57 protein-coding genes, 2 tRNA genes and 7 pseudogenes (2 of these 66 cut by a window edge) are annotated in these 57,671 nt (G+C 34.9%); 38 read left to right on the top strand and 28 right to left on the bottom strand.

Annotated elements, in window-relative coordinates; all coding sequences use genetic code 11:
* The 3 genes from OPR21_RS07750 to OPR21_RS07760 form a co-directional block, all read left to right on the top strand.
* A protein-coding gene (locus tag OPR21_RS07750) for a hypothetical protein (RefSeq protein WP_265029924.1) crosses the window boundary here: on the top strand, positions 1 to 121 show its 3' portion. It extends 251 nt beyond the left edge of the window; 121 of the gene's 372 nt are visible here — the last part of the coding sequence; the start codon falls outside the window, past its left edge; the stop codon is at positions 119 to 121.
* A gap of 143 nt (positions 122 to 264) precedes the next feature.
* Complete coding sequence (locus OPR21_RS07755; RefSeq protein WP_077188373.1) at positions 265 to 651, top strand: hypothetical protein; 387 nt, start codon at positions 265 to 267, stop codon at positions 649 to 651.
* 46 nt (positions 652 to 697) lie between these two features.
* A complete protein-coding gene (locus OPR21_RS07760) occupies positions 698 to 1,141 on the top strand; it encodes a hypothetical protein (protein WP_077188372.1) in 444 nt (147 codons plus the stop codon).
* Positions 1,142 to 1,215: 74 nt separating this feature from the next.
* On the opposite strand, the gene ccmE is transcribed toward OPR21_RS07760, so the two are convergent.
* The 8 genes from ccmE to OPR21_RS07800 are packed head-to-tail and all read right to left on the bottom strand — an operon-like array spanning position 1,216 to position 8,332.
* A complete protein-coding gene (gene ccmE, locus OPR21_RS07765) occupies positions 1,216 to 1,608 on the bottom strand; it encodes a cytochrome c maturation protein CcmE (RefSeq protein ID WP_006279588.1) in 393 nt (130 codons plus the stop codon).
* Positions 1,592 to 1,729, bottom strand: a complete 138-nt coding sequence (locus OPR21_RS07770) for a CcmD-like small membrane protein (protein WP_006279587.1) — start codon at positions 1,727 to 1,729, stop codon at positions 1,592 to 1,594. The genes ccmE and OPR21_RS07770 overlap by 17 nt, the downstream gene beginning before the upstream one ends.
* Positions 1,726 to 2,769: a biotin--[acetyl-CoA-carboxylase] ligase gene (locus tag OPR21_RS07775; RefSeq protein WP_006279586.1), complete on the bottom strand. Its 1,044-nt coding sequence runs from the start codon at positions 2,767 to 2,769 to the stop codon at positions 1,726 to 1,728. The genes OPR21_RS07770 and OPR21_RS07775 overlap by 4 nt, the downstream gene beginning before the upstream one ends.
* A 17-nt stretch (positions 2,770 to 2,786) precedes the next feature.
* Positions 2,787 to 4,151 (bottom strand): NADH-quinone oxidoreductase subunit N, encoded by a 1,365-nt coding sequence (locus OPR21_RS07780; RefSeq protein ID WP_236514391.1) that lies wholly within the window; start codon positions 4,149 to 4,151, stop codon positions 2,787 to 2,789.
* Positions 4,148 to 5,590, bottom strand: coding sequence for a complex I subunit 4 family protein (locus tag OPR21_RS07785; RefSeq protein WP_006279584.1), 1,443 nt, complete (start codon positions 5,588 to 5,590; stop codon positions 4,148 to 4,150). The genes OPR21_RS07780 and OPR21_RS07785 overlap by 4 nt, the downstream gene beginning before the upstream one ends.
* Positions 5,591 to 5,593: 3 nt before the next feature.
* Positions 5,594 to 7,441 carry an NADH-quinone oxidoreductase subunit L gene (gene nuoL, locus OPR21_RS07790; protein ID WP_049973600.1) on the bottom strand — a complete coding sequence of 616 codons (1,848 nt, stop codon included), beginning with the start codon at positions 7,439 to 7,441 and terminating at the stop codon, positions 5,594 to 5,596.
* A gap of 4 nt (positions 7,442 to 7,445) precedes the next feature.
* On the bottom strand, positions 7,446 to 7,754 hold the full coding sequence (gene nuoK, locus OPR21_RS07795; RefSeq protein WP_006012916.1) for an NADH-quinone oxidoreductase subunit NuoK: 309 nt from the start codon (positions 7,752 to 7,754) through the stop codon (positions 7,446 to 7,448).
* Positions 7,745 to 8,332: an NADH-quinone oxidoreductase subunit J gene (locus OPR21_RS07800; protein WP_006279581.1), complete on the bottom strand. Its 588-nt coding sequence runs from the start codon at positions 8,330 to 8,332 to the stop codon at positions 7,745 to 7,747. The genes nuoK and OPR21_RS07800 overlap by 10 nt, the downstream gene beginning before the upstream one ends.
* A gap of 392 nt (positions 8,333 to 8,724) precedes the next feature.
* Between OPR21_RS07800 and OPR21_RS07805 the strand changes: the two genes are divergently transcribed.
* Complete coding sequence (locus OPR21_RS07805; protein ID WP_265029925.1) at positions 8,725 to 10,641, top strand: ATP-dependent helicase; 1,917 nt, start codon at positions 8,725 to 8,727, stop codon at positions 10,639 to 10,641.
* Positions 10,642 to 10,795: 154 nt separating this feature from the next.
* Here OPR21_RS07805 and OPR21_RS07810 read toward each other — a convergent pair whose 3' ends face one another.
* The 6 genes from OPR21_RS07810 to OPR21_RS07830 form a co-directional block, all read right to left on the bottom strand.
* Positions 10,796 to 11,008, bottom strand: a complete 213-nt coding sequence (locus OPR21_RS07810; protein ID WP_065094389.1) for a hypothetical protein — start codon at positions 11,006 to 11,008, stop codon at positions 10,796 to 10,798.
* Positions 11,009 to 11,170: 162 nt separating this feature from the next.
* Positions 11,171 to 11,482 (bottom strand): transposase, encoded by a 312-nt coding sequence (locus tag OPR21_RS08640; RefSeq protein WP_081420825.1) that lies wholly within the window; start codon positions 11,480 to 11,482, stop codon positions 11,171 to 11,173.
* The gene (locus OPR21_RS07815) at positions 11,425 to 11,553 is read right to left on the bottom strand and encodes a hypothetical protein (RefSeq protein WP_255317429.1); all 129 of its coding nucleotides are present in this window, start codon (positions 11,551 to 11,553) and stop codon (positions 11,425 to 11,427) included. The genes OPR21_RS08640 and OPR21_RS07815 overlap by 58 nt, the downstream gene beginning before the upstream one ends.
* Positions 11,554 to 11,586: 33 nt before the next feature.
* Positions 11,587 to 11,790, bottom strand: coding sequence for an IS5 family transposase (locus tag OPR21_RS07820; RefSeq protein WP_007549940.1), 204 nt, complete (start codon positions 11,788 to 11,790; stop codon positions 11,587 to 11,589).
* 91 nt (positions 11,791 to 11,881) lie between these two features.
* Positions 11,882 to 13,048: an aspartate kinase gene (locus tag OPR21_RS07825; RefSeq protein ID WP_010962950.1), complete on the bottom strand. Its 1,167-nt coding sequence runs from the start codon at positions 13,046 to 13,048 to the stop codon at positions 11,882 to 11,884.
* 92 nt (positions 13,049 to 13,140) lie between these two features.
* Positions 13,141 to 13,287 (bottom strand): hypothetical protein, encoded by a 147-nt coding sequence (locus OPR21_RS07830; RefSeq protein WP_265029926.1) that lies wholly within the window; start codon positions 13,285 to 13,287, stop codon positions 13,141 to 13,143.
* Between the two features lie 41 nt (positions 13,288 to 13,328).
* Here OPR21_RS07830 and OPR21_RS07835 point away from each other — a divergent pair, with 41 nt between their 5' ends.
* Together OPR21_RS07835 and OPR21_RS07845 are read left to right on the top strand one after the other, a co-directional pair.
* Positions 13,329 to 14,285: an IS5 family transposase gene (locus tag OPR21_RS07835; RefSeq protein ID WP_265029812.1), complete on the top strand. Its 957-nt coding sequence runs from the start codon at positions 13,329 to 13,331 to the stop codon at positions 14,283 to 14,285.
* Between the two features lie 389 nt (positions 14,286 to 14,674).
* Positions 14,675 to 15,507, top strand: a pseudogene (locus OPR21_RS07845) (IS5 family transposase).
* Here OPR21_RS07845 and OPR21_RS07850 read toward each other — a convergent pair.
* On the bottom strand, positions 15,482 to 16,957 hold the full coding sequence (locus tag OPR21_RS07850) for a hypothetical protein (RefSeq protein WP_265029927.1): 1,476 nt from the start codon (positions 16,955 to 16,957) through the stop codon (positions 15,482 to 15,484). The pseudogene OPR21_RS07845 and the gene OPR21_RS07850 sit on opposite strands and share 26 nt — an antisense overlap.
* 135 nt (positions 16,958 to 17,092) lie before the next feature.
* On the opposite strand from OPR21_RS07850, the gene OPR21_RS07855 reads away from it, so the two are divergent.
* On the top strand, positions 17,093 to 18,367 hold the full coding sequence (locus tag OPR21_RS07855) for an APC family permease (RefSeq protein WP_010082345.1): 1,275 nt from the start codon (positions 17,093 to 17,095) through the stop codon (positions 18,365 to 18,367).
* Positions 18,368 to 18,643: 276 nt separating this feature from the next.
* Positions 18,644 to 19,600 carry an IS5 family transposase gene (locus tag OPR21_RS07860; protein WP_265029812.1) on the top strand — a complete coding sequence of 319 codons (957 nt, stop codon included), beginning with the start codon at positions 18,644 to 18,646 and terminating at the stop codon, positions 19,598 to 19,600.
* Between the two features lie 2 nt (positions 19,601 to 19,602).
* Here OPR21_RS07860 and OPR21_RS07865 read toward each other — a convergent pair whose 3' ends face one another.
* Both OPR21_RS07865 and OPR21_RS07870 read right to left on the bottom strand, forming a co-directional pair.
* Positions 19,603 to 19,725 carry a hypothetical protein gene (locus OPR21_RS07865; RefSeq protein ID WP_265029928.1) on the bottom strand — a complete coding sequence of 41 codons (123 nt, stop codon included), beginning with the start codon at positions 19,723 to 19,725 and terminating at the stop codon, positions 19,603 to 19,605.
* A gap of 35 nt (positions 19,726 to 19,760) precedes the next feature.
* Positions 19,761 to 20,228, bottom strand: coding sequence for a hypothetical protein (locus tag OPR21_RS07870; RefSeq protein ID WP_265029929.1), 468 nt, complete (start codon positions 20,226 to 20,228; stop codon positions 19,761 to 19,763).
* Positions 20,229 to 20,368: 140 nt separating this feature from the next.
* Between OPR21_RS07870 and OPR21_RS07875 the strand changes: the two genes are divergently transcribed.
* On the top strand, positions 20,369 to 21,403 hold the full coding sequence (locus OPR21_RS07875) for an aspartate-semialdehyde dehydrogenase (protein ID WP_012673309.1): 1,035 nt from the start codon (positions 20,369 to 20,371) through the stop codon (positions 21,401 to 21,403).
* Between the two features lie 452 nt (positions 21,404 to 21,855).
* On the opposite strand, the gene OPR21_RS07880 is transcribed toward OPR21_RS07875, so the two are convergent.
* Together OPR21_RS07880 and OPR21_RS07885 are read right to left on the bottom strand one after the other, a co-directional pair.
* A complete protein-coding gene (locus tag OPR21_RS07880; RefSeq protein WP_265029812.1) occupies positions 21,856 to 22,812 on the bottom strand; it encodes an IS5 family transposase in 957 nt (318 codons plus the stop codon).
* A gap of 501 nt (positions 22,813 to 23,313) precedes the next feature.
* Positions 23,314 to 23,814 carry a Smr/MutS family protein gene (locus tag OPR21_RS07885; RefSeq protein ID WP_236514444.1) on the bottom strand — a complete coding sequence of 167 codons (501 nt, stop codon included), beginning with the start codon at positions 23,812 to 23,814 and terminating at the stop codon, positions 23,314 to 23,316.
* 92 nt (positions 23,815 to 23,906) lie between these two features.
* On the opposite strand from OPR21_RS07885, the gene rlmB reads away from it, so the two are divergent.
* The 5 genes from rlmB (at position 23,907) to OPR21_RS07910 (ending at position 28,631) form a co-directional block, all read left to right on the top strand.
* Complete coding sequence (gene rlmB / locus OPR21_RS07890; RefSeq protein ID WP_236514443.1) at positions 23,907 to 24,671, top strand: 23S rRNA (guanosine(2251)-2'-O)-methyltransferase RlmB; 765 nt, start codon at positions 23,907 to 23,909, stop codon at positions 24,669 to 24,671.
* A gap of 79 nt (positions 24,672 to 24,750) precedes the next feature.
* Positions 24,751 to 25,473, top strand: a complete 723-nt coding sequence (locus OPR21_RS07895; RefSeq protein ID WP_010962942.1) for a Bax inhibitor-1/YccA family protein — start codon at positions 24,751 to 24,753, stop codon at positions 25,471 to 25,473.
* Complete coding sequence (locus tag OPR21_RS07900; protein WP_006279376.1) at positions 25,474 to 26,010, top strand: cytochrome c oxidase assembly protein; 537 nt, start codon at positions 25,474 to 25,476, stop codon at positions 26,008 to 26,010. It abuts the gene before it with no gap.
* A 170-nt stretch (positions 26,011 to 26,180) separates the two neighbouring features.
* Positions 26,181 to 27,167 (top strand): quinone oxidoreductase family protein, encoded by a 987-nt coding sequence (locus OPR21_RS07905; RefSeq protein ID WP_236514441.1) that lies wholly within the window; start codon positions 26,181 to 26,183, stop codon positions 27,165 to 27,167.
* Between the two features lie 495 nt (positions 27,168 to 27,662).
* Positions 27,663 to 28,631, top strand: coding sequence for an IS110 family RNA-guided transposase (locus OPR21_RS07910; protein ID WP_236514440.1), 969 nt, complete (start codon positions 27,663 to 27,665; stop codon positions 28,629 to 28,631).
* 83 nt (positions 28,632 to 28,714) lie between these two features.
* Here the strand turns inward: OPR21_RS07910 and OPR21_RS07915 are convergent, their stop codons facing one another.
* Together OPR21_RS07915 and OPR21_RS07920 are read right to left on the bottom strand one after the other, a co-directional pair.
* Positions 28,715 to 29,671, bottom strand: a complete 957-nt coding sequence (locus tag OPR21_RS07915) for an IS5 family transposase (RefSeq protein ID WP_265029893.1) — start codon at positions 29,669 to 29,671, stop codon at positions 28,715 to 28,717.
* Positions 29,656 to 29,787 carry a hypothetical protein gene (locus OPR21_RS07920; RefSeq protein WP_265029930.1) on the bottom strand — a complete coding sequence of 44 codons (132 nt, stop codon included), beginning with the start codon at positions 29,785 to 29,787 and terminating at the stop codon, positions 29,656 to 29,658. The genes OPR21_RS07915 and OPR21_RS07920 overlap by 16 nt, the downstream gene beginning before the upstream one ends.
* A 123-nt stretch (positions 29,788 to 29,910) precedes the next feature.
* On the opposite strand from OPR21_RS07920, the pseudogene OPR21_RS07925 reads away from it, so the two are divergent.
* Positions 29,911 to 30,892 (top strand): annotated as a pseudogene (locus tag OPR21_RS07925) (IS4 family transposase); the annotation flags it as partial.
* Between the two features lie 208 nt (positions 30,893 to 31,100).
* On the opposite strand, the gene OPR21_RS07930 reads toward OPR21_RS07925, so the two are convergent.
* Positions 31,101 to 32,048 carry an IS110 family RNA-guided transposase gene (locus OPR21_RS07930; RefSeq protein WP_209472550.1) on the bottom strand — a complete coding sequence of 316 codons (948 nt, stop codon included), beginning with the start codon at positions 32,046 to 32,048 and terminating at the stop codon, positions 31,101 to 31,103.
* Between the two features lie 216 nt (positions 32,049 to 32,264).
* On the opposite strand from OPR21_RS07930, the pseudogene OPR21_RS07935 reads away from it, so the two are divergent.
* Both OPR21_RS07935 and OPR21_RS07940 read left to right on the top strand, forming a co-directional pair.
* Positions 32,265 to 32,672: pseudogene (locus tag OPR21_RS07935) on the top strand (IS4 family transposase); the annotation flags it as partial.
* 72 nt (positions 32,673 to 32,744) lie between these two features.
* A pseudogene (locus tag OPR21_RS07940) lies at positions 32,745 to 33,566 on the top strand (IS5 family transposase).
* Between the two features lie 13 nt (positions 33,567 to 33,579).
* On the opposite strand, the pseudogene OPR21_RS07945 reads toward OPR21_RS07940, so the two are convergent.
* A pseudogene (locus OPR21_RS07945) lies at positions 33,580 to 33,845 on the bottom strand (IS4-like element ISWosp8 family transposase); the annotation flags it as partial.
* Positions 33,846 to 33,999: 154 nt separating this feature from the next.
* Between OPR21_RS07945 and OPR21_RS07950 the strand changes: the two are divergent.
* The 4 genes from OPR21_RS07950 (at position 34,000) to OPR21_RS07965 (ending at position 36,484) form a co-directional block, all read left to right on the top strand.
* Positions 34,000 to 34,134, top strand: coding sequence for a hypothetical protein (locus OPR21_RS07950; protein ID WP_255324782.1), 135 nt, complete (start codon positions 34,000 to 34,002; stop codon positions 34,132 to 34,134).
* 32 nt (positions 34,135 to 34,166) lie between these two features.
* Complete coding sequence (locus tag OPR21_RS07955) at positions 34,167 to 34,523, top strand: hypothetical protein (RefSeq protein WP_265029931.1); 357 nt, start codon at positions 34,167 to 34,169, stop codon at positions 34,521 to 34,523.
* 24 nt (positions 34,524 to 34,547) lie between these two features.
* Positions 34,548 to 34,850, top strand: a complete 303-nt coding sequence (locus tag OPR21_RS07960) for a hypothetical protein (RefSeq protein WP_231115838.1) — start codon at positions 34,548 to 34,550, stop codon at positions 34,848 to 34,850.
* A gap of 107 nt (positions 34,851 to 34,957) precedes the next feature.
* Positions 34,958 to 36,484 carry an acyl-CoA carboxylase subunit beta gene (locus tag OPR21_RS07965; RefSeq protein WP_077188322.1) on the top strand — a complete coding sequence of 509 codons (1,527 nt, stop codon included), beginning with the start codon at positions 34,958 to 34,960 and terminating at the stop codon, positions 36,482 to 36,484.
* A gap of 53 nt (positions 36,485 to 36,537) precedes the next feature.
* Here the strand turns inward: OPR21_RS07965 and OPR21_RS07970 are convergent.
* Positions 36,538 to 36,610: transfer RNA gene (locus tag OPR21_RS07970), tRNA-Thr, on the bottom strand.
* Between the two features lie 247 nt (positions 36,611 to 36,857).
* Between OPR21_RS07970 and mutM the strand changes: the two genes are divergently transcribed.
* Both mutM and pdxH read left to right on the top strand, forming a co-directional pair.
* Complete coding sequence (mutM, locus tag OPR21_RS07975; protein WP_010963068.1) at positions 36,858 to 37,673, top strand: bifunctional DNA-formamidopyrimidine glycosylase/DNA-(apurinic or apyrimidinic site) lyase; 816 nt, start codon at positions 36,858 to 36,860, stop codon at positions 37,671 to 37,673.
* 16 nt (positions 37,674 to 37,689) lie between these two features.
* Positions 37,690 to 38,283: a pyridoxamine 5'-phosphate oxidase gene (pdxH, locus tag OPR21_RS07980; protein ID WP_022626142.1), complete on the top strand. Its 594-nt coding sequence runs from the start codon at positions 37,690 to 37,692 to the stop codon at positions 38,281 to 38,283.
* A 3-nt stretch (positions 38,284 to 38,286) separates the two neighbouring features.
* On the opposite strand, the gene OPR21_RS07985 is transcribed toward pdxH, so the two are convergent.
* Positions 38,287 to 38,363, bottom strand: a tRNA-Met gene (locus OPR21_RS07985).
* Positions 38,364 to 38,425: 62 nt separating this feature from the next.
* Here OPR21_RS07985 and OPR21_RS08645 point away from each other — a divergent pair.
* The 5 genes from OPR21_RS08645 (at position 38,426) to OPR21_RS08010 (ending at position 43,296) form a co-directional block, all read left to right on the top strand.
* Positions 38,426 to 38,941 carry a hypothetical protein gene (locus OPR21_RS08645; RefSeq protein WP_265029932.1) on the top strand — a complete coding sequence of 172 codons (516 nt, stop codon included), beginning with the start codon at positions 38,426 to 38,428 and terminating at the stop codon, positions 38,939 to 38,941.
* Complete coding sequence (locus OPR21_RS07995) at positions 38,938 to 40,584, top strand: ComEC/Rec2 family competence protein (protein ID WP_265029933.1); 1,647 nt, start codon at positions 38,938 to 38,940, stop codon at positions 40,582 to 40,584. Before OPR21_RS08645 ends, OPR21_RS07995 begins: the two co-directional genes overlap by 4 nt.
* A 61-nt stretch (positions 40,585 to 40,645) precedes the next feature.
* Entirely contained in the window at positions 40,646 to 41,737 is a 1,092-nt protein-coding gene (locus tag OPR21_RS08000) for an MraY family glycosyltransferase (RefSeq protein ID WP_265029934.1), read from the top strand.
* A gap of 42 nt (positions 41,738 to 41,779) precedes the next feature.
* Complete coding sequence (locus OPR21_RS08005; protein ID WP_265029935.1) at positions 41,780 to 42,331, top strand: hypothetical protein; 552 nt, start codon at positions 41,780 to 41,782, stop codon at positions 42,329 to 42,331.
* Between the two features lie 71 nt (positions 42,332 to 42,402).
* Positions 42,403 to 43,296 carry an RluA family pseudouridine synthase gene (locus tag OPR21_RS08010; RefSeq protein ID WP_236515211.1) on the top strand — a complete coding sequence of 298 codons (894 nt, stop codon included), beginning with the start codon at positions 42,403 to 42,405 and terminating at the stop codon, positions 43,294 to 43,296.
* 51 nt (positions 43,297 to 43,347) lie between these two features.
* On the opposite strand, the pseudogene OPR21_RS08800 reads toward OPR21_RS08010, so the two are convergent.
* Both OPR21_RS08800 and OPR21_RS08025 read right to left on the bottom strand, forming a co-directional pair.
* Positions 43,348 to 44,142, bottom strand: a pseudogene (locus OPR21_RS08800) (EndoU domain-containing protein).
* Between the two features lie 58 nt (positions 44,143 to 44,200).
* On the bottom strand, positions 44,201 to 45,388 hold the full coding sequence (locus OPR21_RS08025) for a phosphoglycerate kinase (RefSeq protein WP_077188326.1): 1,188 nt from the start codon (positions 45,386 to 45,388) through the stop codon (positions 44,201 to 44,203).
* 837 nt (positions 45,389 to 46,225) lie between these two features.
* On the opposite strand from OPR21_RS08025, the gene OPR21_RS08030 reads away from it, so the two are divergent.
* The 9 genes and pseudogenes from OPR21_RS08030 (at position 46,226) to OPR21_RS08070 (ending at position 56,668) form a co-directional block, all read left to right on the top strand.
* Entirely contained in the window at positions 46,226 to 46,747 is a 522-nt protein-coding gene (locus OPR21_RS08030) for a cytochrome b (RefSeq protein ID WP_077188404.1), read from the top strand.
* 5 nt (positions 46,748 to 46,752) lie between these two features.
* Positions 46,753 to 47,781 (top strand): NAD(P)H-dependent flavin oxidoreductase, encoded by a 1,029-nt coding sequence (locus OPR21_RS08035; RefSeq protein ID WP_077188405.1) that lies wholly within the window; start codon positions 46,753 to 46,755, stop codon positions 47,779 to 47,781.
* A 123-nt stretch (positions 47,782 to 47,904) separates the two neighbouring features.
* Positions 47,905 to 48,924 carry a hypothetical protein gene (locus OPR21_RS08040; protein WP_265029937.1) on the top strand — a complete coding sequence of 340 codons (1,020 nt, stop codon included), beginning with the start codon at positions 47,905 to 47,907 and terminating at the stop codon, positions 48,922 to 48,924.
* A 44-nt stretch (positions 48,925 to 48,968) separates the two neighbouring features.
* Positions 48,969 to 49,925: an IS5 family transposase gene (locus OPR21_RS08045; protein ID WP_265029812.1), complete on the top strand. Its 957-nt coding sequence runs from the start codon at positions 48,969 to 48,971 to the stop codon at positions 49,923 to 49,925.
* 234 nt (positions 49,926 to 50,159) lie between these two features.
* A pseudogene (locus OPR21_RS08050) lies at positions 50,160 to 50,402 on the top strand (hypothetical protein); the annotation flags it as partial.
* A 94-nt stretch (positions 50,403 to 50,496) separates the two neighbouring features.
* Positions 50,497 to 50,871, top strand: a complete 375-nt coding sequence (locus OPR21_RS08055) for a hypothetical protein (protein WP_006279398.1) — start codon at positions 50,497 to 50,499, stop codon at positions 50,869 to 50,871.
* Between the two features lie 44 nt (positions 50,872 to 50,915).
* On the top strand, positions 50,916 to 53,270 hold the full coding sequence (locus tag OPR21_RS08060) for a VirB4 family type IV secretion/conjugal transfer ATPase (protein ID WP_265029938.1): 2,355 nt from the start codon (positions 50,916 to 50,918) through the stop codon (positions 53,268 to 53,270).
* On the top strand, positions 53,251 to 56,061 hold the full coding sequence (locus OPR21_RS08065) for a hypothetical protein (protein ID WP_265029939.1): 2,811 nt from the start codon (positions 53,251 to 53,253) through the stop codon (positions 56,059 to 56,061). Before OPR21_RS08060 ends, OPR21_RS08065 begins: the two co-directional genes overlap by 20 nt.
* Before the next feature lie 121 nt (positions 56,062 to 56,182).
* Positions 56,183 to 56,668 carry a WBM0748 family T4SS-associated protein gene (locus tag OPR21_RS08070; RefSeq protein WP_236514438.1) on the top strand — a complete coding sequence of 162 codons (486 nt, stop codon included), beginning with the start codon at positions 56,183 to 56,185 and terminating at the stop codon, positions 56,666 to 56,668.
* Here the strand turns inward: OPR21_RS08070 and OPR21_RS08075 are convergent.
* Entirely contained in the window at positions 56,665 to 57,156 is a 492-nt protein-coding gene (locus OPR21_RS08075) for an SH3 domain-containing protein (protein ID WP_007551030.1), read from the bottom strand. The genes OPR21_RS08070 and OPR21_RS08075 overlap by 4 nt on opposite strands.
* A 70-nt stretch (positions 57,157 to 57,226) precedes the next feature.
* On the opposite strand from OPR21_RS08075, the gene OPR21_RS08080 reads away from it, so the two are divergent.
* A protein-coding gene (locus OPR21_RS08080; protein WP_006280214.1) for a pyruvate dehydrogenase complex dihydrolipoamide acetyltransferase crosses the window boundary here: on the top strand, positions 57,227 to 57,671 show its 5' end (the start). The gene runs 920 nt beyond the window's last position; the window shows 445 of its 1,365 coding nt (coding positions 1-445); the start codon lies at positions 57,227 to 57,229; its stop codon lies beyond the right edge, outside the window.

The following is a 57,671-nucleotide window of genomic DNA, read 5'->3' on the forward strand; positions in this document are numbered from 1 at the left end:
CCCATTATCAACAATTATAGATAATATAGGTAAGGAAACAAAAGAAATAACGGAGAGCATCACTAAAATTAAGGAAGATATGCCATACTTCTCGCCAACACAGGCAGAAGATATACTATAGATACAAAGACGTAATCTCGAGATGATTTTAGATAACATACACCAAATGAGCAAGTAATAACCCACTGGGCTATTACTTTTTTCACATACCATTTCAATGTAGCTGGATTAATTTTAAAATTATAATTTTTTATAGGAGTTAGCATGAATAATAGTAAACAAGAAAGCAAAAACGAACTTAAAGTAATAAGCAAAATAGAAGTTAACACCAAACCTAAAGGTTATGATGAAACAGTTGCGCGAAATCCAGCGCAGCTTGGTTATGTCCACAAAGCTTTAGATAAATTAATCGCAGAGCTGAACACGAAATTCGTTCCTGAATTGGATGATGTATTGCATAACAATAGCAACTCTATCAGTCAATTAAATGACATGCTAACAGAAGAAAGGGGTAAGCTTGACGAGCAGAGTAAACAGAACAAGGAAATGATTGAGATGCTCAAGCAAATCAAGGACGATATGCCAGGCATTGCAGAAGCTCCAGATTTTACAATAGTAGATATTAATAATGACTCACTGTTATTTGTATAGTAATGATTTATAAAGATAAGTAGTTTTTTTATAGGAGGTAACTATTATGAATAAAAATATAAAATTATATTCTAGTGAAGAAGTTGAATCAAATAATGCATTGCAACTTCAGAAACCGGCGTTTGATAAACCAAGCTTCGAAAAGCCAGTAATAAAGAAGATTGTCAGTGGTAAAACAAAGGAAGAATTTGATATAACTAAAGATATGACACAAGAAGAGATTGATAAGATGCCACAAATTACATTGACCATAAAGCACCTTAAAAATTTTTATGATGGCTTGATAAACAGCATTAATAAGTATGACGAAAATATGGATAGTGCAATTCAAAGTGGTATAATAACACAATTATCATCAACCATAGATAGTATAGACAGCAAGACAAGTAGTATAGATAGTGAACTTGCAGATCTTAGGAATTCGATTCCAGATATTGGAGAAGCTCCTCCATTACTCCATATTACTGGTGAAGAGAACGGATTGCTTTAATAAAAAAGGTAATAGCCTGATATCAGGCTGTTACCTTCTCCATATGCTATTTTAATATAGCTGAGTTAGGAAATCTATTTTAAAACTTTCGGCATATAGTTCTCATCATGTTTTGCAAACACTGTATCTGCAAGAAAAGTACTATTATCAAACATTTTACCTTGCACAACAACACCACTTTTTTCTGAAAACATTGGTGGAAGTATCCCTTGATATTTTACCACAACGCTTTTGTTAAAATCTGTCATTTGAAAAATTACTTCACTTTCGCTCCGTATCACGCTATTTTCAACAACCATTCCACCAACACGGATTAGTTTTTGACTATTTTGTAAAACTATTGCCTCACTTACTGTATAGAAAAATGAGATGTTTTCTTTGAGCGTTGTTAAAATAAAAAAGACTATGCAGCTTAAAAAGCAGAAAATTCCTGAAGTTATAAGTAATCGCTTATGTTTCTTCTTCATGATTATCTTTCAGGCTTTCTAGAATTTTTCTACTTTTAGTATAGCAAGAAATGGTAAAAATTAGCTCTCCAGCAATCAGCGTAAAACTAATAAGGTAAGCAAAAATTACATATGTATTCATAATGCATTATCAATAAATAACTCACCTGCATCAAAATAAATTAAGCTTCCATCCTTTTGCTGCAACACCAATTTACCACTTTCATCTATATCAGCAAAAATTCCTTCATACAATTTGTCAGCTAACTTTACACTGATTTGCTCATTCATTTTGAATGCTTTTTTTAACCACATTTCTCTTATAGCATAAAACCCGTCAAATAGCCATTGCTTTCTTAGCTTATTAAAATTTATTATTAATTCCTTTAACAGATCCATGTTAGACACAGATTCACCGTAATTGCTAATGCACGTTGTTCCTGGAAGTGGTGCATGATTGACATTAATTCCAATTCCTATAATGATCCAATTCGAATTGGATCTTTTTTCAAGTAATATTCCACTTATTTTCTTGCCATCAATAAGGACATCATTTGGCCACTTATACTGGAGATTTAGACCATTTATAAATGACAGTATAGCATTTCCAACAGCAAGAGCAGTAACAAAAGTCAATTCTGTTAATTTGCTAACTTGATTCATTAAACCTCTTTCTATCATCCCAGTACTTTCCCCAGTGCTTGACACATAACTATGCGAACATTGCAATTTGCAGGTGGTATGTGGTGTCATTCCAGTGCGTGACACTGGAATCCAGTTCTTATTACACAGTTGCCTGATGTGCCCATTTGTAATTAAGTTTTCTGGATCCCAGTGTCTGGGCACTGGGATGACATCATCCTTGGTGGGAATACCACAACGTTTGTACAGTTGTGTGCTTGACCATTCTTCTTGATTTCTAGATTCCAGCGTCACGCGCTGGAATGACACCGAAAGCTGGCTTTCATTCAGATAATCGTTAAAGAGGTTTATTACCAAACTCGCATAAAAATTACCCTCTGGAGAAATCCAACTTTTTCCGGTACGCCCTCTACCCTCTGTTTGTTTATCAGCAACAATAATAGTTTCATTTGATATTCCTTTATCAATTAAATCCAACGCTTCTTTATTAGTGCTTGAAACTTCTTTGTAATGATGAATATGAAAGCCCTCAGGGATCACCTTGTCAGTCCTTTAGTTCAATGAGTGAGTAAAACGTACAAGAAAAGAACGAGGTTGATCAGTGAAGCCACTGAAGTGATAATGAATAGACCCTTAGAATAAGCAACCTTATTACCACTAGCTTTATCAAAATACATAGCTTTTATGATATTTAGATAATAGTAACACGATACAACACTTGCTATTACAAGGATCAAGGACAGGCTGATAAAGCCAGAATTTATTAAACTTTTGAATATAAAAAATTTAGCGATAAAACCTGCAAGTGGAGGTATTCCCGACATTGAGAGTAACAGCACAGAAAGATGAAATGCTACAATTGGGCGTTTCTTCCCTATACCAGATAAATTTGCAATATCACAATCGTCATCGTCAATTTGTACGAGATATGAGAATAGCCCTATGCTTGTGATGATATATATCACCAGATACATTAAGGCACTATCTGTTCCTGCTTGTGTAAAAATAGAAAGTGAAGCAAATATAAAACCAATGTGACCAATTGAACTGTAAGCAAGCAGCCTTTTTAAGTTTTGCTGACGTAAGGCCCCAAAAGCTGAGATAAGCACAGACAATGCTGAAACGTATAAGAAAATAGGCTGAACATAACTTTTTACATTTACTAACTCTTCATTCATCAATCGAATTAAAAATGTTACAAGTGCAGCTTTTGGGGCCGTAGAAAAAAACGCAGTTACTATGGTAGGTGCACCTTGATAGACATCTGGAGCCCACATATGAAAAGGAGCAATAGCAAGCTTGAAACACAAACCAATTAGGACAAAGACTAACCCAAAAACTATTCCATAAGTTATCTGATGGTTTTGCAAGAATGAACCGAGCTCAGAGAAATTGACTTGTCCTGTATATCCATAAAGCAGCGACATTCCATATAGCATAATGCAGGAAGATAATGCACTGAGTGTAAAATATTTCACTCCTGCTTCACATGAATAAATCGAATCTTTATTAAAGCTCGCAAGAACATACAAAGATATACTCATCAACTCAAAAGCTAAATAAAAAGAAATCAGACTATTTGCTGAAACCAAAGTTATCATGCCAAATAGCGCAAAAAGAATCAGCATTGAAAATTCATACTTATAGTCATATTTTGATAAATTCAGCATCAAAAGTATTAAAATTCCTGTGCTGAGAATTAACCCTTGGGCTGACCTGATGTATAAATTGAGTTTTAACAACGAATTAAAGAGAAAAATTTCATTGTTTTCTGCCGAAAGAATTAAAATAATCAAAGTTACCACTGTGCAGCCAAGTGCTAATAAGTTGATAGTTCGGCGGTTAAATATAATCCCAAGCAGCAGCAACACGAACGAGGAGATAATAGAGAACGTTTCCGGCAATATCTGTATATAATTCATAGCGCATTATATTTGACTAACAAATTTGCCATACATGGCTTCAAATAATTCAGTGCAAGGGTTGGGTAAAATCCAAGCAAAATAACAAACACTGCAAGCAGAATTAAGACAGAAAATTCTATGCTATCCAAACGGTTATTTAATAATTTAGAATAGCTAACCCCCCATATTATTTGCTTACATAAATTCAGCATATAAACTGCGCTTAAAATAGTGCCAAGTGCGATAAATCCTGTAAAAAACCCTATGCTCTTAAACATTCCAACCATAGCCAAAAACTCACCTATGAATCCAGATGTTCCAGGTAGCCCTATTGAAGCCATTGAAAATAAAATGAACATAAAACCAAATTTTGGCATTGTGTTTACTATGCCAAAATATTTTGCAATCTCCAAAGTTCCAGTTCGAGTATATAGCATTCCAACACACAAAAATAAAGCAGCAGAAATAAGGCCATGACTAATCATTTGAAATATGCTACCCAGTACTCCTTCCTCACAAAATGAAAAGAGGCCAGCAGTAACGATCCCCATATGTGCTATTGAAGAATAAGCTATTAACTTCTTTATATCATCTTGAGCAAACGCAACTAGCGAAGCATATATCACCGCAATAATGCTCAGCACAACAACGAAATTTGAAAAATACAAACTTGCCTGAGGAAGCATTGGAATAGAAAACCTTAAAAATCCATATCCTCCCATTTTAATAAGCAAGCCAGCTAAAATCACAGATCCAGAAGTTGGTGATTGTACATGCGCATCAGGAAGCCAAGTGTGAAATGGAAACATCGGTACTTTTATTGCAAAAGAAATAAAAAATGCAATCCACAGCAATGACTGCACTTCAAGATCAAGGCTTGGCACTAATGTAGCTAATTTTTGTATATTAAACGTCCCAAAAGTGCTATAGATGTACACCAATCCAAGTAGAAATAATAATGAGCCAGTTAATGTATAAAGAAACAACTTAAACGTTGCATATACCCTGTGTTTTCCTCCCCAAATGCCAATAATAAAGAACATTGGTATTAAAACAGCTTCAAAAAACACATAAAAGCTTATAGCATTCAGTGAAACGAAAAAACCGACTACAACACTCTCAAGCAGTAGAAATAATGCCATATAGGCTTTTAGGGTCGTATAACTCATTTTGCAGTTGTAGAGTATACAAATTACAAACAAGAAAGTTGTAAGCAGAAGGAAAAGCAACGATATACCATCTATCCCTATTCCAACATTTCTAATTGGGTAGCTGACAAACTGAAAGTCCGCATCGTTATAATCAAATTCTATACAAGCTACAATGCTAAGCAAAAATGGAAGTACAGCAAAAAATAGGGCAAGGAATCTTAAGTGTATAGATTGATGATTAATCCTGATTAAGGATAAAATCAATGCTCCTATCAGTGGAAGCAAAAATATACTAAGTAACAACACCTTCTATTTAATTCCAATAATATATAAAGCACCGATTATTAAAGTAACAAACATAATAAATGCATAATCAAATATATAACCAGTTTGTAACTTTATAGAACTTTTTGAACATTCATTAACCAACCTTACAACACCATTTGGTCCAAATGAATCAATAGCCTTAACATCAAACTTCCATAGAAGCCTAGATATAAACCTTATCGGTGCAATTATAACAAACTCATACACCTCATCAAAGTACCATTTATTCTGCAAAAACTTAAGTAAAAATTTACTCTTAATTTGCCTAATTACTTGATATTGGTAAATTAGGTACGCAAGTGCTATTCCACTTAGGCTTGTTAAGGTTGGCAGTAGTTTTATAAAGAAATTATGAACTCCATGCTCATCAATCATCACTAAACTTGATTTCCAAAACGCATTACTAGTTATGTTCAAAATATTTGCTCCCCATATTCCAGAAAATACTGATCCAAAAGCGAGTATCAGTAATGGTATAAGCATAATCTTTGGTGCCTCATGTATATTAATTTTACTTTGTTTTTGGCTGTGGAACACAAGAAGCAATAACCTCCAAGAGTAAAACGCTGTGAAGAATGCAACAACTAAGCTTATTACAAAAGCAAAGCTATCCGTGCTATAAGCATGTTCAATTATCAAATCCTTTGAATAAAAACCTGCAAATGGGAATATCCCAGAAAGCGCAAGAGATCCAATCCACATGAGAGCGTAAGTGCAAGGGATTTTCTTCCAGCAATTTCCCATTTTCTGAATGTTTTGCTCATGATGCATTGCATGAATCACATTGCCAGCACCAAGAAATAGTAGAGCTTTAAAAAAAGCGTGTGTCATTAAATGAAAAATAGCAACATTGTAAGCAGAAAGCCCACATGCCATGAACATATAACCAAGTTGACTGCAGGTTGAATAAGCAATTATTTTCTTTATATCGTTCTGAGTAATTGCAACGGTGGCTGCAAAAAAAGCAGTGAGTGCTCCAACGATAACTATTAATTCTCGTGCCACATTTGATAACTCAAACAATGGAGAACACTTTGCTACTAAAAATATACCTGCTGTTACCATCGTTGCTGCGTGAATAAGTGCAGAAACAGGAGTTGGCCCTTCCATTGCATCTGGCAACCAAACATGTAAACCAAGCTGTGCAGATTTACCCATACAGCCAATAAAAAGTAATATGCATATTATATGAGTTACTTTGAATTCACAGCAGAATGCCCTAATGTTCTGCGTGCCAAGAAGATCAGTTGTGTCAAAAACTTCAGTAAAATTCAAAGAGTGAAATGTATAATAAATAAGAAAGATTCCAATCAATAGTGCAAAGTCTCCTACCCTATTCACAACAAATGCTTTAATTGCTGCATTATTTGCAGAATATTTTTGGAACCAAAATCCTATGAGTAAATAAGAACATAGGCCAACCCCTTCCCAGCCAAAAAAAAGCTGCACGAAATTATCGCTTACAACCAGCACAATCATGCAAAACGTAAATAGCGATAGGTAAGAAAAAAACCTCGACTTCCCCTTATCATGCTCCATATAACCGATAGAGTAGAGATGTACTACCAGTGAAACGGTGGTAATAACAATAAGCATTAAGGATGAGAGAGCATCCACACTAATTGCCCAATTTACTTTTAAGATGCTCAATGAAAACAAAGGAAATAAACTCAAGTGATAATTTTCAGAGAAGGTGAGAAAAACATACCAAGATAAAACTGCAGATATTCCAATCCCTGCCGTTGTAACTAACTGACTTTTTCTAAAAAGTGCTGCAAATAGCGAACCAAAAAGTGGCAAAAATACTATTAATTTCAGTATATCCATCATACTTTCATTCTTTCATTAAATTTGCTTGTTCAACATCTATATTGCCACGGCTTCTATAATATACAACCAATATTGCAAGCCCAACTCCTGACTCTGCTGCCGCAACAGTCAACACAAACATCACAAAAATTTGCCCAACTATATCATTCATAAAGGCAGAAAAAGCAACTAAGTTGATATTAATTGCCAGCAATAATATTTCTATTGATAACAATATATTGATTATGCTCTTACGGTTGATGAAAATACCGCACACTCCAATAGTGAACAAAACAGCAGCAACTATCAAAAAGTGATTTAATCCTATTTCCATTCTACTCCTTTTCCAAATTTAGCCTTAATCAATTTTACAGATGAAGATTGTGTCAATTGCTTTAATACATTCTGTTTTTTAACTCCTTTTTTCTTGTCCTGCAAAGTAAGAGCAATTGCACCGACAATTGCAACAAGCAGCAGAATACCAGAAAGATGAAAAGCGTACATGTAGTCGGTATACAGCAAATTACCAATAGCTTTCACATTATTGGTATTATAGTTTATAACATTGCTTATATTCGGTGCTGAGCTGCGGATTACAAAGCTGATGACTAGAAAAAACACAACACACAACATAGCACCAAGAGTGCAATGCTTTGCAAAACCCTGGCGCAACCTTATGTAGTCAATATCGAGCATCATAACTACAAAGAGGAACAACACCGCAACCGCACCGATGTATACTATCATCACCATCATAGCAATGAACTCAGCTCCAAGGAGAATGAAAAGAACTGCAGAGTTAACGAAGGTGAAAATTAAAAATAATACTGCATGCACAGGATTTCTTACACTAATTACGCATACAGCAGATAAAATGCTGAGAATTGCAAAAAAATAAAAGAAAAAAGGCATCGATACTTTAACTGCAACAATAGTTACTAATTTAAAGTGACTATCGTGGTAAAGTCAATATTATATTAAACGTTTGAAAACATTGTACTACAAAGCTCCAGCTCCATTTTAAATTATTATAAAGCTGAAGAAATAGAAATGAAGGCGTACATATAAGCCATTCCAAACTCCACTTATCCACCCAACAAGCAGAAGTTCTGGTGCCAATACCTCAAATCAAGTTGTTGTTACTCGACATACACCTGAAACTACTAAAACAAAATAGATGTAAAACCTACGTTTAAATATGTAGTACTTGAGTGAAGCATTCTTTAACTGTTCTATTCAATAAAACCTTTACAATATTTCAATCATAGGTTTAACTTTACGAAGTTATAATCTATAGGGCTACGATGAACGATTATCTCTCACTGCTAAATCCAGAACAACAATCAGCTGTAACTAACATAGATGGACCAGTTTTGATACTGGCAGGAGCCGGGACGGGAAAAACAAGAACGATTACTTCAAGAATAGCACACATAATTAGAAACGGTCACGCTTATTCTGATGAGATATTAGCAGTTACATTTACAAATAAAGCAGCAAATGAGATGGTATCAAGGGTACTTGAGCTAACGGGCACAAACATACCATGGCTTGGCACTTTCCATGCAATTGCAGCAAAAATTTTGCGCATGCACGCAGAAATTGTGGGCTTAAACCCCAATTTTACAATCATTGGTGTGGATGACCAATTACAGGTAATAAAAAATATTATCAATGAAATAAATCCTGATTACCTATCAGAAAAATGTAAGACCATTATGAATATTATTCAGCAATGGAAAGAGAAGTGCTTATTGCCATCTGAAGTGGAAGATATTCAATCATTTAGGCCAGTATATGTAACTGCACTCAAGGTCTATCACCAGTATCAGGAAAGGTTGAAATTCCTTAATTCTGTCGATTTTGGTGACTTATTGCTATATAACATACAGCTCTTTAATCAAAAGACCGAAGTTCTGTCCTACTACCAAAACAAGTTTAAATATGTCATGGTAGATGAATATCAAGATACAAATGCGATACAATATCTTTGGCTAAAATACCTTGCAAAAGAGCACTCAAATATTTGCTGTGTAGGAGATGATGACCAGTCGATATATAGTTGGCGTGGTGCAGAAGTTGAAAATATTTTGAAGTTTTCTGATGATTTTAAAAATGCAAAAACCGTTAAACTAGAGTGTAACTACAGGTCAACATCCCACATACTTGCAACTGCGTCATATGTTATCAATCACAATAAGACTCGCTTAGAAAAAAAATTGTGGACAACAAACATTGAAGGGGAAAAGGTAAATCTAATAAAATTATGGGATGGGAAAGCTGAAGCAAGGTTCATAAGCGAACAGATATTGAAACTCAATAAATACAGATTTAGTGACATTGCAGTGCTGGTAAGGGCCACTTTTCAAACTAGAGTTCTCGAAGAGTATTTTATAAAATATTCAATTCCCTACAAGATTATAAGTGGCGTAAAATTCTACGAACGTCAGGAAGTCAGGGATATAATTGCATATTTAAGACTTGTTACAAACAATAACGATGACTTAGCTTTCGAAAGGATAGTAAATCGGCCAAAAAGAAGCATAGGAGCTACAACTCTAAAGAAAATATACACGACTGCTCAGGATAACAAAATTTCTTTTTTTGAGGCAGCAAAAATATTAGTTAATAGTAATCAGGTAACCGAAAGAATTAAACTCTCACTCAACGATTTTTTAAATAAAATTAAAGCTTGGGAAGAAATAGTAAGCGTAAAACCACTGCATGAATTCGTTAAAATCGTAGCAAACCAATCAGGATATATTGAAATGCTTGAAAATGAGGAGGTAACAGGCTTAGCACGAATAGAAAATGTTAAAGAGCTCATCTCATCTTTAAAAAATTTCGATAATGCCACAACTTTCTTGGAGCATATAAGTCTGGTGATGGAAGTGGATAATATGAATAACGATGACACCGTATATGTTATGACTCTTCATGCAGCCAAAGGACTTGAATTCCCGTGCGTGTTTCTACCTGGTTGGGAAGAGGGATTATTTCCTCATCAAAGATCTTTTGATGACAAAAGTGGTAAAGCTTTAGAAGAAGAAAGAAGACTTGCATATGTTGGCATAACCAGGGCAAAGGAAAGGTTAATCATTTCATGTGCAGATAGGAGGGAAATTAACAACCAGTGGCAACCGATGCGCGCTTCTCGGTTCATTAAAGAATTGCCAAGAGAAAATGTTGAGGTAATTAAAAGCAACATTGCCTACTGTTGAAGCTATAATTGCAGATAAACATATCTTACAAATCTGAATTACTTCAACTATATGTTTCTCCTGGCAAAAATTCTGTAACCGTTCACACTTAATTCTTCAATCTCATACCAATTTCTATTACATAACAAACAAATAGACAATAGAAGTGAGAAGGTTATACTAAGGCAGTATAATGATGGAGTTTTGGAATGGCATTGGTATCAGGTTGCAATTTTAGCTTACATTGTGCCAATCTTTCTTCAATTGCTGCTCGCATAAATTCTGCCTGTCTTTTAGTTCTGCAGTGCACTATCGCATCATCCACATATCTTTCAAATGGTACTGTTGGGTGATTTTGTTTCATCCATATATCAAATGCATGGTGCATAAATATGTTTGAAATGATTGGGCTTATTGAACCTCCTTGCGGAACTCCTTTTTTCCCTAACTACCTTACTGCCATCTGCTTGCTGAATAGGGGATTTCATCCACCTTTCAACATACAGTATGACCCATTTGCAGTCTGTGTGCTTCTTGATAGCCTGCAGTGCTAAATTGTGGTCCAGATTGTCGAAAAATCCTGTAACATCAACAGCTTTCTTGGTAATCGTATCCTGTCTCCAATAAACAGCGGTTTTGCTATGTATCCTTGATCAGCAAAAAACTTACGTAAAGTTGGAGCCTTGTATTTAGCTTGAGTGAAAAGATTTAGAGCACCATCACGATCTTGAACACTTGCACTATGAACATCAGCCGCAATAATTAAGCCCACTGTATCTACAACAATATGACGTTTTCTACCCTTTATTTTTTTTTCAGCATCATATCCTCTGGATCCCCTTTTTGAGTGGTTTTTACTGATTGACTGTCAATTATTCCTACTGAAGGTGTTTCATTTTTACCAAACATTTTTCTTACCTCTTTTACTAGCATATTATGTATTTTTTCCAATTTGCCATTACTACGTCACCTGAGAAAATAGTCATACACCGTCTTCCATGGAGGAAAATCTTTCGGCAGCATTCTCCATTGACAACCACCTCTCATTATATACCTTATTGCATTAATAATTGTTCTGATATTGTGCTTTCTTGGCCTCCCTATCTTTCCTTGTGCAACATGTGGCTCCAAAATTTCCCATTCCTTATCACTTATATCACTTGGATACAATTTTCCCTCCTATTTTTTACTTACACTATCATATTTTTTTCCTCATTCCTTTTCAAGACATACTCTTAGACAACTGGACGTCAAGCCTATCCTAGTGCTGCATATCAAGCTCATACTCAGTATGTAAATCTTTGACTAAAGCTACAGCGCATTCTTTTTGAACAATTATACTGATTTTGATTTCAGATGTTGTGATAGCAAGTATTTCTATCTTTTTTTCGCTTAAAACCTTGAGTGTGCGGTGCATCACTTCAGTGTTAGACATAACACCAATACCAATTATTGAAATTTTAGCTACATTATCGTTTATAGCATAATTTTCATTCTTATTCAGTAACTTTTCCATTAAATCAATATCAAATTTGGAGATAACAAAACTTGACCCATGTATCATATCAATTTTAACGTTTGCTCCTGCTATATCTCTTAAAGTACGCAAGTTATTTGCAAGGTTAGTGAAAGTTACAAGAGCTTCATTAGTGCTATAAGTTATTCCAGTAATTAAGTATCTCTCTAGTACATCCCTTTTGTGTAGCACTGTGGTGCCTTCTACTTCCTTAAAAGTGGATAGCACTTGCACTTTAATGTTATGTTTCATTGCAAGTTGTACTGAACGATTATGCAGTATTTTAGCACCAGATGACGACATTTCCAACATTTCATCGTAAGAGATAAATTTGAGCTTGCGTGCCTTTGGAACAATTCTCGGGTCTGCTGTATATATTCCATCAATATCAGTAAAAATTTCGCAAGTTCTAACACCAAAGGCTACCGCGAAGGCAACTGCTGATATATCAGAGCCTCCTCTTCCAAAAGTAGTGATTCTATCATCATTTATACCCTGAAAACCAGCAATGATCGCAGCAGTATAACCCTCAGCAAAAGATCTTTTCACACGTTCAATCTTTATTGTTTTTATTTTAGACTCAGAATAAAAATCATCAGTTACAATTGGTAACTGCCAGGCAAGCCACGATTTAGCATTAACTCCGATCGATTGGAGAGTGATAGCTAATAGACCGCAAGAGATTTGTTCTCCTGCTGAAAGCATAACGTCATACTCTGATAACTCTTGTCTATAACTTAAATTTGAGATTTGCCTAGCCTGAAAAACCATTTGGTCAGTAAATCCTGCAACAGCAGATACAACAACGATTACATTACAACCTTTCTCAATATCGTTTTTTATCAAATTTGCAACTCGGTTTAAATCAGTTAGCGAAGTCCCACCAAATTTTTTTATGATTATTTTGTCCATAGTTACAATATAACTCTCTTCTGAAGAAAAATATAGTTTTTGTAGAGATAGCAGCTTGCAAGCCATTCAGAAAAGGGAAGACAAAGCTATAGCTAACGCGTCATACCACGATTCATTCCATAGCTGTACGAACATTCATTTTTGAAGGTAAATTGCACAGCAAATGGTGTCATCCCAGTGCCTAGACACTGGGATGGCTTTGTTGCATAGCAACTGAAAAATCTGGTGGCTACTGACAAAATTCATTATAAAATAGCCATTTAACCTTGAAAGAAAAAATATGCCACAAAAAATGAGGGTCAGTAACCATAGCGAATATAACAAATTTCTAGAAAAAAGAGGAAATATTTTTCATTATATCAACGAAGCCATAGAAAAGTGGTACGAGAATGGTCCAAAAATACCAGGTGGCAACAATATTTATAGCGATAAAGTTGTAATTTTGGTGCACATAATAACTTGTTTATTTAGAATAGGCCTGAGGCAAACAGTTGGGTTTATAGCAGGATACCTTGAGCAAATTGGGAAAAATTTGCAAGTTATCAGCTATTCACAATCATCAAGAAGGTTTAAGAAACTCAATATTAAGATCAATGATTGCAGAATTGATAAAAATAATATGGAAGATATCGAAATTGCTATAGACAGTACAGGAATTAGTATATACAACAACACTCCTGGTCATAGCAAAGAAAATAGCGAAGATAGAAAGTATCGCAGCTATGAACAGACAAGAAAATTGCATGTAATGTTGAATACAAACAGCAAAAAAGCCATAGCTGTAAAATACAGTAACGGTGTCTACTCTGATCACTATGGAGCTTGTGATTTGCTAAAAGAAGTCGATTTTCAGTATGTCATAAAAGTACTATATGCAGATAGGGCATATGACAGAGAAAAGCTCTATAAGCTGTGTAATCAATATGGTATAAAAACGAAAATTCCTCCGAAAAACAACGCAGCAGAGCATCCAAAATTGGATTATATGCTTGATAGAAATGCCGCTATTCAGTTAATGAAATTACATGGTGAGAATGGTATAAAAAGATGGAAAGAAGAAGTAAATTACGGAAAAAGATCGTATATTGAAGGATTTTTCTCAAGGTTGAAGCGAATATTTGGGTTTAGTTTTAGGAGCAAATCTGAAATTAATCGTGAGAAGGAACTGCTACTCAAGTGTTATTTGCTTAACAAATTTACTGAAATAGGCATGGCTAAGTTTGAGATAGCTTCATGAATTTATTGTACGTTACCTACTATCCGAAGAGCGATGCAACAAAGCCCACTGGGATCCAGAAGACTTAATTTCAACCAAGTGGCTGCATAATAAAGGCTGGATTCCAGTGCTTGGCACTGGAATGACACCCTCCCTTATGGAAATTGCTCTCAAATCACAATGTTCGTACAGCTATGGATTCATTCGCGGTATAGATTCCGCTAACTAGTAGCGGAATGACGAATTTGTTGTTTTAAAATTGTCAGTAAATCTAAGTTAGTTTAGCTATATAGCACGAACTAAACCACTAAGCAGCAGAAGACCTTGCATGACCTCCAAAAAATGCTTTTAGAGGTTGTCCGGAAACAAGTAAAAGGCTATAATATCTGAAATTTTAGTACGGGGTAAAGATGAGAAAAAAGTATCCAACAGATCTAAGCGAAAGGGAATGGGCAAGAATAGAAAAACACTTCAGAGTATCATACAAGAAAGGAGGAAGGCCGCCAAAGTATAGCAAAAGAGAAATATTAGAAGCAATTTTCTATGTATTGCGTACAGGGTGTCAATGGCGGTATTTACCAAATGATTTTCCGCTATGGAAGACTGTGTATGAGCAGTTCAGGCAATGGAAGAAGCAGGGAATTTTTGAGAAAATGAATTATGAAATTACAAAATATAGTAGAAGAAAAATAGGAAGGAATGAGCAGCCGAGTGCCTGTATAGTAGATAGTCAATCTGTAAAGACTACAGAAAAGGGGGGATCAAAGGCTATGATGGAAGTAAAAAAGTAAAGGGTAGAAAAAGGCATATAATTACAGACACTCAGGGTTTTATACTAGGTTGTTACGTAGGCGCTGCTAACGAAAATGATAGAGATGGTATTAAAATAGCATTAAACAATATGAGAACAAAATATACTAAAGTTAAAAAAATGTGGGCTGACATGGGATACCAAGGAAGAAATTTAAAGAATCACATAAAGGAAGAATATGACATAGATATTGAAATTGTTACAAGGCCTCCATGTAGATTTTGGGTGCACAAAGATACGCCACCTGAGCTACTACCAACAAGAGAACAAGGGTTTAAAGTACAGCCAAGAAGATGGGTTGTAGAAAGGACTTTTGCTTGGGTTAATAGGAATAGAAGGCTATCGAAGGAGTATGATTTACTCACAACATCCACTGAGAATTTCATATACCTAGCTATGAGTAGGGTTATGTTAAAGAGGGAATATGCTTGAATTTACTAGTTTCCGGACAACCTCTTACTCTTTCAAGATAAGTAGGTGGTTCTGCAGGGATTTCTATTTCATCTATTTTAGAATATATTGCCGCGTCTACGACTTCATCCGTTATTAACTCCCTTAACCTTTGTTTTATCTGCCCTCTCTGAATATGCTCCCCATAGTCGTTATAAAACTTTACATATAATTCCTTAAACACGAATTCTTTTATAGCATCTCTTGTATAAGAAATGCCGTCCTTTACTTCATCACTCACGTTGCTCAAATCCACCCCAGAACTTGGTGAATACAAATTATCAAAATTTTCTTTCAAAACTTTTATTTTATGGTAGTGCTTATCCACATATTTCTCAAGAAATCTTTTAGTAGCATTACCAGCCAACTTCCCCATTAGCTGAGGCTCCAGTTGAGCTGCAAAGTTGTTTTCTGCTTCAAGGCCACTTAATGCATAAATAATACGGAGAAGCATTCCAGGACCACATTGGCGGTTACTTTCTTCAAAGCGAACCAGTAATATAGATTTCAATAGTTCTACGTCTGCATTTTGCTCTCTTGCCGCAATTAAAACTAAATTTATAGCCTGTGTCAATGTCAATCCGGTTTGTGAATCTACCCAATTTACCCACTCCCCAGTTTCATAACTATCCAATCTTAGATAAGGTTCTATCATTCGTTTTTGCTGACTTGTTAAACCGCTTATATAACTTTTAAACTCTTCATCCAACTCATTTAACGGCGTACCATGTTCTTCCTTTAATTTTTTGGCACATTCAATAACGCTTTGCTGAAAACTTCTAGTATGAACGCTCTGACTACTAGTACCCACATCACTTACATTAAACAAAAAGCTTAGCTGCTTTACATTCAAACCCAAAGGTGAAAAGAGTTTTACTGATGGATATTTTATTAACTCAAGAAGTGCTACTGGAATTAGCAGTGCATAATTTAACAATAATAAACCAAAATTAAATATAAGAAACCCACGTAGAGCTGATACCTTTGATGCAATATACAAAAATGGAAGCTGTAGGTAATATATCAAGTGTATACTGAAGAATAAGATTTTGTCCTTTAATTTTATTGTTGGATCTTTATAAACCTCAAACAACATGCTATTGCTATCAATATTGTTGTTTTTAAAGGAGGTATAGTTGTTTATGATCTTCTCTTGCAAGGGAAGAAGCATTTTATTCAGGCAAATAAACGCAGCAATAACAATAAAACCTGTAGCCAAAAATGCTAGTGCAGGGCTAGAAGTGCTTGTAGATAAATAGGCATAAAGACCATCAACAATTAAGTTTTTGTATAATCTTTCAAAGGGACGAACTAGAATCGGGTCAAGGATATAGTTAACAAGAAGATTTAAATAATACACGAGAAACAAAAGTGCAATCAAAAATGCAATAATACTACAAACAATCAAAAATGCTTTTAATCTCGGATTCATAACCCCCTCTTAATAATCTGTTAATATAATCTATTTTAGGAATAAATTGAAAAAAATGCAAGTTTTTATGTTAAAAGATCAATTGAAATTTCTGAGTTTAGGGTATATTGTTAATCTATTTAGATAAGAATTATTGTGTCAAATAAAATAGGTTTTTGGGCTATTTTTGCCTTAGTGATTAGCAGCCAAATTGGCTCTGGAATTTTTATGCTTCCAATTAGCCTTGCTCCATATGGCATGTATAGCCTTATAAGCTGGATAATATCAGGGCTTGGTGCTATATCTCTTGCTTTAGTTTTTGCCTCACTCTGCGCAAAATTTCCGGAAACGGGTGGCCCTCACGTCTATGTAAAGCATGCTTTTGGCCCTGCTGCAGCTTTTTTTGTTGGTTGGACGTATTGGGTGATCTCATGGGTTAGCACAACAGCCGTAATAGTTGTGGGTGTTGGTTATCTTACACCATTTTTCCATGAAGATATTCAAAACGTACATCTGTTTTTAGAGATGTTATTACTTACAATTATTACACTAATAAATTTTAGAGGAGTAGCTACTGCTGGACGTGTTGAGTTTTTATTGACGGTGATAAAAATTTCTGTATTGCTTGTAATACCTATAGCAGCATTGTTTTTTTTTGATAGAAATAACTTCATCATAAGTGAAGAAATATCAAATCTTACAACATCGCAGATTCTTGCCCGTTCTACACTTATTACTCTATGGGGTTTTATTGGAGTTGAATTGGCAACAGCACCTGCAGGGTCAGTTGATAATCCAGCTAGAACAATACCAAGAGCTGTGGTACTTGGAACAATCTCTGTTGCTGTTGTGTATTTTATCAACAATCTTGCAATTATGGGATTAATAAATGGCAATGATTTAGCAAGTTCAAGAGCACCATATGTTGACGCAATAAAAATTATGGCCTCTGGCAATTGGCACTTGATTATTTCTATAACTGCGTTCATTTTTTGTGTTGGTACTTTAAACGCTTGGGTACTAGCTAGTGGACAAGTGGCCCTTGGCCTTGCAAAAGATAAACTGATGCCACAGTTTTTTGCTCAAAGAAACAAGCACGGTTCTCCTTTCTGGGGCATAACAACTAGCTCAGTTGGAACTGCAACTTTACTAATCCTCACTTCAAGCAACAATTTTGCTAAGCAGATCACATCAATTATCGACTTTTCTGTAGTTTCATTTTTATTTGTTTACCTTGCATGCAGTCTTGCTTTTCTCAAAGTTATTGTGCAAGAAAAGAGTTGTTACAAATTTTTAATTGGCAGTATAGCAACAACCTTTTGCTGCTGGGTAATATTTGAAACTTCTGTGAATACCTTGCTGATCGCAAGCTTATTCACTGCAAGTGGCGTACCTCTTTATTTATTTTGGTATCGCAGAGTTTCTGTATAGCAAATGTTATGTATCTGTTCAGCAGAGTGGCAAAATAAGGTAGACGAGAAAAGACAACTATAGGAAGAAATGGGTGTCATGCCAGTGCGTGACACTGGCATCCAGTTCTTTCGCGCAGTTCCATCAAAAACGTTGTAAAGGATTAATCGCTTTCGTGTTTACCAACTTAGTGCCCAATCTGGATCCCAGTGGGCTTTGTTGCATAGCAACTGAAAAATCTGGTGGCTACTGACAAAATTCATTATAAAATAGCCATTTAACCTTGAAAGAAAAAATATGCCACAAAAAATGAGGGTCAGTAACCATAGCGAATATAACAAATTTCTAGAAAAAAGAGGAAATATTTTTCATTATATCAACGAAGCCATAGAAAAGTGGTACGAGAATGGTCCAAAAATACCAGGTGGCAACAATATTTATAGCGATAAAGTTGTAATTTTGGTGCACATAATAACTTGTTTATTTAGAATAGGCCTGAGGCAAACAGTTGGGTTTATAGCAGGATACCTTGAGCAAATTGGGAAAAATTTGCAAGTTATCAGCTATTCACAATCATCAAGAAGGTTTAAGAAACTCAATATTAAGATCAATGATTGCAGAATTGATAAAAATAATATGGAAGATATCGAAATTGCTATAGACAGTACAGGAATTAGTATATACAACAACACTCCTGGTCATAGCAAAGAAAATAGCGAAGATAGAAAGTATCGCAGCTATGAACAGACAAGAAAATTGCATGTAATGTTGAATACAAACAGCAAAAAAGCCATAGCTGTAAAATACAGTAACGGTGTCTACTCTGATCACTATGGAGCTTGTGATTTGCTAAAAGAAGTCGATTTTCAGTATGTCATAAAAGTACTATATGCAGATAGGGCATATGACAGAGAAAAGCTCTATAAGCTGTGTAATCAATATGGTATAAAAACGAAAATTCCTCCGAAAAACAACGCAGCAGAGCATCCAAAATTGGATTATATGCTTGATAGAAATGCCGCTATTCAGTTAATGAAATTACATGGTGAGAATGGTATAAAAAGATGGAAAGAAGAAGTAAATTACGGAAAAAGATCGTATATTGAAGGATTTTTCTCAAGGTTGAAGCGAATATTTGGGTTTAGTTTTAGGAGCAAATCTGAAATTAATCGTGAGAAGGAACTGCTACTCAAGTGTTATTTGCTTAACAAATTTACTGAAATAGGCATGGCTAAGTTTGAGATAGCTTCATGAATTTATTGTACGTTACCTACTATCCGAAGAGCGATGCAACAAAGCCATCCCAGTGTCACGCACTGGGATGACAAGAAAGGGAGCACTGGAATTTTTGTTTCAATATTTGTACATAAGCCATGCATCTGAACAGATACAATGTTATAACTAGAGATAATTTTTAAATGATTGATATGTATGAACTACGACTTTTCTTGTTGTCCACTTGTTCAACATTACCCTTCTCAAGTTTACTATCTACTTCTTTTGTGTGTTCATCATCTATACTAGTTTCATCTTTTATCTTACTAGGGTAATCTTCCTGCGATTTTTTATATGCTTCCATGTTGTCATATATAGGGTTACTGATGATTTCTATTTTTTCAGGTGTGAAAATCCTTGCTAAAAATCTCCTTATTATTGGTATTGACCTTAAGAGATCTCTTAGCTTTGAAGATTCTTGTCTTTTGTTTAGAGACTGTTGGTCTATTTTAGAGGTTTTTACACCATACTTTTTATCATCAAAATTTATTGTAGGCTTTCTTTTATTCGAAAGAACACTTTGGGCCTTTGATCCATTGGTTCCTTCAGGCCCTTGAGGTGTAGAAATTGCAGGTTTAACCTTAGTTTCATCGTATTCCTTACTCATCTTTCATTTCATTATGTAATATTACTAATATTGCATAATAATAGCTAAATTACAATTAATTGCAAGGTAAAAATATTAAAACAATTGTAAATTTTGTCAGTAAAAATATAATAGAACTTTGAAATTAGAGGTTCATCTATATGGGATACAAAATTGCTGTTATTGGAGCAACCGGAAGAGTAGGGCGTGAGGTATTAAGCACGCTTGCTGAATTTCAAGATGAGGCGATAGATTGCGTTATTGCACTTGCATCGAAAAAATCAGAAGGGAAGAAGGTGAGCTTTGGTGACAAAGAGTTAACAGTTTTATGCCTTGAGGATTATGACTTCGTTGGAACTAATGTAGCCATTTTCTGTGCTGGATCTCATGTTTCTGAAGAGTATGTACCAATTGCAACACAGGCTGGATGCATCGTGATAGATAACAGTTCCCATTTTAGAATGAAAGAGGGTGTGCCACTCATTATTCCAGAGATTAATAAAGAAAAAATTATGGAATATAAAAACCACAACATAATATCCAATCCAAACTGTACTACAATACAGATGCTGCTAGTACTACATCTATTACACCAAAAAGCAAAAATAAAGAGAATCGTTGCTTCAACTTATCAATCAACTTCTGGTGCAGGCAAAGCAGCAATGGATGAGCTCTATGACCAGACAAAAAAAATCTTTATGAACGAAGCTAAAAAACCCAAGATATTCTCTAAGCAAATAGCATTCAATTGCATTCCCCATGTAGGAGAATTCATGGAAAATGGTTCTACAGAAGAGGAATGGAAAATGCAAGAGGAGACAAAAAAAATTTTAGAGGAAGATATAAAAGTTACTGCAACTTGTGTAAGGGTACCCGTCTTTATCGGTCACGCTATGGCAGTAAATGTGGAATTTGATCAACATATCACTGAAGAACAAGCTCGTGAAGTGCTAAGTGAAGCCGAAGATAGTGGAGTTTTAGTGTACAACAGGCGTGAAGATAGTGAATACATAACTCAAATTGATGTTGTACAGGAGAATGCTGTATATGTATCGCGTATTAGAAGAGACAATACTGTTGAGCACGGATTAAATATGTGGATAGTGGCTGACAACCTGCGCAAAGGCGCAGCATTAAATATAGTGCAGATTCTTGAGATTTTGATAAGAGAGCATTTGTCAATCAAGTGCATATAGAGCGCACGTACGTTGTAATTCGAAGGAAATTTGTATACCACATGGCAGCGCGTGACGCTGGAATGGCTTTGTTGCATCGCTACTTATGAAAGGCTAACTATAATTAGGATTATAAGCAACTTATTGAAAATCTTGTTTTTTTTGCAATCAATCTGATCAAATTTAAGAATAGTAACTTGTTATTTATATTAATAAATTTAATTCTATTGAAAATAGCTAAAGCATTGAAATTCTTGAATTTTAGCCGGATTAGTGAGTGGTAGTGAAATTTCTTTTACTCAAATTTAGGTATTCACTGACCGTTCTTGTTATAAATACCAGAATAATAAGCTACTGATATTCTCCACCTTTTTTATCTTTAATCCATCATAGCTAGCGATGCAACAAAGCCGGCTGGATTCCAGTGGGCTTTGTTGCATCGCTCTTCGGATAGTAGGTAACGTACAATAAATTCATGAAGCTATCTCAAACTTAGCCATGCCTATTTCAGTAAATTTGTTAAGCAAATAACACTTGAGTAGCAGTTCCTTCTCACGATTAATTTCAGATTTGCTCCTAAAACTAAACCCAAATATTCGCTTCAACCTTGAGAAAAATCCTTCAATATACGATCTTTTTCCGTAATTTACTTCTTCTTTCCATCTTTTTATACCATTCTCACCATGTAATTTCATTAACTGAATAGCGGCATTTCTATCAAGCATATAATCCAATTTTGGATGCTCTGCTGCGTTGTTTTTCGGAGGAATTTTCGTTTTTATACCATATTGATTACACAGCTTATAGAGCTTTTCTCTGTCATATGCCCTATCTGCATATAGTACTTTTATGACATACTGAAAATCGACTTCTTTTAGCAAATCACAAGCTCCATAGTGATCAGAGTAGACACCGTTACTGTATTTTACAGCTATGGCTTTTTTGCTGTTTGTATTCAACATTACATGCAATTTTCTTGTCTGTTCATAGCTGCGATACTTTCTATCTTCGCTATTTTCTTTGCTATGACCAGGAGTGTTGTTGTATATACTAATTCCTGTACTGTCTATAGCAATTTCGATATCTTCCATATTATTTTTATCAATTCTGCAATCATTGATCTTAATATTGAGTTTCTTAAACCTTCTTGATGATTGTGAATAGCTGATAACTTGCAAATTTTTCCCAATTTGCTCAAGGTATCCTGCTATAAACCCAACTGTTTGCCTCAGGCCTATTCTAAATAAACAAGTTATTATGTGCACCAAAATTACAACTTTATCGCTATAAATATTGTTGCCACCTGGTATTTTTGGACCATTCTCGTACCACTTTTCTATGGCTTCGTTGATATAATGAAAAATATTTCCTCTTTTTTCTAGAAATTTGTTATATTCGCTATGGTTACTGACCCTCATTTTTTGTGGCATATTTTTTCTTTCAAGGTTAAATGGCTATTTTATAATGAATTTTGTCAGTAGCCACCAGATTTTTCAGTTGCTATGCAACAAAGCCATTCCAGTGTCAAGCACTGGAATGACACCATTTGCTGTGCAGTTTACCTTCAAAAATGAATGTTCGTACAGCTATGGAATAAATCGCGGTATGACGGTTCGCAGCGGTATAGTAACTCGTCACCCCGCTACTTGTTAGCGGCTGAGATACCGCGGCGGTATGACGTAGAAGCTATACTTTTATACTCACCAACTCAGTATCCAATCTGGATCCAAGTAGTCAAGCTATTCGGATGACACCCTCATAAAGTGAAATGAGATCCCGCTAACACGTAGCGGGATGACGGGAAAAGAGGTACTGGGAGACATCCTTCCTGGTAGACCCAAATCACAATGTTCGCACAGTTGTGCGTCACGCGCTGCCGAACACTGTATGGCTATACAAGAAAAATTAAGGCTTAAAAGGAATTTTAAGTATCAGGACTCAAGGTTTTTATTCCTTCTTAATAAAACATAAAAAGCCCCTTTACCACCATGTTTTTTCGTAGCTTGTTGGTAGTATAGAACCATATGCTGGATTTTAGTGTCATTTAACCATTTATTTAAGTTACTCTTTATAGTGTCTGTTTTATTTGTTGCACTGCCGTATCCCGTAATTACCAATAAACATCTATTTCCTGCTCGATAATTTTTGATAATAAAATCTATCAATTTACAGTAAGCATCCTCTATATTATAGCCGTGCAAATCGAGCTTATCGCTTATAAAATATTTACCCCTATCAATCTTTGATTTTGTGTTGTAGTCAAGACAAAATGATGAGTTACTATTATTGGTATTAAGAAAATTCCCTTGTAAGTCGGAGGTACCTTTATCAACCATAGACTTTATATTTACTTTATGATCAACTTTCAAAGTAACTTTTCCACATTCTATTGGCTTAACATTTTTTTGCCAATCCAACTCATCGTCCGACATAAACGCATTAATCGAATTGTATAATTTTACAACAATATCCAAACATAGTAAAATGTTGCTTATTCTATAAAAACCCGATTTTCAATAATACGATGAAATCGTCAAAAACTAATGAGAATTTTTGGCTGTATGGAAAGCACACCTGCATGTCAGCACTGAAGAATAAAAATAGGCGGTGTATAGAACTGTTAGCAACAGAAAATTTCTATAGAGAGCACAAAAAAGAAATTAGGCAATGTGTAGACAGTAAGGGCATTAAAGTTCGATTAGTAGAAAACAAAATACTTAATGACGTTTTACCCAAAGGTGCTAACCATCAGGGAATTGCTTTAAATGTTGCCCCTATTCTTTATAACTTAAGCATTGAAGAAATAGCTGAAAGCTCAAACGACAGCTCTACTATAGTCATTTTAGATCAAGTCACTGACACGCACAATATTGGGTCGATTTTAAGAACTTCAGCTTGTTTTAATGTCAACGCATTGGTTTTACCACATAACCATTCACCGAGTGAAAATGCATCTATTGCAAAAGCAGCAAGTGGGGCTTTAGATATTGTTCCGCTAATATACGTTACAAATATAGTAAAAACTATGCAGTATTTAAAAAAGGTCGGCTACTGGTGTTACGGGTTTGATTGCAATGCTAAAGAAAATATAGATGAAATAAAGAGTCTTGAGAAAAAAAGAGTAATTATTTTTGGTTCTGAAGAGAAAGGAATGCGGAGGTTAGTTAAAGAAAATTGTGATTATCTTTTAAAGATCCCAATATCAAACGTAATTGACAGCTTAAATGTTTCAAATGCAGCAGCAATAGGCCTATATTCTATTTATATTAAAACAAATGCCAGCGCATAGCTGTTTATAATAAAAACACTTGATAAAAATGTGGTTTTATATTATAATGTGTTAAATAATGGACAAAAGGAGTTATATTATGTCTTATATGAGAAATGAACAGGATATTCGCTCTCAAGGCGTTTACTATAGCGCTGGGCTTAGAAGTTACCTAACTAAAGTATACAATTACATGGCTTTAGCTTTGGGCGTCACAGGGCTTGTTGCATTTTTAACAGTATTTTCTGGTCTTTTTCAAGTAATTTATTCTAATCCCGTTCTATCGCTTGTGGTAATGTTATCTCCGGTTGCATTGGTGTTCTACATGTCTTATAGAATTCAACACCTAAGTGCTCAGTCTGCCGTTACTATATTTTTCTCGTTCTCAGTGTTAATGGGGCTTTCCTTATCTTATGTTTTTATAGTTTATACTGCAGAAAATATAGCAAGGGCGTTTTTCATTACATCAATCATGTTTGGCTCTATGGCTTTATATGGCAATACTACAAAAAGAGATCTTACAAGTATGGGCTCTTTCTTGATTATGGGAGTTTGGGGGTTAATCATTGCGTCTATAGTAAATTTATTTCTTGGAAGTAGTCCTCTCCACTTTGCAATATCGTTCATATCAGTAATAGTCTTTACCTTAATGACTGCGTATGATGCTCAAAGAATCAAGGACGTTTATTATAAACATAATGACGGATCAGAAGTTGCTACTACTAAATTGGCAATACTCGGTGCAACTAATCTTTATTTTGACTTTATTAATATATTTCTCAATCTACTCAGGTTACTTAACTTGTTCAACAATAGGGATTAGATGTTTTCCTTTTTAAGGAAAGGCAGTAAGAATTCTATAGTTTTCTTTTTAGTATCTTTAGTTGTGTCGATGATATGTCTTGCATATGCATCGGTACCTCTATATAGCATTTTCTGTAAAGCTACTGGGTATGGTGGCACAATAAGAAAAGTAACTAACACAACAACAAATATAACTAACCAAAAGATCAGGGTCCATTTCAATGCTGATATAATGTCCGATCTACCTTGGGAGTTTAAATCAGAAACTAACTACGTTGACGTAAACATAGGAGAACAAAGTTTAGCGTTTTATTACGCAAAAAATCTATCTGATCAGCCTTCATTTGGAATGGCGGTGTATAACGTTACGCCTTTCAAAGCAGGTAAGTATTTCAATAAAATTGCATGCTTTTGTTTTGAAGAACAAATGTTGCTACCAAAACAAAAAGCAGCTATGCCCGTATCTTTTTATATAGATCCTGAGATAATGCTTGATAACAATACAAAAGATTTGAGCGAAATAACACTGTCATACACGTTTTTTAAGCTTAAGTAACAGAATGTTTGCAAACCATGTCATTTCAGTAATCAATAGGGTGTCATCCAAGTAGCTGACACTGGAATGACAGGAGGTAACGCAAGAAGTCTATTGATTGTGAAAACAATAACTTTGCAAAATATTAATTGTTAGATAACATAATCAAAGTTTTTGTCTTAATATTCATCATGGTTAGAGCTATACAAATTAAAAAAACTGGGGGACCAGAAGTATTAGAATTTGTAGATAAGAGCATAGGTGAGCCAAAAGGCGAGGAAGTCTTAGTGCGTCACACAACTATCGGCTTAAATCGTTATGATTTAGAGCACAGAAAAGGTACACGCAAAATTAAAAATTTACCATCAGTGCTTGGAGTGGAAGCAGTTGGGGTTATTGAAAAACTTGGTAAAAAAATCAGTGATGGATTCAAAGTTGGAGACAGAGTTGGATATTGCACAGCTCCTCCAGGGGCATATTGTGAAAAGCGCATTATACACCAGAAATATCTGATAAAAATTCCAGATGACATATCTGATGAAGTTGCTGCTGCAGTGCTGTTTAAAGGTATGACAGCTCACTATTTAGTTAATCAATCTTATAAAATCAGGCCTGGTGCTTTCGTGCTAGTTCATGGAGCTAATGGTGGCTTAGGGCAAATAATATGTCAATGGGCAAAGGATAAAAAAGGTGTAGTGATAGGTTCTGTAAGCTCTGATGAAAAAATGAAGATAGCTTTACAAAGTGGCTGCACATACGCAATAAACTACAATGATAAAGACTTCGTTTCTAAAATTATGGAGATTACGCAAAACAGAGGAGTAGGTGCAGTGTATGACCCCATAGGTTACGCTACAAGTAAGCTCTCTTTTGAATCTTTAGGCAGGTTCGGCATATACGTTTCCTATGGGCAGATATCAGGTAACGCTCCTATTAGTTTTTCTTTACTTAGTTCACGTTCGTTATTTGCAACAGGAACCTCAATATACCATTATAAGCATGATAGATTCACATTAGTGCTTACCACAATGGAAATCTTCGAGATGATAAGAAAAAAACTTTTAACTGTACGGATCAATAAAAAATATAAATTTGATGAAATAATTCAAGCACATCACGATATGGAAAATAGAAAAACGAGTGGGTTAAATATTATTAAAATCTCTCAAATAAATTAATAGTTAAAATTAACCATTCATTAAATTATATCAACTAGAATTTCACATATTTAATTCTCCTTTTGGGGGAATTAAAAGCATATAGCTAAACTGACTTAGGCTTACCGACGATTTGAAAAACCATCATTTCGCTACTCGTTAGCGGAATCTATACCGCGAATAGACTTCTTGCATAACCCAAATTAAGTAGAAAGAGGTATCATCCGAGTAGCTGACACTGGTTCCTTTATGACGGTAGTAGCCCCCCTTCTCCTGTCATTCCAGTGCTCTCTTCTTGTCATCCCAGTGCCCAGACACTTGTATCTTTATGATGTGAGGCATTAGAGCTAAAATACCTCACAGGGAGGGTGAAGCTGATGCGACACTAATGCCATTAAGCCAGATTTTGCTTCCCTCCCATAGAGTTAAAGACTGAACAGTATCTTTTGGAATTATATCCCGTATTACAAGGTTAGTCTAAACTCTCAGTTTATTTATAGTCTTGGAGGCAATTTTATGCAAGTAAATGCTATTTTGGGTGTGGATATTTCAAAAAAGAAATTTGATGTTTGTTTGTTAGTGGACAGTAAAAAACGACACAAAGTCTTTCAAAATAATCAAGATGGTTTTGCAAAACTTGTAGTTTGGTGCAATGGCCATGGAGCAAATCTTACTCATTTATGTCTTGAAGCAACTAGTTGGTATGGAGAAGATTTGGCTACTTTTATGCACGATTTAGGACATAATGTCAGTATAGTAAACCCAGCCCAAATCAAAGCTTTTGGCAAAAGTGAGCTGCTCAGAAATAAGACAGATAAATCAGATGCAGCTATGATAGCTAGATTTTGTATCGCCAACAAACCTGCTCTTTGGAAGCCCATTGCACCTGAAATGAGGCATTTGAGGGAGCTTTACCGTTGCATGCAATCGCTAAAAGATGATAAGGTGCAACAGACAAATCGCTTGGAAAACAAAAATATGCATTCCAGTTGCAAAGAAGCTATATCTAAAGTAATTTTGGCAATAGAGGAGCAAATTATTGTTCTCGAAAAAGAAATTAATGAGCATATAAATAACTATCCACATCTAAAAAATATGGTGGAAAACCTTAAGACTATAAAAGGTATAGGATATCTTACTGCTGTTGCTGTTGTCGCAGAAATGCCATCAGTTGATAACTTTGACAATGCTAAACAATTTACAGCTTTTGCTGGTCTAAATCCAGGACATTATCAATCGGGATCGTCAGTAAGTAAGAGAAGTTGCATATGCAAAATAGGATCTGAGCGTATTCGAAAAGCTCTTTATATGCCAGCTATAGTAGTCAAAAACCATAATAATCATTTTCAAAAGTTTTGTCAGCGTCTAGCAAGTAAAGGCAAATGTCCAAAAGTCATAGTTCTTGCGTTAATGCGAAAATTAATGCATGTCTTTTTTGGTATTCTTAAAAATAATCAACCATTTAATTGTAATTTTGTTGGATAATTTGTTTGACAGCAGAGACAGTATCTGGGATCCAGTTGGCTTTGTTGCATCGCTCTTCGGATAGTAGGTAACGTACAATAAATTCATGAAGCTATCTCAAACTTAGCCATGCCTATTTCAGTAAATTTGTTAAGCAAATAACACTTGAGTAGCAGTTCCTTCTCACGATTAATTTCAGATTTGCTCCTAAAACTAAACCCAAATGTCTTTTTTAATCGCGAGAAAAAACCTTCTATATAAGATCTTTTTCCATAACTCATCTCTTTTTTCCACTTCTTTATACCATCTTCATCATATGACTTTATGAGCTTGACTGCAGAATTTCTCTCAGCCATATAGTCTAACTTTGGATGCTCTGCTGCGTTGTTTTTCGGAGGAATTTTCGTTTTTATACCATATTGATTACACAGCTTATAGAGCTTTTCTCTGTCATATGCCCTATCTGCATATAGTACTTTTATGACATACTGAAAATCGACTTCTTTTAGCAAATCACAAGCTCCATAGTGATCAGAGTAGACACCGTTACTGTATTTTACAGCTATGGCTTTTTTGCTGTTTGTATTCAACATTACATGCAATTTTCTTGTCTGTTCATAGCTGCGATACTTTCTATCTTCGCTATTTTCTTTGCTATGACCAGGAGTGTTGTTGTATATACTAATTCCTGTACTGTCTATAGCAATTTCGATATCTTCCATATTATTTTTATCAATTCTGCAATCATTGATCTTAATATTGAGTTTCTTAAACCTTCTTGATGATTGTGAATAGCTGATAACTTGCAAATTTTTCCCAATTTGCTCAAGGTATCCTGCTATAAACCCAACTGTTTGCCTCAGGCCTATTCTAAATAAACAAGTTATTATGTGCACCAAAATTACAACTTTATCGCTATAAATATTGTTGCCACCTGGTATTTTTGGACCATTCTCGTACCACTTTTCTATGGCTTCGTTGATATAATGAAAAATATTTCCTCTTTTTTCTAGAAATTTGTTATATTCGCTATGGTTACTGACCCTCATTTTTTGTGGCATATTTTTTCTTCAACAGTTAAATCGCTATTTATAATGAATTTTGTCAGTAACTGCCAGTTCTTTTCACTTGAGCGATGCAACAAAGCCGATCCAGTTTCACCTTGTGATGGTGTCATGAAAGTAGCTGACACTGGTTTCCATCCAAGACGGTGTCATTCCTTACTATTACCCACAAATATAAATGTACTTATAAATAAAGTATTACAATATTAGAGTTTGCAAATATTGAGGGTATAAAAATGGCAAACGAGAGTAATGAATGGGCTAAAAATGAATTTGGAGATGCTGTACTTGGAGATAAAAGATTAACTGACCGATTAGTAAATATTGCTGACAGTTTGATAAGTTTACCTGAAAGCTCAATTAATGAGGCATGCGGAAGTTGGTCAGAAGCAAAAGCAGCATATCGTTTTTTTTAAAATGAGAACGTAAAAGAAGTCGATATTCTAGCTTCACACATTGATAAAACAGTTGAGAGAACAAAAGCTCACAAGAGGGTTCTTGTCATTCAAGATACCAGTTACATTGTATATAATAACCATAAAAAAACAAGCGGATTAGCAAATTTGTCCAGTTATGATACTGCAAAAGGTATTATAATGCATACAGCTCTTGCCGTTAGTATAGAAAGTTGGTACTAGGGATACTAGATCAAAAAGTTTATTCAAGACCTGAAGAAACTGAGAACCTTAAAAAAAAGAGCGATCGCATTGAAAATAAAGAAAGCGTAAAGTGGTTGGAAACTTTAAGAAAAACAAATAATATTATTGATCCAACTCAAACTGAGACTATAACTGTATGCGATAGAGAAGCAGATATATATGACTTTTTTGAGCTTGCACATAGTCTTAATTCGGCAGTGCTAGTTAGAGCATGCAGAGATAGAGCAGTAAATAGAAAATCTCGATATCCTGAAAAAGGTGAGCAGAAGTTATGGGCATTTATTAAATCCTCTCATTGTGCAGGTACGGTAGAAGTTGAAGTTCCTGTAAAAGATAATAAGCCAAAAAGAACAGCACGTTTGGAAGTTAGATTTGGAAAGTTTATGATGAATCCATCTAAGAATAATATTAGGCATAAGACGGAAGAACTACCTAAATTACCACTTTATGCAGTTTATGTTGTTGAGAAAACTCCCCTTCCCTTAAAAAAAAACCGCTAGAATGGATGCTATTAACGAATCTTTCAGTTAATACTTTCGATGAAGCTGTTGAAAAAATTAGTTGATATCAACTATGTTTTTTAAAAATTTTTTTATTTGTGTAATTTTGCAAATTATATGGGCAATAAAAACCCGTTTGTCATAGAAATAGAATTTTATATCAAACAGCTACCACAGCAATTTCTGCTTAAGCTAATGAATATGTGCTTTAAGTCTGTGTGGACGCACATATTCATTAGCCAATTTCAGTTACCGTTGTGAAGATTTTTAAGTATGCAAATTAATTGCTTCTTTAAGTCTTGTATTAGCAATTACTATAATTTTACGCATTAGGGCTGTTATAGCCACCATCTTCTTCTTACCACTTTCAACAAGCTTAGAATAAAAGGCGCCAAGTATAGATTTTGACCTTGTAGCAGCCATAGCGGCTGTAAAGAGCTTTGAACGAACGTTACTTCTACCACCTGTAATCCTTCGGTAACCAACAGCTTTACCACTTTCTTTTGGATGCGGTGCAACTCCGGCAAGACTTGCTACTTCTTTTCTATTTAAGTAACCAAGCTCTGGCATTAAACACAAAAAATCTTGTGATAACTTTTTACCTATTCCAGGAACTGTTTTAAGAATTTTTTGGCGTTGTTGTAATTCGCGGCTTTCATCAATAATCTTTTGTATAGTATCATTGAGTTCGTTTATTTGACTATCGAAAAACTCAATGGTCTTTTGACAGCTTTCTTTTATATGATCATTTTCCGGTGCTTCAAGTCTGCATTTTTCTTGAGTTCTCATTTGCGTAATATCATCACGACGTTGACAAAGTGCAGCCAAAGTTGATTGTTCTGTAGAGGTAGGTACAAATAGAGAGATAGTTCTATGGCGTTCAAATCCATATTGAGCAAGAGCTCTTGCATCTGATCTATCAGACTTTGCTAAAGTTCCGTGAGATAAAATAAAGCTTTTTACTTTACGAGTATTAGCTCGATGCACGGCAATATTTTTGTCGGTAAGAAAATGTGATAAGCCAAGCTCATATTTCCCTGTATTTTCTAAAGTCACTAAAGCATTAGGTAGAATATCTGAAAACTCTTGAAATAATTGTTGCCAACCAGAAGCATTATTATCAAATTCGACAGCATTCTTCTGTTTGTGAATTGCAACGACATTTTTAAATTTTCCGATGTCAATGCCAATAAAATTTTGATAAGATGTAACCATAATAAACCTCGATAGTTTTAGTTAATTTAAGATTGTAAACGGGTGCATATATATGTCCCAAGCAACTATTCAAACGTATCGAGAGATAGGGCTAGCGTACCTTGATACCAACGGTTGTAATACCAATTTCCTTTCGGTCGCGCACGCCCGCTATTCCTAGTGAGCAGGGTTATCTTTCTCTCTTATCTCTTTTATATCACGTTTTTAACTTACAATTGCCTTAGATGGAAAATAGAGATATTACATAAAATTTTAAATCCGGTCTCAAAGTTGAGGAATGTAGACTTGGAACAGCAGAAAGATTAATGAGGTATTTAACAGTCATGAGCATTATTGCTTGGAGAATTTGCTTTATTACATCAATTGCAAGAACTAACCCAACATTACCATGTACTGCCTTATTAGCTGAGGAAGAATGGAAAGTTTTATATGTTAAAATACACAGGAAACCATGTCCAAATATAGCCCCTACTATAAAAGAAGCCGTTTCGTGAACTTGGAGGTCATTTAGCAAGAAAAAGCGACCCAAAACCAGGACCAATTACTCTTTGGAAAGGATATAAACGTCTCTTTGATTTAGCAGAAGGATGGCGACTTGCTCACGAACCTCATATTTGTTGGTAATAGTAAGATTTGAGAGGTTGTCCACAAACCAAGGAATACGTAGTATATAAAGAAAGAATATTGAGGTAAGAGATGAGGAAAAAATATCCAACAGATTTAAGTAAAAGGGAATGGGCAAGAATAGAAAAACACTTCAGAGTATCGTACAAGAAAGGAGGAAGGCCACCAAAATACAGTAAGTGTGAGATAGTAAATGCAATTCTTTATATACTGCGCACAGGATGTCAATGGCGCTATTTACCACACGATTTTCCGCCGTGGAAGGCTGTGCATGAACAGTTTAGAAGATGGAAAAAGCAGGGAATTTTTGAGAAAATGAACTATGATATCACTAAATATAGTAGGTCAAAAATGGGAAGCCGAGCGCATGCATAGTGGACAGTCAATCGGTAAAACCACGGAAAAAGGGGGGGCAAAGGTTATGATGGTGCGAAAAAGGTAAAGGGGAGAAAAAGACATATAATCACAGATACTCAAGGATTTGTGCTTGGTTGCTATGTAGGAGCTGCAAGCGAAAATGACAGAGATGGGGTGAAGATGGCATTGGACAATATGAAGGAAAAATACAGCAATATTAAGAAAATGTGGGCTGATATGGGATACCAAGGAAAAGATTTAAAGGATTACGTAAAGAGAGAATATGGGATAGATATTGAAATTGTCAAAAGGCCTCCATGTAGGTTTTGGGTGCATAAAGATACACCACTAGAACTATTGCCACAACGGGATCCTGGATTTTCAGTACAGCCGAGAAGGTGGGTGGTAGAGAGGACTTTTGCTTGGATCAATAGAAATAGAAGGCTATCAAAGGAGTACGATTTACTTACAACATCTACTGAAAGTTTCATATATCTGGCTATGAGTAAAGTTATGTTAAGTAGGGAATATGCTTGATTTACTGGTTTGTGGACAACCTCTTAAATTCTTGAAAGCCTGTATGGCAAATCTTATACCTTGCTTTAGAAAAAGCTTGCTTTGAGGGTACATGTCAATGGCTCCATAAGTTCACATTCTATTCCCAAACTTTTTTTAACTAACTTTAAAATCATAGAAAATACTGTCGAAAAAGGAAGTTTTCTTGTTCGTGTAAAACTCAACACAATGGATTTTCTGAAAAGTTTTCGAGTATATTATATTTTTAATTTGTAGAATAAGGTTTTTTCCTTTTTGCATATTTCACCTAAAAAGGACACATTTTAGACTTCTTTGTTGAAATAAAACAGAAACAAAAGTGCTGTCCCTTGCACTCTTTGGATAATTTAATGATAAAAAATTTGGAGAGAAATTTTATACACTATCGCTGATATTTTTCCTTAAGTTGACGCCATTGCCTGAACACTTACCTAATGATGAAGCTATCGAAAACATAGCAAAGAGACTTCAAAAATCTATAGACGATGCAAAAAAGCACAAGGTCATGTTTAGTGTTGATGTATTCCAAGGAGAAAAAAGTCATCAATAATAGATTATTCGATACTGATCTTATACCACCTCATGGAGCAAGATAAAAATGTTACTGAGACTGGAAAAGAAAAACTACGGCCTCTTATGTTAGAAATGTTTAATCTAGTTTCAACAGGCACTGATGTGAGCCAAGAAGTTCGGAGATTATTGCCAGAAGATATACTGAAAGAACGCGGCGAATATTTGTCACGTCTAAAACAAATTGTAAGTGATAGTATTGAAAATGACAAAAAAAAAGCAATTGTAGTAGAAAGAGATAATAAATTTTATTATGTACAGTGTCCAGAAAAAAGTGTGATCACTCCTGCAAAATTTATGAACTCCCCGGAATTTAAGGACTTAGAATATGGTGCATTGCGAATAGGAGAAGGAGATAATCTAATCTGAATAAAAAGCTGGCAATATCATGATATGCAAGGCAAAGTAAAAATGACCTTTAGGGTAGGCGATGAAAAGATCGAAATGATTTTATCTTCTGAAAAAGCTGAAAGTTTTGGTAAAATAATGGTACATATGGATGACAAAAGTTGTGAAATCTTCTCAAAGTACCTAAAAGAGCTAGAAAAAGAACCTCGTATAAGCAAGGTTGTTGAAGCTGCTAAAAGTTTTGCACAAACGAAAAGCAGTGCAGTTAGTCCACCTCTTTCTAATATGAAAAGTGTTGACACATCGCAACATTTTCAAAGTAGTGACCATGAATCACCAGAGCATTAACAATTATCATACATACATTGTTGCATATAGCAATAGTGTATGTGTATAGTTAGTAGGGTTTGTAAACTTAATAAAGTCTACAACTAATTTGAAAACTACTTTATTGTATGCAAGACTTTAAAATACTAGAAAATCTAAAAACCAAAGCACTAGAAGCTGAAAAAGGAGGCGGTTCTGACAGGATTACCAAACAACATGAAAAAGGGAAATTAACTGCTAGAGAAAGGCTCAGTATATTGCTCGATGAAAGTTCTTTTGCAGAATACGATAAATTCGTAAAACATCATGCAAATGATTTTGGCATGCAAAATGCTAATTTTTTAGGTGATGGGGTAGTGATTGGTCATGGTACTATTTATGGCAGAAAAGTTTTTGTTTATTCTCAGGATTTTACTGTCTTTGGTGGGTCACTTGGTGCGTCACATGCAAAAAAAATATGCAAAATTATGGATATGGCAATTAATGCCAGAGTTCCAATTATCGGACTAAATGATTCTGGTGGAGCCAGAATTCAGGAAGGAGTAAATTCTCTTGCTGGTTATGGAGAAATTTTTCAAAGAAACGTAAATGCATCGGGTGTTATACCACAAATTTCTTTAATTATGGGCCCATGTGCAGGAGGTGCAGTTTATTCCCCAGCATTAACTGACTTTACTTTCATGGTGAAAAACAGTTCATATATGTTTATAACCGGGCCAGATGTAGTAAAAAAGGTTACCTACGAAGATGTAAGTTTCGAAGACCTCGGTGGAGCAAAAATTCATACAAGCAAAACAGGAGTAGCGGATTTTGCATTCAATAATGATGTTGAAATGCTGCTAAAAATGCGTGAATTCTTTACTTTCTTACCAGCAAATAATCAAGAATCACCGAAACCTAAATCAACCTGTGATTCAGTTAATGATATTGATGAATCTTTAAATACTCTGATTCCTAGCAATCCTAATACTCCTTATGATATGTATGAACTCATTGAAAAAGTTTGTGATGAAAGGAATTTCTTTGAACTGAAACCTGATTTTGCTCGTAATATCATAACTGGTTTTGGTAGAATTGGAGGAAATACTGTCGGTATTGTTGCAAATCAACCTATGCACCTTGCAGGATGTTTGGATATTGATTCTTCAAGAAAAGCTGCGAGGTTTGTAAGGTTTTGTGACGCATTTAACATTCCGATCATCACACTTATTGATGTTCCAGGATTTTTGCCGGGTACAAATCAAGAATACAATAATATAATACAACACGGAGCGAAACTGCTTTACGCTTACGCTGAAGCGACCGTGCCGAAAATTAGCCTTATCACTAGAAAAGCGTATGGTGGTGCATACATTGTTATGAATTCGAAACATCTAAAAGGTGATATAAATTATGCCTGGCCAACTGCTGAAATAGCTGTGATGGGCCCTGAAAGTGCAGTTGAGATTATATTTCGACACGAAAAAGATCAGCAAACGTTAATTAAAGAATATAAAGAAAAATTTGCTAACCCATTTTTTGCTGCATCATATGGATACATTGATGACATTATAGTGCCAAGTAAAACAAGGTATCACTTTTGTAAAGCATTAGAGCTACTCAAAAACAAGAAGGTAGAAAGGATATGGAAAAAGCATGACAACTTACCTCTGTAACTTTCTTCTAAGCCTTGCTTACAAGTTATGCAATATTATAAGTATAATCAGTGTGCCGTTACCAAGACTCGAACTTGGGACCTCGTCATTACCAATGACGTACTCTACCACCTGAGCTACAACGGCAAGTTTATATATTATGATAATGAATAACACAAAAAAGAATAAGGAAAAAGAAGAGGAGAAAAAAAGATTAGCGAAAGCTTTAAAGCAAAATATTTTGAAAAGAAAAAAGCAGCAACAGAGTAGACAGAGAACCCTTTCAAAACTCGTTTGTGGTGAGGAATTTTTAGGAGAAAGCACCGCAGAATACTCGAATGTATTTGAGAACGACAAAATTACCATCAGAAACTTAAGTTTTGAAGGAGGTATCATGCCAGAACTACCGGAAGTGGAAGTAATCTCTAATTTTTTGCTTGATAAAATTAAAAACAAGCAAATCAGTAATGTTATAGTGAATAATTGGAATTTACGTGCCCCAATAACAAAAAATATTGATGATATGCTAAAGGGCAAAGTCATACGCAACATCAAGCGTAGAGGTAAGTATACCATCTGGAATACAGATGGTAGTGTGGCTGTAATCATACATCTTGGCATGAGCGGAAAGCTTATATATGCTGACCACGATCAAATGCGGAATAAGCATGATCACGTGGTATTTTTATTTTCTGACAATACTTCAATAATTTTTAATGACCCAAGAAGATTTGGATTAGTTATCGTTTTAAATAAAGAACAAGAAACGGATTTTTTTAGCGATTTTGGAATAGAGCCCCTCACGGATGAATTCAGTGGAGACTATTTACAGGAGTTGCTGAAAAACAAAAAAGTGAATATCAAATCAGCGTTAATGGACAATAAATCAATAGTTGGCGTAGGCAACATATATGCTTCTGAGAGCTTGTTTAGAGCCCGTATATCACCACTCAGGTCAGCAAAAAACTTGACCTATAGAGAGTGCGAAAAACTTGCTGCTGAAATAAAAAATACTCTGAGTGATGCAATTGCTGCAGGTGGTTCAACACTGAAAGATTATGCACAGCCATCTGGATCTGCTGGATACTTTCAAAATAACTTTTACGTATATGGTAAAGTTCAAAAACCTTGCAAGATTTGCAATAATATCATAACACTTATACGACAAAATGGCCGTAGCACTTATTTTTGCAACGCGTGCCAGAATTAAGATTTTATTTTTTGATATGATATTTTCACTTGAAAAAGATCCATTTGATTTGTTTTCAAAGTGGTACAAAGCAGTACTTAATTCTCCGTGTGAACAACCAACTGCAATGACGCTAGCAACTTGTAGCAAAGACTGTATTCCATCTGCAAGAGTGGTATTACTAAAGGAATATAGCAAAGAAGGTTTTGTGTTTTTCACTAACGTAAACAGTAAAAAAGGGAAAGAATTGACTGAGAACCCCAAAGCTGCGTTAGTGTTTCATTGGATAGAATTTGCTAGGCAAGTGCGAATTGAAGGAGAGGTTAAACTTCTAAACGATGAAAGAACTGACAAATACTTCTCTTCTCGAGCGCTGGGTAGTCAAATTAGCGCATGGTGCTCAAAACAATCGAGCATTCTGAAAGATTGGCAAGATTTTGAGCAAGCTATAAAATTGAAGGAAAAAGAATTTCACAATACACAAGTTTCTCGTCCTGATTTTTGGGTGGGATTTTGCGTAATCCCAAAAGTAATTGAATTTTGGCAAGAAGGTGAATATAGGAAGCATATTAGATTTAGATACACTCTTGTTGAGGGAAGCGATTGGAAAGTGGAACAACTATATCCTTAAAAATGGTTGCGGGAGTAGGATTTGAACCTACGACCTTCAGGTTATGAGCCTGACGAGCTACCGAGCTGCTCCATCCCGCGTCGTTGCTTATTTAGTTATTATATATACAAATAATGAAAAAAGAAAAATAAAATTTCACCACATGCAAATATCGACACACTTATTAACTTTTCTTGACATAATAGTTAGTTATATACGTAACAATCTGCGCAATGAACAATATAACTTGATACTGTGGTTTCCTGTTTTTCAGTGTGTAGGAATTCTAACCTATTTTTCCCTAAGTTTTGAACCAAGCTGCATATCTATTTTTCTTTTGCTTTTACCCACACTAATTTTGATTGCAATATTGTATAAAAGGTACGCGATATTGTGTATCGCTTTAATTGCAGTGCTCATAGGATTTACAGCTAGTAAATTAAGAACAGCTTTAGTTGATACTCAAATTCTTGATAAAGAGAGATATGTAAAAGATATCGTTGCCACAGTGAAGGATATTAACGACAGGGGCTCATATAAACAATTTCTGCTTTCTGTTGAAAATCCCCTACTATCTCAAAATCCTCTCCTGTCATCCCAGCGCCCCCTTTTGTCATCCCAGTACTTGACCTTACCCAGAAAAAAAAGATATGGATTCCAGCGTCACGCGCTGGAATGACACCGGATAGAGCTCTAGATAACATCAGAATATCAGTTAGAACCAAAGTGGAAAAAGGCATTAAAATAGGCGATCAAGTAAAATTATCAGCAAAACTCTTCCCTCCAAAAATTGCGCCTTCGGAGTATGCATACGATTTTGCAAGAATAGCATATTACCAGAAAATAAGTGCAACAGGTTTTGCAACAAGCAAAATAACCCTGCACAAAAAGGCTGAAGCAAGGAAATTTCTAGAGTATATAGAATCTTTCCGTCAATACATTTATGAAAACCTGCAGCAAAATATCAAAAAACCACATGTAGACATAATTTCTGCATTACTGATCGGTAAAAAAGACGGCATAGATCAAAAAACTATGGACGCGATACGAGATTCAGGTATAGCACATTTGTTTGCCATATCTGGTTTGCATTTATCATTCGTTGCTGGTCTGTTTTTTGTAGTGTTTCGTAATTTATTCGCAATATCTGAAACTTTGACTCTTAAGTATAACACCAAGAAAATATCTGCATTTCTTACCATTTTGCCAACCACGTTTTATTTGTTGATTACCGGTATGCAAATTTCTGCTCAGCGTGCCTACATCATGGTGATTTTAGTACTCGTTGCAATAATGATAGAGAGAAAATATCGAGGGTTAATAGCAATTGCGTTTGCTGCTGCAGTGATACTTATCATAGAACCAGAAGTAATTTTAAAGCCTGGCTTTCAGATGTCATTTTCTGCTGTTTTGGCACTGGTTGCCAGTTATCAAATTAATGCTAATAAATTGTTCAAAATAAAAATAATGAAATATTTTGTGTCGATAATGATTAGCTCAGTAATAGCAAGTTTAGCAACTGTTCCGTACACGATATACAATTTTAATTATTTTTCAATTAGTGGCATTATCACAAATTTAGTTGCTATACCAATAGTTACATTAATTATTATTCCACTTGGAATAATCTATGTTTTGTTGATTCCTTTCGGTATTGAATGGATTATAGCGCCACTTATAGAACGCCCAATTGACAGCATTTTGTATATAACAAACGCTATCGCTAGTCTTCAGTATTTGGTTATTCCCATTCGCACTTTTCCTGCATCATCAATTATTATAATAACACTTGGTTTATTGTGGCTGTGCTTGTGGGAAAGAAATTGGCGTTTCTTCGGAATTTTCTTTATTGTGCTGGGTATTTGCTTTAGCACCGCATATAAAACCCCCGACATACTAATAAATGCTGATAATGTTGCTGTAAAAGAAAGTGATAACTTACTATATTCTCTCACCAGGAAAAATAGGAACTTTGTTGTCAAAACATGGGCGAAGCAAAATGGGCAGAACCAAATTTTGAATCATAAAAAATACAATAACTCAGATAAAAGGCTAAAGTGTAACGATTATGGCTGCATATATAATAAAGGAAATAATAAATCAGTGTTGCTAGCTTATAAGGAAGAAGATATTCTAGAAAATTGTGATAAAGTTGATTTAATAATTCAATTAAGTGAATTCGACTATTCAGTTTGTAATACTAAAACTATCAAATATGCCAATCTAAAAACATATGGCACACATTCAATTTGGTTAACAAATCGTTACATAAAGATTAATAAAGTGCGCTCTAATAGGCCTTGGCACATGTTGAAAAATTAAGAAACTTGATTTTAAGGTTTGGTTAATGTATACCTAAATAAGTTTAAACTAGAAAAATGTTATGGTTACAGACACTAAAGATCCTTTCAAAGACTATTTTGATTTTTTAGGATTTAGAAAACTTTCTGACCAGCCCAGTAGAATTTTGAGCTCTATAAGAAAGTATTCTGGTACTATATCGATAGCAAGTACCATTGCTACTCTTATAGCATTTACTACCTTTTCTATTCAGCCTGTTATAGTAAGTATTGCTGGATTTGCGTTCACGCCAGCACCTCTTGCCTTTATTCCTCTTGCAGTTTTCTTATTTACTGCTGTTATAAACTTTATAAATACACAAAAAATAAAAGAGAATGAGATAGATAAAAAAGTAGGAAACTATCAAGTTGATGAACAGTACAGCCAGATTGTTCAAGAAGCCGAAAAAATTGAAATTGTAACAAATTTAGATCGTAAGAGGAAAAAGCTTTCAATAGTTTTACCAATTTCTAAGACGCAGAGAAAAATACTAGAAGATATAGAAGCAGAAAATAGAAATAGGATTCTCTTGTTTACAGGATCATATGTATTTGGTGCTATTATAGTAGTTTCAGCAATATCACAATCCATTAATGCTCCAATAATATTAATAGCTTTATTAGTCGCTATTCTTTTATGCATCATATCAACACTTAGCAATCTAATAAGTAATAGCGTGGATCATGAAAATCATACTATTAGAAAACACAGTTCTTTAGGTCTTCTATTTCCATACTGGTCTGGAAAGGGCATGGTTGTATCAGTAGTAGAAAATAAGCTTGGTAAAAGGGAAAATGAACTAATATCTCTAATGAAAAAACTACTTAGTCCGCTTTGCAACTCATTTGACAGTAACCTTAAAAAAGCTTGCGATTTACTTGATAATAGTCTTTTAAAGCCTGCAAATATTAACATTAAAGAAACGCTTGATCACCTAAAAAAAATCAGAGAAGACATCAAAAAAGATTTAGATTGGCTACATGCAGAAATTTCAGAAGTTTTAAACAACACTAAAGAATTGACAAAAAAAGCACATTCACTAGATATTGAAGGTACTTTTTCCAGGTTAGAGAATGCTATTAAAATTGCTGAAGATAAGATTGAACGATTTGAACCAAGCCGCTTTGTAGGCTAGCTTCAATCAACTACGCAGTCTAATAATAACGAGTTCCTTAGCATGCTAAAAAAGTTAAAAGAGGATACAGAAAAGGAAAAAACGGAATTGAAGATGCAATTAAACGTAGTAAGGAATGAATTAGAAGAAATAAAAAAGAAGCAAGCTCAACCAAGTACGCCTGATTTAGAAGCTAACAATGGAAATAATACTAATAAATTATTAGTGTTAGAAAATAAAGTCAAAGAACTACGTGACACAGTTAGAAAGTTAGAGCTGGAAGCAGAACAAAATAAGCTGCAGCAAAAGAAGGAAAAGTTAGAGCAAAAAAAATCTGAACAAGAAAAAACAGATGAATGGAAAGAAAAAATCAATGGCAACCCAAGTGACTTTCTATATTATTTATTAGAATCTATTAAGCTGGAAGAAAAAGATAATAAAGAAAAAAATGTTGAGGCAACATTACGGGATTTTGATAACAAAATAATAATTCACTGGAAAGATGGCTCTCAAACAATTTGCCATATTAAAAAACAAGGTGATCTTCCTAGTACAAAAGTTGATTTTGTAGATCAAAATATTCAAGCAGCATTTGCAGTAGCTCGCGCGGGGTAGTTGTTATAGACCACTTAGAAGTAACCTTAAGTGTTAATAATGATAAAGAGAAATTAAGGTTAGACACCTATATAGCTGAAAAATGCAACATATCACGCAGCAAAGCGCAAAGATTGATACAAAATGAGCAGGTGAAATTACTTGGCACACCGATAATTAATAATGACTACATAGTAAAACCAGATGAAGAGTATGTGGTGCATCTCGTTCAACCTGACATATCCACATCAATTGAGCCTAATTATGACATAAAACTTGATATCGTCTATGAAGATGAGGACATTATAGTTCTGAGTAAACAAAGTGGATTAACAGTGCACCCAGGTGCTGGGACAAACAATGATACGCTTTTGAACGCAGTTATCGCTCACCTTGATGTAAGACCAGGAATTGTTCATAGACTCGATAAAGATACTAGTGGGCTAATGGTAATTGCAAAAAATGAAGCAGCCCATAGTTTTTTGTCTGAATTGTTATCGAATCGCAAAATAAAGCGGGAATACTTAGCAGTAGTTTGGGGAATATTATCTTCCCAGCAGGGAACTATAGAAACTAACATTGCTCCAAAGCGTGGTAATAAAGAAATGATGTGTGTTACAAAAACAACGGGCAAATTAGCAATCACTCATTACTCAGTAGAGAAAGTTATAGGACAAGCAAGCCTCGTTAAATGCACTTTAGAAACAGGTAGAACGCACCAAATTCGAGTCCACATGAGCCACATAGGACATTCTATAGTTGGTGATCAAGTTTATGGGAAAAATAGTAGTAAAAGCACAAAATATGCTAAAAACTCTAGTTTTATTCGTAATTTCAACAGACAAGCACTACATGCTTATACACTGGGCTTATACCACCCAAAAAGTAAGGAATACATGGAATTTGTCTCTGATTTACCACAAGATATAAAAACTTTAATTGGTGAGTTTGAAAATATACCTAAGAAAGGGTTACCTGATTTTTGAAGTATAAAATCAACGGCATCATTGCTGGTATATATCTTTGGCTAAAATAAATTAAGATTTACTGCAACTACAATAAGTGCTCTTATCATCACATTTTGGTGTTAAGTCAGGATAGAACGTGAGTATAGCATCATTCTTTCTTATAAATACTGATTGATAATTGTCATCCTCCATTTTATACAGGCACATTCCATCTTTTCCCAATTCCTTAAACGCCTTAGTTGCAGAAATTATCGGCATGAAGGTTATATGCATATCCATTTGGGCATTTAACTTTCACTTCTCCATCCTTGCCCAAATATTTCATTCCAAATGTATAAACTGGCGGCTTAATATCTGATTTATTGCACAGGATTCCAAATCGCACCTGCCCATTTATCTTCTTGAGCTTCAACATATCTGCCTACAAAATGCATGCCACCTAATTTATCGTTTGGCTCACCACAAAAAATATGTCCAAACCCTATAGTTTCTTTTTCACTTCCACTATTTGTAAACCAAATGTTAGCCAGTTCATCTTTAAATAGCTCCAAATCCGCATCTGGTGTGACAATTTGATGATCAAGCTCATCATATATTTCTTTCACTACTTCTTGATGCTGCAGACAACTAAGTAAAATTTTGAAATCTTCTTTATCTGGATGCGCTCCCCAATCTCCACAAACTTTCAACACTCCTCTATCGAAGTCAGTTAATTCTGGAAATGGTGGCTGGTTGTGAACTGAAAAATGGTTCAAAATTATTTTCTTCTACATAGTCAGTGTGAAAATAATGATCCCTAATATAAAAAATAAATCCTATTATTGGTATTATTAAACACAAAATTAGTTTAACTGTCTTCGACATAATCACGTTCACAAAAAAGCTAGCCTATAAGAAATAATTTAAAAAAGTTTTAATCTAATCATTTTTGCAGAGCAGCAACTCCCGGCATTTCATCGCCACTTAACCAATCTAAAAATGCTCCTCCACCAGTGGAAGCATATGTAAAATCCTTATCGGTAAAGCCTGCAGCACTTATTGCAGATAGACTATCGCCTCCCCCTATTATGCTGGTTAACTTTCCTTTGTGCGTTAAGTCACTTACGATTTTCATTACCCCTATTGTACCACTTGCAAAAGCTGAATGTTCAAAAACACCAATAGGTCCATTCCACAGCAGAGTCTTACTGCTTGCTATTATACTGCTTATTGTACTCAAAGTTTGTGGTCCGATATCCAAAATTATATCACCGTCCAAAATGGACTCAGTTCTTCTTGAAATACTAGTGCTGTAATCAGAGTTTACTGCAACCAGAACGTCTTCTGGCACAACTATTTTGCAATTGTTTTTATTTGCTGTTTCAAGAATATTATGCAGAAGGTCGTCAACACCATTTTGAAAGAAAGATTTCCCTATATTTACTTTGCTAAATGACAAAAAATTATTAGCAATTGCACCTCCGAGAACTAGGTAATCAACCTTTTCTGTTAGCTTTATAAGCATTTTTATCTTAGTTGACATTTTGGCTCCCCCAACTATCGCAGTAATAGGTTTAGCTTTAAACGATACAGCTTTTTCAAGATACTTTAGCTCATCTTGCAAGCAAAATCCCGCGTAGGAAGGTAAAAACTCTGTAATGCGTGAAATAGAAGCGTGAGCTCTGTGAGAGCAAGAAAATGCATCATTGACATATGTATCCGCCAGAGATGCTAATTGTCTGGCAAAGTTTGCATCATTCTCCTTTTCACCTTCATAAAATCTTAGATTCTCTAGTAATATTATATCTCCTGCATCCATAGCACTCACTGCTTTTTGCACTTTTTCACCAACGCAATCATCAATGAATTTCACTTTTTTATTTAGTAACTGTGATAAAGTGTCAATTATATTTTTTAGCGACAGATTATTGTCTCTAGCCTTTGGGCGTCCAAAATGCGATATAATAATAATCTTTGCACTCGCATTCACTAAATACTGAATAGTAGGCAATGCTCTCAAAATACGAGTGACGTCACGAATTTCTCCATCTTTTATAGGAACATTGAAATCAACTCTGAGTAAGACGGTTTTATTGTGAAGATCACAATTTTCTATACTAGGTATATTCATTACAAAATTGAAGCTATAAAGTCACTATACAGCAGTTTGATCTAAAGTAAAGTTTTAAGCTTACGAACGTTTAAGGAAATTTGCATGCCAAACGCTTGACACTGGAACCTTATCGTCATGCCATCACGAACCGTCATACCGCCGGGTATCTCTTAGCCGCTAACACGTAGCGGGATACTTGACCTTTACAGGGATGACGATTGTCGTTTAGCCATAAATATTTAAGAAATTTACTAAACAGAAAAAAAGGCAAAAGAAGCCCCGTGGTTGGCTAATTACTTGCATTATACTTTCAAGTATGGCGTTTTTTTATTCTAAACGCTTAATAACCGCGATTTAGCTGCTTTTTAATGCAACTAACCTTTAGTCATAAATGTTTAAGGAATTTACTAAACAGAAAAAAAGGCAAAAGAAACCCTAGGGTAGCTAATTATTCACTATCCATTTTTTAAGTTGGCGTTTTTTGATGTTTTAAATGCTTTATAAGCGTATTTCAGCTTGTATAGGTAAAAACCTAGAAATTTGATAAAGACATAGAGTGCACATAGTGCAAAAAATTAAACATGAGACGCCAGATACGTTGAGTTTTTTTGTCATTTAATCTGTACAGAGAAGATAAATAAATAGCTTCAGTTTCATGATAAGGGGGCTGGCGAAGGGTGTCAAGTAAGTTTTGCATTTGATCCGTTTCTATGACTTAGATGCCAGTGCCTGCTACTTGACTCTCGGCTGGGTCGAATTTGTATAGCTACATTGTCGGTAAATCTAAATTGCTTTAATAATTTTGATTGAAAAATAGTTTTTCTATTATATAAATGCTACTTTAGGGTAATCAAAATGGAAGACGATAAATATAGCCTAGGTTTAAGAGTTATCCATTGGTTGATGGCTGTTTTTATTATCGGTATGCTTTGCTCTGGACTTTATATGAAAAGCTTACCACTTAGCAATGAAATTAAGTTCAACATATACGCTATTCATAAGGCTTGCGGTATCACTATTCTTGGATTAATCATAGTACGCATATTTTTTCGCGTCTTTACTTATGTTCCACCACTTCCAGCAAATTTTTCTCGGTTTGTAATCAATACAAGTAAAGCAGTGCACTTTGGTTTATATTCTTTAATGGTGCTAATGCCACTATCTGGCTATGTCATGTCTTCTGCTTCTGGCAAACAGATCAAATATTTTTTCCATATCCCTTTGTTGATTAATCAAAACAAAGATCTAGCTAACACGGCTAACGAGCTACATTCGATGCTTGCATATTTTATGGTACTCTTTATAATCTTACATATACTTGGCGCCTTAAAGCACACATTTATAGATAAGCAAAACATTTTTAAACGCATGATATAGGTTATATGTTAAGTAGCCTCTGGAAAAAAGGAACAGATTTTCTTGGCAGTGAGTTTGCGATAATGGGTGGTGCTATGAGCTGGGTTTCAGAGAGAAACTTGGTTTCAGCAATCTCAAACGCTGGTGGTTTTGGTGTGATTGCATGTGGTGCAATGTTCCCAGACTTACTGGAAAAAGAAATCATAGAGACACAAAAATTAACTAACAAGCCATTTGGTGTAAACCTAATTACTATGCACCCAAAGTTGAGTGAGTTGATAGATGTGTGTATTGAAACGAAAGTGAGCCATATAGTGCTTGCCGGTGGACTGCCAACAAAGCCTAATATAGAAAAAATCAAGGGTGCAGGCATTAAAGTTATGTGCTTTGCACCAGCATTAAGCCTTGCGAAAAGGTTAGTAAAAATGGGAGTAGATGCATTAATAATAGAAGGAATGGAAGCAGGTGGGCATATAGGTCCAGTTAGCACTTCTGTTCTTGCACAAGAGATATTGCCTCATTTTAAAAATGAACAAATACCAGTGTTTGTTGCAGGTGGAATAGGAAGAGGTGAAATGATAGTTAATTACCTGGAAATGGGAGCAAGTGGCTGTCAAATAGGTACATTATTTGTCTGCACTAATGAGTCAATTGCCCACAAAAATTTTAAGGAAGTGTTTATTAAATCGGCCGCACGTAATGCAATACCTTCTGTACAGATAAGTGCTGATTTTCCTGTAATTCCTGTAAGAGCTATAGCCAACAAAGCAAGCGATGACTTCATGAAGCGTCAAAAAGAAGTTATTGATGAATACCAAAAGGGACAGATCTCAAAAGAAGATGGGCAGCTTGAAATAGAAAAGTTCTGGGCTGGAGCTTTAAGAAGGGCAGTGATTGAAGGAGATGTTGAAACAGGATCTTTAATGGCCGGCCAAAGTGTTGGCATGGTTGATAGGGAAAAGCCTGTAAAAGAAGTAGTGGATATGTTAGTTCAACAAGCAAAGAATCATATTAATAGCAAATCTGTAGAAGTAGAAAGCCCAGAAAGCAAATAGTTAAGCGACCTTCCAATAAGCAAGTTGCCGCAATTATTTATAATATGGCATAATTGCCCAGTTTTAATGTAAAATTAACGCTAAAGAGGTATCTATACATTTTATTATGTATGGAGGAATGTTATGCACAGTCCCTTTAAAAAACCTAAGAGTAAGGAAGGAGATATTAACCAACAATTGAGCAACACTATATACAAAAAGGTAACAGCAGAAAATTATCAAGAAAATCAAGATGAGACTTCCAAAGAATGCAAAAGGTTGTTCAAGCAGGGAGCTAGTCCTAAAACATTGGCTGAATTGGAAAAAATACTGAGAGAACGACAAAATGAGCAGGCTATTGCAAAACACTTAGAGTCATCCAAGCAAGGAACTAGTCCTGAAGCATTAGCTGAGTTAGAAAAATCAGTGGGGAAAAAAAGAGAACATTATAATAATTATATCCAACACTTTCTTCCAGCGTTGAAAGCAGAAATAACAGAGTCAAAAAAACTAGACTCAAAAAAAAAGGCAGCAATAGTACAAACAATTTTGGATATTACTAACAGGAGCAGCAGTGTAAGCTCAATACCAAATGCTGTTGAAGAAAATATTGAAGATCAAATGCAGCTAAAACATATTGAAGAGCAAAACAACACACAAGAAACACCCTTGAATGTAGCTGAGAAAAAAAGTGGTGATAATAAAATACTTAGTAATTCAGATGTTACAGAGGAAGTGTTTGAAAAATATAGCAAGGTTGTGAAAGAAATAGAGGAGAAGCAAACTTCTAAACTCAGTAGTGGCAATGACTCAGATAGTGGAATAGACTCACCTGGACTGAGTGAAAAAAACTCGATATCACCAATAAATAGTAGAAAAAACAGTTTAACATCAATAGCAAGCACTTCATCTGAGGAAAGTTTAAACTCAACATTGAGCTCTGTTGAAGGAGATAATGGCTTACAACCAGAGGATGAAGGAGAGACAAAATTAGCACACCTAACTAAAACAAGGTCCAAAGGGCCAAGTGGACGAAGATCTCCTTCTAAATATAATAAAAAGATTGAAGATCAAGTTGAGAAAGAGTCACCACAGGTGTCATCCCAGTGCGTGACACTGGGATGGCTTTGTTGCATAGCAACTGAAAAATCTGGTGGCTACTGACAAAATTCATTATAAAATAGCCATTTAACCTTGAAAGAAAAAATATGCCACAAAAAATGAGGGTCAGTAACCATAGCGAATATAACAAATTTCTAGAAAAAAGAGGAAATATTTTTCATTATATCAACGAAGCCATAGAAAAGTGGTACGAGAATGGTCCAAAAATACCAGGTGGCAACAATATTTATAGCGATAAAGTTGTAATTTTGGTGCACATAATAACTTGTTTATTTAGAATAGGCCTGAGGCAAACAGTTGGGTTTATAGCAGGATACCTTGAGCAAATTGGGAAAAATTTGCAAGTTATCAGCTATTCACAATCATCAAGAAGGTTTAAGAAACTCAATATTAAGATCAATGATTGCAGAATTGATAAAAATAATATGGAAGATATCGAAATTGCTATAGACAGTACAGGAATTAGTATATACAACAACACTCCTGGTCATAGCAAAGAAAATAGCGAAGATAGAAAGTATCGCAGCTATGAACAGACAAGAAAATTGCATGTAATGTTGAATACAAACAGCAAAAAAGCCATAGCTGTAAAATACAGTAACGGTGTCTACTCTGATCACTATGGAGCTTGTGATTTGCTAAAAGAAGTCGATTTTCAGTATGTCATAAAAGTACTATATGCAGATAGGGCATATGACAGAGAAAAGCTCTATAAGCTGTGTAATCAATATGGTATAAAAACGAAAATTCCTCCGAAAAACAACGCAGCAGAGCATCCAAAATTGGATTATATGCTTGATAGAAATGCCGCTATTCAGTTAATGAAATTACATGGTGAGAATGGTATAAAAAGATGGAAAGAAGAAGTAAATTACGGAAAAAGATCGTATATTGAAGGATTTTTCTCAAGGTTGAAGCGAATATTTGGGTTTAGTTTTAGGAGCAAATCTGAAATTAATCGTGAGAAGGAACTGCTACTCAAGTGTTATTTGCTTAACAAATTTACTGAAATAGGCATGGCTAAGTTTGAGATAGCTTCATGAATTTATTGTACGTTACCTACTATCCGAAGAGCGATGCAACAAAGCCCACTGGGATCCAGAGAAAAAGAAAGTATGGATACAAATAGTCAAACTACTCAGATGACAGGCAGCCAGGCAAAAGATTCAATGCAACCCGAAGAAAAAAGGGACAGAAAAAACGCCATTACAATCGTGCAGAAATTTCCTTTGAATAAGAAAAAGGGTGAAGATACTCCACTTGAAAAACAACCCAATAACAGAAATCTTCACGTTGCATTTGTAGCAGGTTGTGCTCTCTCCACAATAGGGTGCATTGTTGCAGGAGCAATGACATCAGGATTGATAGGAGCAGGACTACTTGCTATGGTTGCAGTGCTTGCTATAGCAGCAGTAGCTGAATTGCATTCAAACTTCCTATCAAGTAAATTAACATCCATTAATGTGAGTCCTCTTGTTGATGATAAGAGCTTACAGCATGTTCGCAGCGGTAAAAATTAAATATGTGTTACTTGTAGTGAATAAGTGAATTCAGTTCTTGCCTATTGATATAAAAGTTGTTATATTTGAGGAATGTTTAAAAGGTGTTTAGTTGATGCGCATTCAATTGAATAAAGTTTTGGTTTTTATAGCCTTATTAAGTTTCATTTTTGCATCATATTCTAGCGAAGCAAGTTCGGCGAGTGATGAATTAAAGGGTATACAAGAAACGGTAAAAAATTTTATTTCTTCATTTTCAGTTAAAGATACTGTAGAAAATATGAGTCCTTCAACAATCATAGGGTTGTGTATAGCTGCAGTGATACTTGCAGTAGTGTTCAGAGGTCTAATCTTTTTTATGATAATGTTTGGTGTACTGGTCCTGGTGTTCGGTAGTACAGAAAAGGCAACAGACTACTTAAAAGAAAAATTTAACTTTGCAAAAGATATAAAATTACAATCCGATAGCGAAAAAAAAGATAAAAATTAAGATAGTATTTTTATCTTTTTTAATTATCTTTATTGAATACGCATATGCAGTTAAAAGTACCAACAGTTAACTCTAAGCTTAAAAAAAAGAACAACTTAGCATTACTAGAAAGCATTGATTTAGATTTTGTTCCTTATGCTTGTCATTACGATGAAGAAACCATACTAACAAAACAGGGAGAATTGTTAAAAATAATCAAGTTAGAAGATTATTCTTCTGTTGATAACTACAGCGACCTCAGAACTGAAATTAGAAAAAGCATATCAAAAAATATTAATAGCCTGTATTTTACCGTTTGGATTCATACCGTTAGAAAGCGCAATAAACTGAGCTTGAAATGGAATAAAACTGAAGACTTCTCTGACAACCTACATTCAACGTGGTTTAATAAACTAACTGATAGTAAATTACAGTATATAAATGAACTATACATTGTAATATTGTTTAGCGATTTTGGCAAGCATACTAATAATTCGTTTTTTTTCAATAGAATAAAGAATAAGCATAAGTTGTCTTTACAAGAAAGCCATCAGGAGTTGCAAAAGATAACTGACGTAATTCAAAATGATTTAGGACCTTTTGGAGCTAAAAAACTGAGTCTAAGGTTTAGTGAAGGTAAAATATATTCTGAAATGATAGAATTTCTCCACTATATTGTTACATTAACGCACAAAGATTATCCAATACATGAAAGGGACCTGTCGCAATATATTAGAAATTTTAAAATAGCTTTTGGTTTCAATACGTTTCAAACAATATTTGAAAATCAACAGAAATTTGGCTCTATTTTCAGCATAAAAGAATACCGGGAAATCTCTTTAGGTAATATAGATAGATGCTTGCAGCTTGAATCTGAATTTATCATTACAGAAATAATGATATTTACTAGTAATAACAAAGCAATAAAAGAATTTAAAAAACAAATCAACATGCTGCAAATTAGTGAGGATAATACCTTACTTAAAAGCTCAGGAATTGAAGAAATAATAGAGCTTGAAAAGACCTCTAGTATAGACTTCTGCCAACAGAAAATTATTTTTACAATATTTGCAGATGATAGGAATAAGTTAGCTGAAAGTATTAGTGATTTATCTTCTATAATGTCATTAGTTGGCTTCATGATGTTTAGAACTGATTTACATATGGAAAGTCATTTTTGGGCACAACTTCCAGGCAATTTTGCTTTTATTACGCAACCGAAAAATATCTTAACAAAATACGCTTGCAGCTTTGCTATGCTGCACGATTTTACGTCAGGTACATTAAAAGGAGGAAGGTGGAAAGAAGCGGTAATGATTTTTTTCTCAAAAAAAGGAAATCCTTACTTCTTTAATTTTCATGGAAAAAGAAATAATGGCCATACTACGATACTCGGAGCTCCAAATTCAGGCAGAACTTCACTCATTAATTTTCTATTATCAGAATCAAGAAAGTTTAACCCAAGAATTGTCATATTGGATAACACTGGAAAATCAATAATTTTTACTAAAGCAGTGAGTGGTAAATATTACATAATCGACCCAAAATATAAGGACAAAAGCCTAAAATTTAATCCACTAAACATTGAAGATAGTGCTTCCAATCGCAATATGTTGGTTGAACTGATCAGAAGAATGGTAGCCGATACGAGCTTGGTGGACGTAGAAGAAAAGATAAGAAAAATTGTGGATTCTATATTTGCTATACCCAAGGAATCACGTTCTATTTCACAAATTTCTGAGGTGCTCTTGCTCCTTGGGGGTAAGATAAGTAGATGGTGTGACGATGGTGACTTTGCTTACTTATTTCAAGATGGTAATGAATCAGATATTGACTGGGAAACAAAAATTATATCTCTCAACACCGCAAACCTTACAAAACAAAAGGAATGTATGTCCGTGATACTTTACTATTTTTTATATTCTTTTGAGGCAAAATGTGATGGCTCGCCTGCAATACTTGTTTTGGATGAAGCATGGGAGATAAGTAATATTTTTCCTACAGAGAAAGAGTTTGATAACTGGATGCAAAGAATGACGGAACTAAATGTTGTAGTAATCCTAAGTACTGAAAATTTAAATCTCGCATTTGCTAGCAAATTTACTCAATATTTAGATAAACATGTTGATACAAGAATCTTGATGCCGAACGTCAATGCAAATAGATTATACATGAAAGCATTTTCTTTATCAAAAGAGGAGCTGAATATAATTCTGCAGACGCCAACGCAGGAAGGTTTATTTTTGATAAAACAGTATAAAGGATTAGTAACTTTAAATTTAGATTTAAAGAATATGCAAGAAATACATGTACTTTCAGCTAACAAAGAGACGATAAAGTATATGTACGAGGCAATAAAGGAAAAAGGAGAAGAAGTTAATGAGTGGTTACCGGTATTTTATGAGAAGTGTAAGGCTTAATTTCTTATTGATATTTTTTTTGATACTTGGTCTTTCGTATCAAGGATATGCTGATTGTCCAACATTTGTAGAAAGTAATACTTGGTTGGAAGCAATAGTTGGTGGAGATTGGGTAAAGGAAATTAAGGTGCAAGCAATAAAAGATCAAGGAGTTGATGGTTACTTTAATCCCAAAATTAGAGTATGTGCTTATGATGGACAAAGTTATTGTTATGACTTACAAAGTGGGGAATCCTGCCGCCAGATATATGGAACGCAAGGTACAGGAGCTGGAGTTTCTGCTGCAGCTTTTATTGATTGGGAAGGGGATAAAACAAAAGCTGGAGGAGAAATTGCTCGGGGTCTTAAATGGGAATGGGCAGACGGTGTTACTGATGAGGAAAAAAGAAGATTCGCTAACTCTCCTAAAATATGTGCTTGCAGTCACAAAGGGGCTTGTATGTCAGGAATTTCTTCATGGGGTTCTAGAGTATTTTCGGGTGAGAATATTTTTCGTCCTGGGGAGATGGAAAAAGTCTGTGATACCTGCTACCAAACGGCAGTAAAATGTGCTCCCGTGCCACTTGCACCTAGCCCCCCTCCATTTTGCGAGCAACTTGCAATGTCACCTCCACAAGTTAGAATTGTTCCTATAACAGATAAAGACAATGATTACTTTAATCCTAAGGTTAAGGTAATCATTGGTGATCTGAAAGGAAGAGACGGAGAGATTGGAGAAAAATTAGATTTCCCTAAAGGGTATGGAGAAAATAAAGCTGAGTGGCGCTCTATTTTAGACAAAGATGGCATCACGTACTACTTCAAAACCTATAGAAAAAAGGGCCAGCTCTGTGCTGAATACCTTGGAACTCAAAGTATAAATGAACAAAATCCACAGTTCGTCCGCTGTTTTCCTGCACCACCTGCTCCAGAACCTGAGATAGTGGAGATAGTAAATAAAAATACATTGAAAGTAGAAATGAAGATGAGTGAGAGCACTTGTGCTAAAGCACATGGAACCTATAGTAATGGTTCCTGTACTTTTAATGTTAATACTGACCTCAACCATCCTATAAACATTGGCCCCCTATCTTTAAAAGTAGTAAAACCAGCAATAGTAGCAAAAACAACTGATAGTAATATTGATAATATTATAGAAGGTATATTAGAAAGTAATCCGCAACAATTTAAAGTTCTGAAAGAATATGGCTATGTTCCTGATGTGCAAATTAAATGTTCTAAAGGCGAAAGTTTTTATAGTTTTAATGATTCTGAGAAAAAGTTAAAAGACAAATCTATTCAATGTGAATTTAATAACTCTGGGCAGCCGGAAATAGAAGTAAAGTATAAAGGAAATTCTAACAGTAAAATGCTTTGTCTTTCTGGATGGCAGCCAGAACCAGAGGAGTTTGTTCTTAAAAGAGAAAATAAAATAATACCACTAAAATTAATGGGAACAAGATATACTAAATACAATGCTGTTTACTCCAAGGAATCAAATCAGTTCTATTATCTTCCAAGCAAGGAAATAGTTTACCCTTTGAAAGAAACTCAAGAGAGGTTGGATAAAATAATATTTAATAAGCAAGAGTATGTTTTCTTCCCTGATGAAAATGAGCAGAAGAAGGGAGAATGCAGTTACTGTGTAAAAAGAAATGATGAGATAGACGATACATTTAAATCTAGTAAAGGACTGAAAGTAGTATACAAATTGACGGATGTAGAGCATAGAGAAAAATGTAATCAAGGTGATGATGGTTGTATCTGCTTTACTGGAACATGCAGCCGTTCAACACGATATGTAGACAAAGAAAACACTCAACCTTTTTATACAAAGATTTCACAAAATACAAATGGCGTTGTCACACAACAAGAAGCACCAATTAAAGCAAACAGAACGGAGGTCTTTTACGCTGATAAATTGTGTAGGTTCGATTTAGAAGGTCTCAAAAAGAAATTAAAAGAAAAATTAAAAGAGATAATCAAGGAACATCTGAAAAATAAGAAACCAGATCTTGAAAAAAATAATGAAAAATCCTATGATCATAAAAATAAAGATGTTTATACAGATGACTTATCAATAAAATTTGATCGTATTAAAATAGAAGCGTGGGGAAGTGGTGAAGCAGGTCATATACAAGGTAGTGGCTGTGACAATCAAAAATGCCATTCTACTGAAAGCAGAGTAGGGATGCCAGGAGATTATATTAAAGCTAAACTGAAAATCGATCCTAATTATCCTATAATTAAGGTGCAAGTCACAGAGGGAGGGGGTAACCAGGAAAGTAACCTCTCAGATAAGGACGGGGGACCTGTTTTCATAGAAATGTGCAATTCGCAGAAGCAACATTGCCAGCAACTGATTACTGTTGCAGGTGGAGGTGAGTATAGAACATACGGTGGTAAGGGTTATAAGGAAACAGTAATTCATAAGCAAGATTTAAAGCTAGAGGAGAAAATTGTAAAGGCAGATAAACTGAAGTCTACACAAGACAATCAAATAGCATATATAGAAAATGGTGAAATCAAGTATGAAACAGTAGAGTGTGGAAGTGGTTTGAGAAGCAGTAGATCTGGTGCAGGTGGCTGCATTAATAAAAGCAAAGGAATTTATGGTAAAGGCTCTCCAGGGTATGTGAAGATTAGACCTATTATAAAGGAATTTGACGAAGAAGAAATAAATGCTGCTATTAAAAAAGTAATAGAGGATCTATACGATCTTGAAACTATGACTGATTTTTGGGTAGGGGATCTTAACGTGAATATAAGTGGGATAATTAAAGAGGAACTCAAAAAAGAATTGTTAAGGTAAAAAGATATAACTCTGAAAATTATGCTCTCGTTTTAATAATTAATTAAAGTAAAGCATGTAGTAAATGGTGTAATTGCTGTATCTTAACAAAAAGGTATAACGAATGTAAGGAGGGTACTTTATGTCTCTAAAGAATAAAATTTCTGAGCTAATAGAACAACAATTTAGCATTAAATACCATGACAATTATTTGGCTTACGCTATACATAAGTGGGCTGCAAGCGAAATATCTAATTCTATTGCTTTTTGCATAATTGGTTGTGGAAATTGCAAGATTGGATATCAAGATGCTGCAAATTCGTTCAACATAACAAAAGAAGAAATTGAACAAGGCAATATTGCAAGCATAGAAAGTAAAATAAAAAATGAAGCTGAAAAATCAGGTAGCGAGTTTTCTGAGTTGATTTCTAGAGTGGATCAATCGCTAAAAGAGCAGAGTGAAAAGTCTATTGTACAAATTTTAGATTCATCCGCTGAGGAGATGTTAAGGAGTTTCTGTGATAACCCTGTACAGTCTCCAGAGCCTCAAGAACCCTCTGCTTCATCTGAAGAGCATGCTACAGAAGGCCCAGAAACTAGTGTTAATTCAGATCTTTTGTCAACCTAATCAACCCCATATATATGTTTTTTTTGTACCCATGCTTTGCGTTTTGGGGTGGAAAGAAAGCACCATTCTTCGTTGCATTTTTCTATCTTCATCACAACAAACTTGTCTATTTTCATAGTAATCTTGCTGTCTACACTCTGTTTTTGATATCCATAAGTATCTTCTTTTACAATCGCGTAGCGCTTATCACTAAGAAGATTGCCTTTTATCCATCCGCAGTCTTCATCTATATCGCAGACCTTTTTCCAACTCTCAAACTCTTCTATCACTTTCAGGGGCAGATTTTTGCAAGTGTATATCCATTTTACAGGATAGTGAAACCCTGGCCCCGTTCTCATGTTGATCTTATTTGATTTGGTTGAAACAAAGTTGTTAGCAAACAAGCTATGGCTAAATAATAAAAACAATAGGATAATAGTACTGAACCAAGATCCCAGTGTCACGCACTGGGATAACGTGAGGGATAGTGTAACAGACTTATTCATCATAATTCACGATTAGGTTGACATAAGATAAAGAGTAAATTAAAAATTGAATAGATCTTTAAATGCAAAATCAATGCCTATAGAAATATTAATGCCTGCTCTTTCACCGACAATGAGCAAAACTGGAGGAAAAATTGTAAAGTGGCATAAAAAAGAACAAGACAAAGTTGAAGTAGGCGACGTAATTGCTGAGATAGAGACTGATAAAGCCATAATGGAGTTTGAATCTATAGATGAAGGAGTTTTAGCAAAAATTTTAGTAACAGAAGGAACAAGTGGCGTGCCTGTAAATCAACCAATAGCTTTAATGCTGGAAGAAGGAGAAGATGAAAGTGCACTTAACAACTATACTTCAACTTCCATCAATAGTGCAGTTAAAAAGGAAGTGACAAAAAGTGCTGTTGATAATCAAAAATCAGAACACCAAGATTTAAACGGAAAGCCAATAAGTCATTCTTCGGTGTCATTCCAGCGCGTGACGCTGGAATCCAACCCCTCAATGTCATCCCAGTGCTTGA

It is taken from the genome of Wolbachia endosymbiont (group A) of Philonthus cognatus, assembly GCF_947251755.1.
GTDB classification, from domain to species: domain Bacteria; phylum Pseudomonadota; class Alphaproteobacteria; order Rickettsiales; family Anaplasmataceae; genus Wolbachia; species Wolbachia pipientis.

Coding starts and splice junctions, on each gene's coding strand:
- OPR21_RS07865 (WP_265029928.1), bottom strand. CDS start 19,725: ATGCATGGCTTATGTACAAATATTGAAACAAAAATTCCAGTGCTCCCT.
- OPR21_RS07920 (WP_265029930.1), bottom strand. CDS start 29,787: ATGACACCATCACAAGGTGAAACTGGATCGGCTTTGTTGCATCGCTCA.
- OPR21_RS07960 (WP_231115838.1), top strand. CDS start 34,548: ATGCAAGGCAAAGTAAAAATGACCTTTAGGGTAGGCGATGAAAAGATC.
- OPR21_RS07930 (WP_209472550.1), bottom strand. CDS start 32,048: ATGGTTACATCTTATCAAAATTTTATTGGCATTGACATCGGAAAATTT.
- OPR21_RS07900 (WP_006279376.1), top strand. CDS start 25,474: ATGTTTTCCTTTTTAAGGAAAGGCAGTAAGAATTCTATAGTTTTCTTT.
- rlmB (WP_236514443.1), top strand. CDS start 23,907: ATGAAATCGTCAAAAACTAATGAGAATTTTTGGCTGTATGGAAAGCAC.
- OPR21_RS07870 (WP_265029929.1), bottom strand. CDS start 20,228: ATGAGTAAGGAATACGATGAAACTAAGGTTAAACCTGCAATTTCTACA.
- OPR21_RS07885 (WP_236514444.1), bottom strand. CDS start 23,814: ATGTCGGACGATGAGTTGGATTGGCAAAAAAATGTTAAGCCAATAGAA.
- OPR21_RS08645 (WP_265029932.1), top strand. CDS start 38,426: ATGCAAATATCGACACACTTATTAACTTTTCTTGACATAATAGTTAGT.
- nuoK (WP_006012916.1), bottom strand. CDS start 7,754: ATGGAAATAGGATTAAATCACTTTTTGATAGTTGCTGCTGTTTTGTTC.
- OPR21_RS07835 (WP_265029812.1), top strand. CDS start 13,329: ATGCCACAAAAAATGAGGGTCAGTAACCATAGCGAATATAACAAATTT.
- OPR21_RS08030 (WP_077188404.1), top strand. CDS start 46,226: ATGGAAGACGATAAATATAGCCTAGGTTTAAGAGTTATCCATTGGTTG.
- OPR21_RS07760 (WP_077188372.1), top strand. CDS start 698: ATGAATAAAAATATAAAATTATATTCTAGTGAAGAAGTTGAATCAAAT.
- mutM (WP_010963068.1), top strand. CDS start 36,858: ATGCCAGAACTACCGGAAGTGGAAGTAATCTCTAATTTTTTGCTTGAT.
- OPR21_RS07825 (WP_010962950.1), bottom strand. CDS start 13,048: ATGGACAAAATAATCATAAAAAAATTTGGTGGGACTTCGCTAACTGAT.
- OPR21_RS07880 (WP_265029812.1), bottom strand. CDS start 22,812: ATGCCACAAAAAATGAGGGTCAGTAACCATAGCGAATATAACAAATTT.
- OPR21_RS08025 (WP_077188326.1), bottom strand. CDS start 45,388: ATGAATATACCTAGTATAGAAAATTGTGATCTTCACAATAAAACCGTC.
- OPR21_RS07905 (WP_236514441.1), top strand. CDS start 26,181: ATGGTTAGAGCTATACAAATTAAAAAAACTGGGGGACCAGAAGTATTA.
- OPR21_RS07895 (WP_010962942.1), top strand. CDS start 24,751: ATGTCTTATATGAGAAATGAACAGGATATTCGCTCTCAAGGCGTTTAC.
- OPR21_RS08075 (WP_007551030.1), bottom strand. CDS start 57,156: ATGATGAATAAGTCTGTTACACTATCCCTCACGTTATCCCAGTGCGTG.
- OPR21_RS08035 (WP_077188405.1), top strand. CDS start 46,753: ATGTTAAGTAGCCTCTGGAAAAAAGGAACAGATTTTCTTGGCAGTGAG.
- OPR21_RS08045 (WP_265029812.1), top strand. CDS start 48,969: ATGCCACAAAAAATGAGGGTCAGTAACCATAGCGAATATAACAAATTT.
- OPR21_RS07965 (WP_077188322.1), top strand. CDS start 34,958: ATGCAAGACTTTAAAATACTAGAAAATCTAAAAACCAAAGCACTAGAA.
- OPR21_RS07910 (WP_236514440.1), top strand. CDS start 27,663: ATGCAAGTAAATGCTATTTTGGGTGTGGATATTTCAAAAAAGAAATTT.
- OPR21_RS07850 (WP_265029927.1), bottom strand. CDS start 16,957: ATGAATCCGAGATTAAAAGCATTTTTGATTGTTTGTAGTATTATTGCA.
- OPR21_RS08065 (WP_265029939.1), top strand. CDS start 53,251: ATGAGAAGTGTAAGGCTTAATTTCTTATTGATATTTTTTTTGATACTT.
- OPR21_RS07770 (WP_006279587.1), bottom strand. CDS start 1,729: ATGAATACATATGTAATTTTTGCTTACCTTATTAGTTTTACGCTGATT.
- OPR21_RS08055 (WP_006279398.1), top strand. CDS start 50,497: ATGCGCATTCAATTGAATAAAGTTTTGGTTTTTATAGCCTTATTAAGT.
- OPR21_RS08005 (WP_265029935.1), top strand. CDS start 41,780: ATGCTAAAAAAGTTAAAAGAGGATACAGAAAAGGAAAAAACGGAATTG.
- OPR21_RS07755 (WP_077188373.1), top strand. CDS start 265: ATGAATAATAGTAAACAAGAAAGCAAAAACGAACTTAAAGTAATAAGC.
- OPR21_RS08040 (WP_265029937.1), top strand. CDS start 47,905: ATGCACAGTCCCTTTAAAAAACCTAAGAGTAAGGAAGGAGATATTAAC.
- OPR21_RS07875 (WP_012673309.1), top strand. CDS start 20,369: ATGGGATACAAAATTGCTGTTATTGGAGCAACCGGAAGAGTAGGGCGT.
- OPR21_RS07780 (WP_236514391.1), bottom strand. CDS start 4,151: ATGAATTATATACAGATATTGCCGGAAACGTTCTCTATTATCTCCTCG.
- OPR21_RS07860 (WP_265029812.1), top strand. CDS start 18,644: ATGCCACAAAAAATGAGGGTCAGTAACCATAGCGAATATAACAAATTT.
- OPR21_RS08060 (WP_265029938.1), top strand. CDS start 50,916: ATGCAGTTAAAAGTACCAACAGTTAACTCTAAGCTTAAAAAAAAGAAC.
- OPR21_RS07915 (WP_265029893.1), bottom strand. CDS start 29,671: ATGCCACAAAAAATGAGGGTCAGTAACCATAGCGAATATAACAAATTT.
- OPR21_RS07955 (WP_265029931.1), top strand. CDS start 34,167: ATGGAGCAAGATAAAAATGTTACTGAGACTGGAAAAGAAAAACTACGG.
- ccmE (WP_006279588.1), bottom strand. CDS start 1,608: ATGAAGAAGAAACATAAGCGATTACTTATAACTTCAGGAATTTTCTGC.
- OPR21_RS08000 (WP_265029934.1), top strand. CDS start 40,646: ATGGTTACAGACACTAAAGATCCTTTCAAAGACTATTTTGATTTTTTA.
- OPR21_RS07800 (WP_006279581.1), bottom strand. CDS start 8,332: ATGCCTTTTTTCTTTTATTTTTTTGCAATTCTCAGCATTTTATCTGCT.
- OPR21_RS07810 (WP_065094389.1), bottom strand. CDS start 11,008: ATGCACCATGCATTTGATATATGGATGAAACAAAATCACCCAACAGTA.
- OPR21_RS07805 (WP_265029925.1), top strand. CDS start 8,725: ATGAACGATTATCTCTCACTGCTAAATCCAGAACAACAATCAGCTGTA.
- OPR21_RS08070 (WP_236514438.1), top strand. CDS start 56,183: ATGTCTCTAAAGAATAAAATTTCTGAGCTAATAGAACAACAATTTAGC.
- OPR21_RS07995 (WP_265029933.1), top strand. CDS start 38,938: ATGACACCGGATAGAGCTCTAGATAACATCAGAATATCAGTTAGAACC.
- pdxH (WP_022626142.1), top strand. CDS start 37,690: ATGATATTTTCACTTGAAAAAGATCCATTTGATTTGTTTTCAAAGTGG.
- nuoL (WP_049973600.1), bottom strand. CDS start 7,441: ATGATGGATATACTGAAATTAATAGTATTTTTGCCACTTTTTGGTTCG.
- OPR21_RS07815 (WP_255317429.1), bottom strand. CDS start 11,553: ATGCTAGTAAAAGAGGTAAGAAAAATGTTTGGTAAAAATGAAACACCT.